Source organism: Marinobacter manganoxydans MnI7-9 (genome assembly GCF_000235625.1).
Classification (GTDB): Bacteria; Pseudomonadota; Gammaproteobacteria; order Pseudomonadales; family Oleiphilaceae; genus Marinobacter; species Marinobacter manganoxydans.
In genome coordinates, this window is record NZ_AGTR01000085.1 from 342970 (window position 1) to 399851 (window position 56882).

The following is a 56882-nucleotide window of genomic DNA, read 5'->3' on the forward strand; positions in this document are numbered from 1 at the left end:
GCTCAAACTGTCAGCAGTGGCCGAAGGTGTGGAAACCAAAGGGCAACTGGAACGCCTTGTTGGCATGGGGTGCAACCGTTTCCAGGGCTACCATTTCAGCCGCCCGCTCCCAGCGCTGGAGTTCGAGAAGTTGATTGAGCAAGCAATCGGTGATCGAAAGCGGAGGGCTTGGTAGTTCGCATCCTATCTGTATAAACTGGTACCTTGCTTCTAATCCGTTTCAAACAACATCGAGACCAGTCCCCTATGGCAATCTGGACCAGAACCCCGAACCTTGAACACCTGGCAAAATCCAGCGAAAACACCGCGGTCAGCTACATGGGTATCGAGTACCTTGAAATTGGCGACGACTATGTCAAAGGCCGTATGCCTGTTGATGAACGCACCGTACAGCCTTTTGGCATTCTGCATGGCGGCGCATCGGTGCTGCTGGCGGAAACCCTTGGCAGTATGGCGGCCAATTGCTGCCTGAAAAACCCGAAAACTGTCGCTGTTGGACTGGATATCAACGCCAATCACATCCGCCCGGTTACCAAGGGCTGGGTGTATGGCACAGCCAGGCCTATTCACATTGGTAGTGCGACTCAGGTCTGGGAAATCCTTCTGGAGAACGAAGAGGGGAAAACTACCTGTGTTTCGCGGCTGACCATGGCGGTAACAAAACGGCCAGGCTGAGAGAGGTTGGTTGGGTTTCAGGGCTGCTCGGCGGGCGCTCTTGGTCTGGTTACGATCAGCCCCTGATCTACAAACCCCTGAAGTACGATGTTGTGGGTACCGTCCGGAACCTCGCGGGCGATTCGATAGATTTCGCCTGCGGCATCCTCCGAGCTGACCTTCAGATCGACCGTTCGGTAAGGTGTCATCACGCTTTTGTCAGACTCCCTGACCAGCAGAACGCAAGGCTTGAGTTTATGCTCCGGCCGGCTCTCCACAACGATGCCCACCTCTCCGTTGATCATTTCCACGATGGAGCCCGGCGGGTAGATGCCGATGAGTTGGATAAACTCATCCGCAAGTTCGGCGTCAAACTGGGTACCCCGGTGTTTGTGGATGATATCCAGCGCCTGCATGGACGCCCTGCCTTTATCATAGACACGGTCACTGGTAATGGCGTCGTAGGTGTCGACAAGGCCCACGATCTTTGCAAAGTAGGGAATTTGATGTGCTTCGAGGCCTCTGGGGTAGCCTGAGCCATCCATCCTTTCATGATGACTGAACGCAACATCGACCGCGGTGTTGAGCGAATGGCTGGTGCCCATGAGAATCGTTCTGCCGTGAGTCGTGTGGTGCCTCATCAACTCAAACTCTTTCGGAGTCAGAGCGCCCGGTTTGTTCAGGATTTCGTCCGGGATTTTTGTTTTGCCAACATCGTGCAACAGACCGCAGAGCGCAAGGGTCTCGATTTCGCCCTGTAACAAACCGAGATGTTTTCCAAACGCTGCGCAAAGAATCGAGACGTTGATGCAGTGCTCGGCCGTATACGCGTCCTGATGCTTGATCTTGGTAAGTAGCATCAGTGCGTTCTCGTTTCTAAGCACGCTTTCAACGCATCCTTTGACGACTTTGCGCGCATTGTTGATGTCCAGGGTGCGACCGACCCGCAATCCTGACATGATCGCTTTGGCGGTCTCTTGCGCGTCCTCGAATCGGATCCTGGCCGTAGCCATCTCAGTGCCAGCGTCGACCTTATTGATGTAGGTGACTCGCTTACGAGGTACGGAAGGTTTTTGGGGTGCCGGTTCTGATGCTGATTTGCGCTTGAAAAGCCGGCGCAATCCTGATGGTTTCTGATTGCGGTTGGTTCCCTCATGAACGGTATTCGTTTTCTGAACCCGTCCCTCAATGAAAACAAACCCGCATTGAGCGCGTAGCGCCTCAATGTCTGACTGGTCTTTGATCACAAAGCCCTGAATCAGAAAATCGGTCTCCTCCCAAGGGCGGTCCAGCCGAACCACATGCATGCCGATCGCAAGTTCGGCGACGTCTAATTGGGTTTCGACAATTTCCTGATGGCTTTTATTCATGACTAGATCCTATCACCCGCTGCTGCCATTTTGACGGAAGAAGAACATAAAAGCGGAGGCTGAATTGCAAAATCTGGTCAAATAGTGTTCGCTTATCATGCGCGGGTCAAGCGCCTGAAGCACAGTCGACATTCGCTTTTCGATACTTGAACGGGAATCGTCCGTCATGTCGGATCACCGCTTTTTCCATCTCTGGTGGCTTGCACTGGCTGCGGCTCTTATCCCGCTGTTAACCATCCATATCACGTTTACAGTTTCAGTGCTGGAAGGGCATGTGGAGCTATGCAATCCCTACTGGGACAGCTGCACCAGCATCAGCCGGACTGGTCGTCACGGCACCTCTTACTTCATTTTCAAAGGTACCATGCTGCCGGCGGCTCTGTTGGGCATTCTGTTCTGGTGGCTTAACGGTCGGTGGCTGCGCCAGCTCGGCGTTCATTCCAGCGGTGTGGCCTGGGTCCCCTGGCTGGGCCTGGTGGCCAGCGTTTCGCTCGGCGCCTATACCCTGGCTCTGGGACACGCCGGGGACGGCTTCAACCTGATCCGCCGTATTGGCGTGGTTCTGTATTTCTCGCTCACGTTCATCTGTGAGCTGATGGTCAGTTCCGGATTGCGCAGCCATCCGTTGTGGAAGAACACGGGCATGAGGCTGCTGAATCTTTGCCAGCTTATTCTGGCGGTAGGCATTCTCTCAGTCATCCTGAATGGCGTGGCGCCCGAGTTCTACAGCCGCAAGGACGATGCATTCGAGTGGATTCTGGCGTTCCTGATCAATGCTCACGCGCTCTGGCTGGCTTTATTGTGGAAGAAAAACCGATTCCGCGTGCGCCTCTGGTCCGATTCCTAGAGTGAGATCAGCCCGCGAATCAGCGCCGCCATTCCGGCGATGGCAGCGATACCTAGAATTACCGGGCGAAGCCCCTCAAAGGGCATACGGTGAACCAGTTTGCCTGACAGCCAGAAGCCCAGGAATACTCCCGGGAAAGTAACTGCGAACAGGAAAAGCTCTCGGGTTCCCAGGTAGCCGGAGGCGAGCAGGCCTGACAGGCTCAGCACGCTGGCAGCCAGGAAGAAGGCCGACATGTTGGCCCTGACCAGCGGACCCTTTTCATTCTGGTAAATCAGCGCAATTGGCGGTCCACCCACGGCGGTAATCGTGCCCATGTAGGTGGAAGCGGCTCCGGCCAGCACGCTGTTCCGTGCGTTGAGCGCCGGCTTGAGACCGCCAACACTGAGCGCTACGCCGGCAAGGATAAGAATGCCGAAGGTCAGTTCGAAGCCTTTGGTCGAAATTACCAGCAACGTCAGTGCTGCCAGGACTGCCCCGGCAACGCCGCCACCGATGGCAAAACGCACTTCCCTGACCTGCAATGCGCCGCGATTGCGGATCAGCATGAATACAGTGAGCAGAGTGGCATTCAGGATCAGGGGACCGGGCACTAACACAGGGCTTATCAGGAATAGCAATGGCGCGGCCAGTGTGCCAATGCCATAGCCGGCCACGCCTTGCAGGCAAGCTCCGGCAAGAATGGCAAGGTTGGCCAGAAGAATCTGTAACAGCGACACATCTGTCAAAGGAAATCACCAAAAAGGTCAGGGGAGTAGGCCGGAGCAACGCCGGTTTGATATTGATACACTGCCGGATTACGAGCATAGCCGAAACGATCGAAGCCCGATGATTCTACAGACTGAAAATCGAAACTGCCCCTGCGGCAGCGGTAAATCCTACAGCGAATGCTGCCAGCCTCTCCATCAGGGCGAAGTAGCGTCTACTCCGGAAGCGCTGATGCGATCCCGGTACGCGGCCTTCGTTCTCAAGCTGCCGGATTATCTGCGGGCCACCTGGCACGAGAGTTCACGGCCAGAGACGCTTAGCCTGGAAGACTCACCAGACTGGACCTCCTTGCAAATCCTGGACACCAACCAGTCCGGCGATCGTGGCTCGGTGCTTTTTCGTGCGGTCTACCGTCTGGGCAAGGGCTGGGGGTTTCTCGAAGAAAACTCCGATTTTGTCCGGGAGCAGGGCCGTTGGTATTACCTTCGAGGTGATACCAGCGAGGGCCAGTTGAAGCCCGGTCGCAACGAACCCTGCCCCTGCGGGAGTGGCCGAAAGCACAAGGCCTGCTGCCTGTAAGCGCCCGTTACTCGAAGGACGGCAGTTCGGGTTTGGCAACCGGTTTGTTGGCTTCCTGCCAGGCATCAAATCCTCCGGCGATGGACTGCACGTGCATGTAGCCCATTTCTTTCAGGGCTTTTGCACTGAGAGCCGCTCGCCCGGACGTTTTGCAGTAACACACAATGTTCATGTCGCGGCTCTCGAACGCCGGATCATTGGTGAACTTGAACTCCAGCAAACCACGGGAAATGTTGACCGCGCCGGGTATGTGGCCGGCCCGGTACTCATCCGCATCACGCACATCGAGGAGTAAGTCAGCGTTCTTGATGGCGTCTTCCGCCTGATCAAGAGGTACTTCCTGAATCTCTTTCCTGGCGGCTTCTACCAGATCATGGGCAGTTTTCATGGTTAAGCTCCTCATACTGATGGAATAAGGTTATACCTCAGGATAAGGGTTTGGGGCGCCAGGCGACACCCCGTACATGCATGATTAAGCGGTTTCGTTATCTCCGATGGCGCAGGCGTATTTGCGCTCATAGCGTTTGTCTGCCCATTTCCCGTAGATGCGCGAGGCAATCTGGAAGATACCTGGCCACAGCAGGGGTTTGAACAGAAAACCAAAGGGCGTGTGGGACCAGGCGCGAACATTTGCGGGCAGGCCGATGACCCATTCGCCGGTCCAGGTCATCAGGTGCAGGCGTCTGAGCAGAGCTTCGTGACTTGGCAGGTTGGCGCTGCCGTCGCGCTGTTCATGGATGTCTGCAAAGATCAGATTGCCACGCTGGAGTTTGCGCAGGGTGCGGATCTCTTTGGCGCAAAGTGGGCATTGTCCGTCGTAAAACAGGGTGTCATAACGGGGCTCCATCGAGTCCTCCAAGGGTCAGAATCTGTTTTCGGGCGTTCGCTTTGTGGTTTCCCAGCGTTTCCACGATTCCATTGAGCGCGGCTGGCAGTACCTCTGGCGCCGCCTGGCGGAACTGGTCGAGAAGCAAAATCTGAACGTGCAGATCCTGGAACCGGCCATAGAGCTCTTGCCGCTCCTTTAACGTTTTCAGGTTGCGCTTCCAGGTTTTTGCATCCAGTTCCATCAGGTAACGGATTCGTTTGAGTTGCTTGCGCAGCCGATGGATATCTTCATCCGGTGAAGTATGCATCAGCTCGGCAGTGCGTTTATTGAACTCCTTGATACGACGTTCCACGGCCCTTCGGATGTCTTTCGGCCGGAGTGTTGCGGCCAATTTCTGAAACTTTCGCGAATCAATCAGATTGCGCCAGTGTTCCAGGCTGTCCTGGTAGCGCTTGCTTTTCAGTCGCTTTGCCAGCTTTTTATGATGGCTGGCGGCTTCGCGCTCGAACCAGATCTGCAAGGCTGCCCGAATTTCCGCGTCATCTGCGCAAAGTTCCGGCAGGTCCTGAAGAAACACGTGAAGGTCGCGCAGTGGGCCCGTTGCCCTTGCATGGCGCTTCAGGGTTTTAACCCCCTTGGCCAGCGACTTGTCACCAGTCACGTCCTGAACCGATTCGGCGATGGCCCGGCTGCGTCGAATCGCAATCCGGTACTGGTGCAGAAATTCGTCATCCAGGCCAAGGGCGACGCCCCGTTCCAGTTGCCTTAGCCGATCAAGTTGATGGTGAAGGGCCTTGGGAATGTCGCTTGCAGGATCGTCCCCCGCGGTTCTGGCTCTCTTTTTAAGCTTTCGTTCGAAGTGGGCGTAGCTGTAATCCTTTGGCGTTATCAGAGTCACCAGTTTGCCCTTGCCGCGACCAATCTGGCGCCAGTGTTTGATCGAAAGCCGGATGTGAATAACGCTGGCGGTGGGTAGCTGTTCTGGGGGCTGCTTCAGTAGGGACTGGGCCAGTTCCAGTAACGCCGGGTTGTGGCCGACCAGGGTAATCTGTGGAGCGTCCGCCTGCTCTTCAAGCCATGCGAGTAGTCGCCGATAGTCGAAGGTATATAGCGCACTCAGGGTATGGTAGCGCTCGGCTGCGACTGTGTCGGGCAGTATGCCTTGCAATGTCGCGACGGCCCGCCTGGCGCTGCTGCTGTATACCTCGCCTTCGAACGCGCCGACAGATTTCAGGGCATTTCCCAACGGCGCCAGTTGGCTGACGCCCCGTGCACTGAGGGGGCGTTCCCGGTCAGAAAGTGTTTCATCGGCCCAGCTGGACTTGGCGTGGCGTACCAGAAACAGGTGCTTCATTGGCCTACCTTCGTAGTGGTCCTTTAGTCTGATTCCCGCTCAAGACAATCGGGTTACTGCCGTTACTGTACCTAGCTGAAAATAATGGTGGAAGGTTTGTCCGATGGCAGGCGGCTCGGCGAATCAGTGCGCCTGCTGAAACCTGCCTTAACAAACTGGAACAGATCACGCCAAGTGGTCCGTGGATAATCCTCACCAACGGAAATTCCCTGGAGAGTTCGGAAAAATGAATGTCTTGAGTAAAGTGAAAATACGCTCGCGCTTGCTGGTGGCAGTACTTGTGCCGGTACTCGTCACGGCGGCAACATTGGCGTGGATCACCGCCAGTCAGATTCAGGCCAATGGTGAAGATGAGCTCAAGCGTCTTGAGAACAGCCTCCTGGAAGCACGGAAGGCTGGTTTACAGAATCTCATTGATGCCGCAGAGGCCGTGGTTCTGGAGGCCAAGAATGACCCATCGATGACGGAGGCGGAAGCGAAGGAGGCGGCAGCGGCGCGCCTGCGCTCGATCCGTTTTGATGAGACGAACTACGTGTTCGCCTATACCAGGGATGTATACAACCTGGCCTATGCCCCGGACCCTTCCAAAGAAGGACCGACCAAGAATCCGGTTGTCAGGGGGTTGGTGGCCGATCTGTTCGCCGCTGCCCGCGGCGAGGGCTTCTACGGCTATGACTGGATGAACCCTGCCTCCGGCAATGAAGAACCCAAGATGTCCTATTCCACCATTATCCCGGACTGGGACTGGATGATCGGTGCTGGTGTCTACATTGCCGATATTGACCGGCAGGTCGCTGCTGCTCGCGAGGACATTGAAGCGGGCATGGCGGAGGCCTTGGGCTTTATCCTTCTGGTGACGGTTGTGGTTGTCGTAATCGCTTTGGTGATCGGCGTATTCGTTGGCCGTAGCGTGACCCGGCCGCTGAAGAACGTCAGTAACATGATGCAGGAAATTGCTGATGGTGAGGGCGATCTCCGCCAGCGGTTGCCGGATGAGGGTACCGACGAGCTGGCCGAGCTCGGTCGTCGTTTCAATGCCTTTGTCGTCAAGATCCAGGACACCATGCGAGAAGTCGGCGCCACCACGGATCAGGTGGCGTCCGCAGCCGAAGAGCTCAGCCGGGTCGCGAATGAAACCCGGGCCTCGGTTCAGGAACAGGGCTCCGAGACTGACCAGATTGCCTCTGCGATCAATGAGATGGCCGCGACCATCCAGCAGATATCCGGCAATGCCAATGAGGTTGAGAGCTCGGCTTCGGACGCCGACCGCATGGCCCGTGAGGGTGGTGAAACCATCAGCAGTGCCCAGGGCGCGGTAAACAAGCTGTCCGAGGAGATCGAGGACACGGCCCGCAGTATCAACGCCCTCGCGGAAAAATCCGATGAGATCCAGCAGGTACTGGATGTCATCCATGCGGTAACTGAACAGACCAACCTGCTGGCTCTCAATGCCGCGATTGAGGCAGCCCGGGCCGGCGAGCATGGTCGTGGGTTCTCGGTGGTTGCTGATGAAGTACGCCAGCTTGCAAAACGCAGCGCCGAGTCCGCTGATCAGATTCGTACCATGATTGACGGCTTTGTGACTGAATCCAAGGCATCGGTGGAGCGGATGAACAAATCACGCAACCGTTCAACGGAAACGGTCGAAAGGATCAATCATGCAACCAGCGCGCTGCGAACCATCGAGACCTCGATTGGCAAGATTCATGATCAGGTAACCCAGATCGCAACCGCCTCAGAGCAACAAAGCCAGGTGGCTGAAGAGGTCAATCAGAACGTGGTCCGCATTGTCGACGCTGCCCAGCGTAGCGATACCGGCGTAACCCAAACCAACGAGGCCAGTCATGAACTGGCGCGGCTTGGTGAGAGCCTACGGGAGCTGGTCGGGCAGTTCAAAGTCTGATCAACCAGGGGCGCTCTCGCTGATCAGCTGACGCAGTCGGCGAGAGCGCTTGGCTCTGGAGAATATGGTAGCGGTCAGGTAATCGGCATCAAAAGGCTTCAATATATAGTCGTCACCACCAAGTGCCACACTCAGAGTTTTCTCATCCTGATGGGTTTGAGAGGTCAGAAACACGATCGGTGTAGCGTCAAACTGCCGGTCCTCTCTGAGAATAGCGGCGAGCTCGGTTCCTGAGACTTCAGGCATCATGATATCGAGAATAATGACATCCGGATTTATCTGGCGAGCAGTTCTCAGTGCTTGCAAAGGCTCGTCGGTAGCATGCACTTCAAGGCCGATCTGCTCCAGCTGGATTTTTGCTGCCTGCAGGACCGTTTGATCATCATCCACCATGAGAACGCGGTATTTGGGCGTATGTTTACGCTCGGCAAATTCGTGCGCAATGTCCATCAATCGAGTTTTGCTGATCGGTTTTACAAGGTAGCGGGAAGCGCCCGCTCTCAGCGCGGCCAGTCTGGCAGGCATTTCGTCGTGGACTGAGAGAAAGATAACCGCGGGCATACGGCCGAGCCTGTTGCGGAGCTGCCTTACGGTGTCTGGTCCTGCTGCCGTGTCCTCGCCGAAAGCAACGTCCATGATAATCATGTCCGGTCGCGACAGGGTTTCGAATATGTCCAGATAGACCGAGGAAGAGAAGAATGCCTCGGCGTCAAAGCCTGCCTCCAGAAGCCAGGTAAGCATTTCTTGGGCAAGGAGCTCGTCGTCGTCCACTATGTGAATTTTGCGAGACCCTTTTCGCGTTGGTTCTTTTTTCTCCGTAATTGTTGATTCGGTATCGCACTCGCGCATTGTGGCGATCAGTTTTGCCATCAGGTCTTTTTTTGTTATCGGGTCCTGAGGGTGGGTGTGCCAAAGCTCCGCAAGCGACATAAGTTGCCTTGCAGCTTCAGACACACAATGAAGCCCAAGAGAGCCTGAGGACCCGGCGAGTTTATGTACCTCGTGGACTAACAGTGTCAAAGTCGAGTTCAGGTCGCCCGACTCGGAGGGCAGGTCTTGGGCAGGAATACTCCCGATAAGATGTTCCAGGCGCTCGAACGTTTCGGGCATCCTGGCGACGTAGTTCTCACGGAGGGCCTGCAACCGCGCGCGCTGCTGCGAAAGATCCTTTTCCTGCATTGGCGTTACACCGTTTCTCTGAGTTTGGTAACCGTCTGATCTTGAGCTTATGAAAAGAAGTGATCATTCGCCACTATTTGGTCTTCTTGGATCTCTCGGGATAAGATTCGAGGGTTAACAAAAGCCATCGCATAACAACGAAATAGAGGTTCCACAACAATGACCCGCTCGCTAAAAGCAATATTGGCGTCGGTGGTGCTCTTCGCGAGCAGTGCCAGCTCCGCCGAGGAAAGCTATACCCTGCGCCTTGCGCAAACCTGGGGGCCAAACTCTCCGGTACTGGGGGAGACTGTTCAGCATATGGCGGACATGGCAGAGACCATGTCGGATGGCCGTCTGCTGATTCGCATAGATCCATCCAACAAGCACAAGGCCCCCTTCGGAATCTTCGATCTCGTTCGCAACGGCCAGTACGACATGGGCCATACCGCGTCCTATTACTACAAGGGCTCAATCCCGAACGCTATGTACTTCACCACCATTCCGTTCGGGCTGATCGCGCCCGAGATGTACGCCTGGTTCTACCACGGTGAGGGCATGGAGCTGATGCAGAAGGTGTATGAACCCTATGGCATGCTGTCCTTCCCGGGTGGTAATACCGGTAACCAGATGGGTGGCTGGTTCCGCGAGGAGATCAATTCACTTGAGGATCTTCAGGGCCTGAAGATGCGCACCCCGGGGTTCGCTGGCGAGGTTATGTCGGAATTGGGTGTTGCCGTGACCAACCTGCCGCCGGGTGAGCTGTACACCGCACTCGAGCGTGGCACCGTGGATGCCGTTGAATGGGTCGGTCCTGCCCTGGATTTCCAGATGGGTTTCCACCAGATCGCCAAGTACTACTATTCGGGCTGGCAGGAGCCGGGCGCGGAAGTTCAGTTCCTGATCAACAAGAAGACCTGGGAAGAGCTGCCAAAGGATCTTCAGGAGATCCTGCGGGTTGCCATGCGCACCGCTGCCTATGACATGTACATCCAGAGCACCCACCAGAGTGGCGTGGCCTGGGATCGCATGAAAGAAGACTACCCGGATGTAACTCACAAGGTATTCCCGCCGGAAGTCATTGATGCCCTGCGCAGCACCACTAACCGTTTGCTGGCCGAAGCCGCTGAGAAGGATCCGCTTGCGAAAGAAATTATCGATTCACAGCGTGACTACCTCAAGCAGGTTCGTCAGTGGACCAACATTTCCGACAAGGCCTATCTGAACAGTGTGGCTGAAGACTGAAGCCTGACAATACCTGAGAGCCCGTCGAAGGCTTGAGGGCTTTGTCAGTCAAAGGGGCGCCGGGGCTGTAATACCCCGGCGCCCCTTTTTGTTTGCGTCGGTTTCTGGAAAAATAGGCCGCTCATTCCTTGGGCAGCGCCGATGAAACAGACACTGCTATCCCTGAGCAATCTTTCCAAGCAATTCGGTGGCAAAACGGTGCTCGACGGTCTGGATCTTGAGATCTACGATGGCGAGTTCATTACCCTGTTGGGGCCTTCTGGTTGCGGTAAGACTACGCTGCTGCGCCTGATGGCGGGCTTTGAGCATCCTGACGAGGGCACCATTACCCTGGCGGGAGAAAATCTCACTCACACCGCCCCGGAAAACCGGCCGCTGAATACCGTTTTCCAGCACTACGCGCTGTTCCCCCACATGTCAGTGTTCGACAACGTGGCCTACGGCCTGAAGATGGAAAAACGTCCCAAGGACGAGATTCGCCAGCGTGTCGATGAAGCGCTGGCCATGGTGCAGTTGCAGGATTTTGCCCGGCGCAAACCCCATCAGTTGTCCGGCGGACAGCAGCAGAGGGTCGCCATTGCCCGCGCGGTGGTCAAACGCCCACGCCTGCTACTGCTGGATGAACCCCTTTCGGCCCTCGATTACAAACTGCGTCGCACCATGCAGGTGGAGCTGAAGCGACTGCAACGGGAGCTCGGCATCACCTTTGTGTTCGTGACCCACGATCAGGAAGAGGCGCTGTCGATGTCGGATCGGGTGGTGGTGCTCAAGGATGGCCTCGTTCAGCAACTGGGAACGCCCCGGGAAGTCTATGAGCGACCGGCGAATCTGTTCACCGCGCGGTTTGTGGGTGAGACGAACTTTTTTCCGGGCACCGTTGAGTCGGTTCAGGACGGTTCCATTAAGGTGGATGTGTTTGGCCTCAAGCGAACACTGCGTCGTCCGGATTTTCCGGTGCAGGCCGAGCAGTCCCTGCATGTCCTGCTGCGACCGGAAGATATCCGGGTTCTCGAGCCTGACGACGAGAACGGCGTCGCAGGCAAGATTGTCGAGCGCAATTACAAGGGCAGCACGCTGGATTCGGTCATCCATCTCGCCGATGGCACCGAAGTTCTGGCCAGTGAATTCTTTGATGAAGATGACCCGGCGTTTGATTACCGGCTTGGAGAGCCCGTAAAAGTCAGCTGGGTTGATGGTTGGGAATGGCTGCTTCCAGAAGAAGCCAGCCAGAGGAGCGAAGAGGAACTGCCGGCCGATGCATAGCATTATGCAGCAGCCGTTCAAAAACGCTGTCCTGATTCTGGTCTGGGGCTGGCTCCTGTTCCTGGTACTGGCACCGAACCTGTTGGTGGTCGGTGCCAGTGTCATGACCCGGGACCCGGTCTCGTTCCTGTCTCTGCCCCTGAATCTGGATGCCTATCGCCAGCTGTTTGACCCGCTGTATCTGGAGGTTTTCCTGCACTCCCTGTACATGGCGGCCATGACCACACTGGTGTGCCTGCTGATTGGCTATCCGTTTGCCTGGGCGCTCTCCAAAGTGGGCAAGCAACGTCAGCTGGTCCTGATCTTCCTTCTGATCGTGCCGTTCTGGACCAACTCTCTGGTGCGCACCTACGCCCTGAAGCTGATTCTGGCCACCAACGGTCTGCTGAACAGCGCCCTGATGTCGATCGGGCTGATCGATGAGCCCCTGCAGTTGCTCTATACCGAGGGCGCCGTGATCATTGGTCTGGTGTATCTGCTGCTGCCGTTCATGATCCTGCCGTTGTATTCGGTATTCGAGGATCTGAAGCAGGAACTGCTGCTGGCTTCCCACGATCTCGGCGCGGGTCGGCTGTCCACCTTTATCCATGTGATTGTCCCGCTTACCCTGCCGGGTGTTCTGGCCGGCGTGATGCTGGTCTTGCTGCCGGCCATGGGGCTTTTCTTTGTTCCGGATATCCTGGGTGGATCGAGAAACCTGCTGGTGGGTAACGTAATCAAGAACCAGTTTCTCGATGCCCGTAACTGGCCCTTCGGGGCTGCCGCCAGCATCGTGCTTACCGTGACCATGGCGTTCCTCATGTTCGCCCATCGCCTGAGTAAGCGGCGAATTGGCGAGGAGGGTGCCTGATGACACGGTGGCTGCCCCGAACCTATCTCACACTGGTCTACATCCTTCTCTATGTGCCCATCGTGGTGCTGGTGGTGTTCTCGTTCAATGAGTCCCGCACCGGCTATGCCTGGGGCGGGCTCAGCCTGCGCTGGTACGAGGCGCTTTTCAATAACCGGGCCATGGTCACCGCCATGTGGAATTCCCTCTGGCTGGCGCTGTCTGCCGCCACGGTGTCCACGGTTATCGGTGCCCTGACGGCCCTGGCCCTGCACCGGTACCGATTCCGGGGCAAGAAGCTGCTCAACGGCATGCTGTTTGTGGTGATGATGTCGCCGGAGATTGTCCTGGCTATTTCGTTGCTGGCCCTGTTCCTGTTGGTGGGATTGCAGCTCGGCTATGTATCGCTGCTGCTGGCCCACGTCACCTTCTGCCTCCCGTTTGTGGTGATCACGGTCATGGCCCGGTTGAGTGGTTTCGACGAGAGCCTGCCCGAGGCCGCCCGGGATCTGGGCGCTTCTGATTTTACGATGACCCGCACCGTGCTGATCCCGGTGATCATGCCGGCGTTACTGGCAGGCTGGCTGCTAGGGTTTACACTGTCTCTCGATGATGTGGTGGTCAGTACGTTTGTCAGTGGCCCGAGCTATGAAATTCTGCCCCTGCGCATCTATTCCATGGTGCGTGTGGGCCTGAAACCCGAGGTGAATGCCCTGGGCACACTGTTGCTGGTGTTTTCACTGGTTATGCTGATGTTGTCTCAATGGATTCTGGTAAGGAGCAAACGATGAAGAAACTGGCACTGGCCGGCTTGCTGGCAGTGGGATTGACGGGGTGCAGTTCCGAGGAGCCCCAGGTTCTCAACCTCTATAACTGGTCCGAATACATGCCTCAGGAAGTCCTCGACCGTTTTACCGAGGAAACGGGCATTCAGGTGGTCTACACGACCTACGACAGTAACGAGGCCATGTATGCCCGTCTGAAGCTGCTGGATGACAGCGCAGCCTATGACCTGGCGGTGCCGTCTACCTACTACGTCAGCAAGATGCGCCAGGAAGACCTGCTGATGCCGATCGATCGCAGCAAGATCGAAGGGTTTGATAATCTGGATCCCGAGCTGGTGAACCTGGATATCGATCCGGCGAACAAATTCTCCGTGCCCTACCTCTGGGGTACCACAGGGCTGGCCGTGGACACCGCAGACATCGAAGGGGAGCCTGTCACCGCCTGGGGAGACCTGTGGGAAGATCGCTTCGATGGCCGGGTGATGCTCACCAACGACATGCGGGAAGTTTTCCACGTTGGCCTGCGGGTGCTGGGCTATTCCGGCAACAGCACCAATCCGGACGAGATCGAGGCAGCCTATGAAAAGCTTGCCGAGCTGATGCCTTCGGTTCGCACCTTCAACTCCGATGCGCCCCGCATGCCCTACCTGGAAGGCGAGACCGATGTTGGCATGATCTGGAACGGCGAGGCCGTGATGGGCAAGGACACCATGGAGTCGCTCGAATATGTCTATCCGGAAGAGGGTATCATTGCCTGGCTGGACAGCTTCGTTATTCCGAAAAACGCCAAGAATCCGGAAGCGGCCCATCATTTCATCAGTTTCGTGCTGCAACCTGAAATCTCTGCGCTGATCAGTGAGGAAATCGGTTACGCCACACCAAACCTGGCGGCGCGGGATCTGTTGCCGGACGAGGTTGCAAATAACCGTGCGAGCTATCCGAACGCCACCGACATGATCAATGCCGAGTTCCAGACCGATATCGGCGACGATGCCCTGCAGGTGTATGCCAAGTACTGGGAAATGCTGAAGTCTGGGCGTTAAGCGCGTCGATACTTCATGGCACTATAGAAAACGGAGGCTGCGGCCTCCGTTTTTTCGTACCGGGTTTCAGAAAACTGCAATACATGGTCTATAACTTCCTGATAACAAATGGTTAGCAAACTCTTGAACTTGCCATCAGTAAGGACACGTTATGATCATGCCCTCTCGCTCGACACGGAACCGTGCTTTTTTGCTGTCTGCAGCCCTTGCCACCGCCAGCTTTTCCGGCACTACGCTGGCCGAAGAGCTGCGCCTGATTACCTGGGGTGGCTACGCTCCGGATGATGTGGTCGCTCAGTTTGAAGAAGAGACCGGCATTGATGTACAGGTGACCCTCTCCAACAATGAAGACATGATTTCCAAGCTCCGCGCCACGGGCGGGGCGGGTTTTGATCTGGCCCAGCCCAGCCAGGACCGCGTTGTCGGCGTTCAGCGTCAGTTCAATATCTATAAACCCATCGATTTCAGCCGCGTAAACACGGACCAGTTGCAGCCGTCCATGGTCAAGGCGACCCAGGAGTCCACGGAGCTAGATGGCAAGTTTTATGGTGTGCCTTCGGTGTGGGGAACCAGTGGTCTGATCGTGCACAGTTCGGTTGCGGATATCGTGAGCGATTACACCGACCTGTGTGATTCCGGTGTCGAGGGCCAGGTCAGCTACCGGCTGAAACGGCCGACCCTGATCGGTTTTGCCTTTGCCATGGGGATGGACCCGTTTGCGGCCTATGACAATCGCGACGAGTACGAGACCATCATGACAAAGGTTGAGGACAAGCTGATTGACTGCAAGAGCAATGTGAAAACCTACTGGACCGGCGGCGACCAACTGCTGGCCCTGCTGCGCACCGGTGAAGTGAAAGCGGCCATGGCCTGGGATGCCGGCGGCTGGAGCCTCAACGCTGAAAACCCGGACATCCGGTTTGTGGCTCCCGAATCCGGTGCCCTGGGCTGGATTGATACCTTTGCGATTCCACGTCGCAGCGAGAACGAAGAAGCCGCCTACAAGTGGATCAATTTTGTGATGCAGCCGGAGATTGCGGCCCGTATCACCAATGCATCGGGCAACTTCACCGCCTCTAAAGGTGCCGATGAGTTTGTCAAAGCCGATCTCCGGGACGCATACCGCGAAAGCTTTGATGACGCCGCCATCAACAATATCAAGTGGTATCCGCCGGTTCCGCCAGGGCTGGAAACCATGGAAGGTCAGGTGCTGGATCGCGTCCAGGCCGCGAACTGATTCCCATGGGAATGGATTCGGACCTGTTCTGTGAGGGACTGGTCCGCCGGTTCGGCAGCAATGCCGCGGTGGATCATGTGTCCCTGGACGTGCCTGCGGGCACGTTTTTCTCGATTCTGGGACCCTCCGGTTGCGGCAAGACCACGTTGTTGCGACTCCTCGCCGGGTTCGATAAACCCGATCAGGGAGACATCCACATCCGTGGCCAGCGTATGAACGATGTGCCCCCCAATCGTCGACCGGTGAACATGGTGTTCCAGCATCTGGCCCTGTTTCCCACCATGACGGTCGGTGACAACATCGCCTATGGGCTGAAGCGCCGGAAAATGCCTCTGGCAGAGCGGCGAAAGCGCATTGCCCGGGTGCTGGAGCAGGTCGGCCTGCCAGATCTTGAGCACCGCAACCCCCAGGAGCTTTCCGGCGGACAGCGACAGCGGGTGGCCCTGGCGCGCTGCCTGGTACTGGAGCCCACGCTCCTGCTGCTGGACGAACCCCTCGGCGCGCTCGACCTGAAACTCCGTGAGCAGATGAAGGTGGAGCTTAAACACCTCCAGAAACAGTTCGGAACCACCTTCGTGTACATCACCCACGACCAGTCGGAAGCCATGGTGATGTCGGACCAGGTAGCCGTCATGCGGGACGGTCGGTTCGATCAGGTAGCGCCACCGGAGGAGCTTTATCGGGAGCCGGCGACACCGTTCGTAGCCGGGTTCGTCGGCGATAATAACCGTCTGTCGGGAGAGCTTGTCTCGGTTCGCGACAACCTGGCCGAACTCCGTCTGGATGATGGTGTACTGGTTCAGGGCAGAGTGGCATCGGACGACCTTCAGGCTGGCCACCGGGCTGAACTGTATATCCGGCCTGAATCTCTGGTTCTCTCCGGGGATGCGCTCAGTTCCGGATTCTCGTCGATGCAGGCGAAAGTGCGAACCACACTGTTCGATGGCGCCAACAGTCGGGTCGAGGCTGAGACCTGCGGGCAACCGGTTTATGCCCGCCTGCCTCAGGATGGCTCGGCACCAAGACTGTCTGTCGATAGTTCCATCCGGCTGGCCTGGAACCCATCATTGGCAAGGGTCTTCGGAGCCGACAGCCTGTGAGGTCCTCAGTCAGTCGCCTATCGCTCTGGTTATTGCTTACCCCGTTCCTGCTCTGGATTGTTTTACTGGTGCTGCTGCCCCACCTGCAGATGCTACGGGTATCTTTCCTGGTCCGGGAAAGCTGGGACACCCTTGCCTGGGGTTTTGAGCAGTATCAGAACTTCTTTACCGAATCCTATTACTGGCGGACCTTTGTACGCACCGGGGTGATGTCGCTGTTCACCACCTTTCTGACGCTGATCATCGCCTTCCCCATTGCCTGGTACATTGCCCGTCTTGCCAGAGGCCGCTCCAAAGGCATTCTGTTTCTGGCCTGCCTGATTCCATTCTGGGCGAGTGAGTTGGTACGTACTTACGGTTGGATGATTCTGCTGCGCGAAAGTGGGCTGTTCAGTTCCTGGCTTCAGGCCCTGGGCTGGGCGGATGGCCCGGTGGAGATGCTCTACAACGATGTGGCGGTCATCATCGGGCTTGTCTACAACGGCCTTCTGTTCATGGTTGTCCCATTGGTGACAACCCTTGATGGCATGGATGAAAACCTGGTGGAAGCCGGTTACGACCTGGGTGGCGGTCACGGCACCGTGTTGCGCGAAATCGTGGTGCCCTGGGCCATGCCCGGTATCGTTTCCGGATGCATCGTGGTGTTCATGCTCACTCTTGGCAGCTATCTGACGCCGGTACTCATGGGGGGCAAGGACAGCGCCTGGTTTACCGAGCAAATCTTCACCCAGTTCATCACCCGTTTTAACTGGGAGCAGGGCGCAGCACTCGGTGTGCTGCTATTGATCCTGTCGTCGGTCATCGTGTGGCTGGGACTGAAGATCTCGGGTCAATCGCTGCGCAAGGTGATGGGATGACGTCATGATTCGTTCGGTTCCCCGCTCCCGGCTCTTCGATAGCCTCTATCTGGCCTATCTGGTGGCATTTTTCGTGTATCTGGCCTTGCCCCTGCTGGTCACAGCCGTGTTTGCCTTCAACGATGCGCCTTTTCCGTCGCTGCCATGGAAAGGCTTTACCCTGGACTGGTATTTCGCCGATGGCAGTGAGGGCCGCACCGGGCTTTTCCACGACGATGGCCTGCTCACAGCGCTCTGGGTCAGTGCCAAGATTGCCTTCTGGGTGACTCTGGTGAGCGTCGCCCTGGGGTGTGTTAATGCGGTGCTGTTTGAGCGGGTACAGTTCCGGGGCAAGGAGTTCCTGTACCTGCTCATGTTGCTGCCGCTAGTGATTCCCGGGGTCATTCTGGGGGTATCCATTCTGGTGTTCTACAGTGGTATGGCCAATGATGTTTCATCGGCCTGGGGTATCGAGCTGGATCTTTTCCGGCCGGGTATGACCCTGGTGGTGGTGGGGCAGGTCACTTTCATCGCGACTCTGAGCACTCTGGTGATCGCGGCCCGCCTGCGCAAGTTTGATCCCCAGCTGGAAGAAGCCGCCCTGAACCTGGGCGCCACGCCCCTGCTGGCATGGTTTACCGTGACCCTGCCCTGGCTATTGCCGTCTATTTTCGGGGCCGCCGCCATGGCTTTCCTGATGTCATTTATAAGCCTGCTGCGCCTCTCAAGTGTGCTGCTCCTGGTTTTCCTTATGCCCGCGTTGGCCAACGGTGCATCGCAGCCGGTAACTCAGGGTTGGGAATACCGCTGGGGCGACTCTCCGTTTACCTCCGAAGGTGTTCCCCAGTGGGTGTTGCAGGATGCGCCGGAAAAGTGGACCAGCATTGGCTTCCCGTCCAACCCTCCTGGCCGCGAAGGTCGTGAAAACGTCTGGTTCAGGGTGACTTTGCCCGCAGGGGAGTGGCAGGAGCCCGTTCTTTATATCTTCAGTGTCGATCTGATCGTGCAGGTCTGGGTCGACGGCGAGAAAATCTACCAGTATGGAGAGTTCGACGCCGAGGGTCGTGGCCGCTTTGAGGGCTGGCCTTGGCATGAAATCTTCCTGCCTGAGGGGTATGAGGGCAAGCCCGTATACTTCCGTGTGTTCTCCAACTACACAGACATTGGGCTGTGGGGGGAAGTCTCCATCATGGACCACCCGGATCTGGTGTTGTACATCCTCAAGAATTCCCTGGAAGCCCTGGTGATTGCAGGCTTCGCTACCCTGATTGCGCTGCTGGCGATCATTTTTGCGTTACTCCAGACGGAAAAGAAGACGTTTGCCAGTATTTCACTGTTCACCCTCGCTTCGGCTCTGATGCTGGTATCAGAAAGCCAGGCCAGTCTGCTGATTGCCTATCAGCCGTTGATGTGGGATTACCTGGCCGCCGGTTCCTACTACATGCTGCCGGTAGCGCTGGCGCTTCTGCTCGAACAATGGCTGACAAATCATCGCCCCTGGTTAATCAACCTGATCTGGAAGGTTCATCTGGTGTATCTCGTCGGTGCATTGCTCGGCGCGCTTGCTGGCGTGTTTGATCTGTCCTCGACATTCCCGCCATTCGATGCCCTGTTCCTTGTTTCTCTGGTTATCATTTTTGCCGTGGTGCTGCGTCGTATCCGTCGGATGTTGCGGGAACAACAGATATTGCTACTGGCCTTTGGCATTTTCTGTGGCTTGCTGATTGTAGATATGGCAGTTGCCCACGGGGTACTGCCCTGGGGACGGGTGCCGGTTAGCTGGGGTATGCTCCTGTTCTCACTGGCCGTGGTGGTTATCTCTCTGTGGCACTATGCGGGAACCCAGGAAGCGCTGAAGCGGTTGAACGTGTCTCTGGAGGAAAAGGTGGCTGAACGTACCGCCAAAGCAGAGGCACTGGCCCGGCGTGAGCAGGCACGGGTCCGGATGCTGACCTTCGAAAACGAGAAAAACAGGATTCTGGGCGACGTTCTTACCGAACTCCAGGACTGTCTGGGCCTGAAGCAGGCGTTCGGTCTGCTTGTACGGGCGCTCCCGGATATCTGCAGCCCACTGAAAGGCGCCTTCTATCAAAGGGGGTCAAGCGACCGGTACGATCGCGTCGCTGTCTGGGGATTCAGCCGCCCGGTCCCTCTGCCGGTGTTGCTGGACGCCCGCAAAGGTCTGCCGGAACCCTCCAGGCTGCCGCAACTGAGACAGTGGCATGGCGCCGAAGGGGTGGATAGAGAAGTCGAGAGTGCCACGCTTTGCTTCTGGGTGAATGTGGAGTCAGCCAGCGCGGGTAACGTCACTGAAGGCATTCTGCTGCTGGAGGGGGATGGCGTTTTCGATAACGCAGAGAGCGAGTATGGTTCGGCCCGTCTTTTAGCGGCACTGGATCAGGCCATTCAGAGAATCAGTATTACTCTCTCCAGCATTGCTCTTCGGGAAGAGTTGCAGAAGTTTTCGTACGAGGATGGACTAACCGGGCTTAAAAACCGCCGCTACTTTGATCAGCTTTTCGAGCATGAGAGCGCTGTTGCACAGCGCAACGATCTTCCGCTGTCGCTGTTGATCATCGATATCGATCACTTCAAGAAGTTCAACGATACTTACGGTCATGAAGCTGGAGATAATGCCCTGAAAATAGTTGCGGGTATTCTCCAGAAACAGTTCCGTGAGAGTGATCTTGTTTGCCGCTATGGCGGTGAAGAGTTCGTGGTGGTGATGCCGGGAGCCACATCAGAAGCGGCAATGGATAAGGCAAGCCAGCTCAGTAGCGCAGTGAGGGACGTGGCGATCATTCATCGGGAGAAAGATCTTGGCGCACTGACAGTCTCGGTGGGTGTTGCCAGTTGGCCGGAAAGTGGCGAGAAACCGTTGCAGATTCTGACCCTGGCCGACAGGGCGCTCTACCGCGCCAAGGAAGCCGGCCGTAACAGGGTCGAAGTTTTTGGTTAGACGGTTAAACCACAAGAACCGGGCATTTCGCGTGAGATGCTACCCGATGCGAAACACTGCCCAGAAACAGGCCATCCTTGTCACTGTGCGTACCCTTGGTACCGATGACGATCAGATCCACCCCTTTGTCCTTGGCAAAATCGACAATGACCTTCGAAGGCTTGCCTGCTTTAACGAAGCCTCTGACGTTTTTGCCGCCGCGCTCCGCAGCCAGTTGTTTCGCGTGATTCACCACGTCCTTGGCGTACTCTGAAAGCACTTTATCCGGGATGTCCATTTCAGCCGGCCGTCCGATCGACAGGGATGCCTCAAAGAGGCTGTGATGCTTGTACACGCAAAGCAGGTAGATCTCTGCATCCGTCAGTTCTTGCAGCTCAATAGCCTTGCTCAAGGCCTCAAAGGAGGTCATTGAACCGTCTACTGCCACCAGAATCCGTTTGAACATGTCGCTCTCCTTTGTATTCACCCTCCAGGGTGGTCAGATCACCTGAAGGCCAGGTCGCGCAGGAACAATGCTATTTGCGGGAACGCAATCAAAAGCCCGGCAGCAGCTATCAGCATGAATACGAACGGCGGCGTGCCCCGAATAACCTCCAGATAGGGGCGCTTGAAAATCGCGATGGCAGTGAAGATGTCACAGCCGAACGGCGGTGTCGCCGAGCCGATGGCCACCTGCAGGGTGATCAGCACACCGACCAGGACCGGGTCCAGGCCTGAAGCCTGGATTGCTGGCGCGAAGATTGGTGTAAGCACCAGAATCACCACGATCGGATCCACGAACATGCAGGCAATAAAGAAGGCGACACAGATGGTAATCATCACGCCAACCGGTCCCATGTCGCTGATCCCGACTGAATCCAGAATCGCCTGGGGAATCTGGGCAAAGGATATAATCCAGGAGAAGCCAGTGCCCACGGCGACCAGGATAAACACGACTGCGGTAATCAGGCCGGTGGACTTTGCAATCCGGTAGATGTCAGCAAGCTTCAGTGATCGGAACACCACGAATTCCAGCAGGAAAGCGTAGAGCACGCAAACGGCCGCCGCCTCTGTCGGGCTGAAGATGCCACCGTAGATCCCGCCGACGATAATGACCGGGAAGAACAGCGGCCATAAGGCCTCCCGCATGGCCACGGCTCGCTGGCCCCAGGTGGACTTCTCCTCGGTGGGAAGCTTGTTGATATGGGCGTAGATCAGGCAATAGATCGAAAACATGAACAGAATCATGATGCCTGGCCCAATACCGGCAATGAACAGTTCCGCAATGGAGGTCTCGGAGATAACCCCGTAGATGATGAAACCGATGCTGGGCGGAATCAAAAAGGCGATGTCGCTGGAGTTGATAATCAGTGCCAGCGAAAACGAATCCGAATAGCCGGCTTTCAGCAGTTTTGGCCGCAGGGGGGAGCCAACAGCCACGACCGTGGCCTGGGTAGACCCGGACACAGCACCGAACAGGGTACAGGACGTGGCGGTACTGATGGCCAGACCGCCTTTTACGTGGCCGATGAACGCCATGACCATGTTGATCAGCCGGTCAGCGGATTGACCGCGGGTCATGATGTCCGCTGCCAGAATGAACATTGGGACCGCAATCAGCGAGGCGGGCCGGATACCGCCCATCATCTGCTGGACGAAGGTGCCCATCTGGCCGAAGCCATCAAACATCATTACAAAACCGACCACCGCACCTGTGATCAGCGGAACCATCATCGGGAAGCCCAGCAGCAGCAACCCGATCATGATCAACATCATTATAGTTGCCATGATTTCCTATCCTTCCTTAACGTCAGCTGCAGGGTTCATACTTCCGATTCTGTATCCGCGTAGCCGTCGACAACCCCAGTGGAAAGATAAACATCCTTGCTGGTGAAGTTCTTGATGGCCGTCAGGAGGTACTGAATACCTGTAATGGCAAAACCGATCGGGACCCAGATATAAATCCACCAGATCTCAAAGCCCAGTGCGGGCAGAATACGCCCACGACTGTAAAGGGTTTCGATGTATCCGAAGGAGTGGTAGCAAAGAAAGAACATCACAAGAGACGTGAACAGGGCGATGATGATCATCAAGACCTTGCGGCCCTTGACTGGCAGTGCGTCGTAGATTGCGGACATCCGGATGTGCCTGCCGTGGCGGGCTGCATAGCCGATGCCGGCAAAGGTGATGAGTATAATCAGGATCCGGTTGATTTCACCTGAGAAAAAGAGGCCTTCACCGAATACATACCGCGCAATGACATTCACACAGGTATTGATTGCCATCAGGATGACGCCAGCGGCCAGCATGAACGCCTCGACCTTGGCAATGATTTCATCGATGGTCCCCAGAAATCCGGGCAGGCCGGACTCGTAGGTGCCGGTGTCGTCTTCAAGATCCGGGGAATTCTCGGACATGGGGTCTGCTCCAGAGCATGTCGCTCCCTGCCGGTAGGGAATCCCCGGCGGGGCGGGGTTAGCACAGCTGCCCGCCGGCCGGAGCCGGCGGGAGTGGTTCCTCTAGTCTTAGTTGTTCTGAACTGCTTCCAGGTCTGCTTTGAACTGGTCCAGCAGTTCTTTGCCACTGTCGCCAGTCATTTCGATGAACTTCTCTTCCACCTGGGGCGCACGGGCCTTGAAGGCTTCGATCTGTTCGTCGTTCAGACGGGTGACGGTGACTTCATCGCTGGCTTTCTGGATCTTGGCCAGGGCTTCGTCTGCCAGACCGTCGATGTGCACAATGATTTCTTCAAAGGCAAAGTCTGCAGCGTCCTGAACCAGTTTCTTGTCGGCGTCAGACAGGCCATTATAGAAATCCTGGTTGGCCATCATGGCAGTGGTGAACCAGCCGTGCTTGGTGAAGACCAGGTTCGGGGACACTTCATAAAGACCGCCGGACTCGATCCAGAAGATCGGGTTTTCCTGCCCCTGGATCATGTTGGTCTGCAGCGCACCATAGACTTCACCCCAGGGCAGCGGGGTCGGTGTCGCGCCGAAGGCAGAATAGGTTTCTGACAGAAGCGGGTTGGTCATGACCCGGATCTTCTTGTTGTTGAAGTCCTCGGGCTGGGTGACCGGCTCATCAACCGTTACAACCATTTCCCCTTCCGGATACATCTTGAGAAGCTCCAGACCCTTCTCTGCGTAAAGCTCCGGGAAGTCTTCATTGATGGCTTTACTGGTGCGAAAGAATTCGATCACCGTATCCATGTCGGTCGGCATCAGGTAAGGAATAAAGAAGATCTGCGCTTCCGGAATCAGGGAGCCTGTAAAGCCGGGCGACTGGTTAACAAAGTTCAGGATGCCTGCCTGGGTCTGCTCCATGATGTCGTCAGACTCACCCAGCTCGCCGAAACGGTATACCTGCAGGGTGTGGTCAGAGTTATCCTCAATGTATTCCTTGAACTTGTATGCGAATACGTCCTGAACGTCGCCTTCGTACTCTTCGTGCGCATAGCGCCAGTTAGCGGCGTTTACCGAGTTCGCCATGGTCATCGCAGCGAATGCGAACGCTGAAATTCCGGCCAGTTTCTTGAACTTACTCATGCTGCTCATCGGGTTTTCTCCGTTCGTTTTTTTGCTGAAATTTATTGTTACATTAATAAAGACTGGCAAAACAAAGTGGTTTTCGCAAGAAAATGGCCAAAACAATCGTTTCAGCAGAGATGGTTTTGACCGTTTCGTAAGTTCATGAAATCACGGTCGATTCATATCTGAAAGGCAGGTTTGAAGGAATTCGCGGAACTCACTGACGACCCGATCAAGACTGTTTTCCAGTCGGTGCCCATCCGGCAGGACAAGAATCGGAAGGCCCTGATCACGGGCCAGATCAAGCACCGGCGCTACCGGTACCACGTCGTCATCCCAACCATGAATGATCTGACGGTGGTCCGCCTGGATCAGCGGGCTGGATTGGGGATACCGGGCCATCGCCAGGGCTGGCGCCAGCATGAAGCATCCCAGAACAGGCGTTTCCGAGGATGTCTGTGCGCAGACCCAGCCCCCCATGCTCGAACCGGCAAGGATGGTGTTTTCCGGCTTGGCATTGCATTCAGCCATTGCCTCGCGCATCTGGGCCAGCCGTGTCGCTGGATCCCGGGTGCTGCTGTGATCAATCGCGTGGGCCTGAATGCCCGGAAATGTTTCCGCCTCGGCTTTCATGGCCTGGATCTTGGTGCTGCCGGGTCCGCTCTCCAGGCCGTGGGAAAGGAAGACGTGGATCGGGGTGTCTGTCATGATGAATGTTGCTCCGGTGCTGAACGCTTTAATCACCTGAATGATGAGCAGCAGGGCCTGCTCTGTCCACCTTGCTGGCTGAGCCATCGGTCCGGTTGCGGCGTATAAGAGAAACCTAGTTGAACAGGGAATCCGGATCCATGAAACAGGTAAAACGAGGTCTGATAATCACCGCTTTGATTTTCGGTCTATCAGGAACGCAGGTAGCCATGGCGGACAGTTGTCCGGCGTTTCTCGATCATGAACAACGCAAGCTTCACTCAACAGACACGGTAAACCTCTGTGATCTCGCGGCTGGCAAACCCATGCTGGTGGTCAACACCGCCAGCCGTTGCGGATACACAGGGCAGTTCGAGGGGCTCGAGGCCCTGCACAAACAGTATTCGGAGAAAGGGCTGATTGTGGTCGGCTTCGCCAGCGACGATTTCCGGCAGGAGGCAGATTCCGAAGCCGAGGCGGCCACCGTTTGCTTCAAGAACTTCGGAGTGACCTTCACCATGATCGCACCGGGAGCGGTGACCGGAGCCGAGGCCAACCCGGTGTTCCGGGCCATCAACGAGCAGAGCCAACCCCCGCGCTGGAACTTCACCAAGTATGTGATTGATCGTTCCGGCACGGTCGTCGACTCCTTTCCGAGCCGGGTGCGCCCACAGGATCCGGAGCTGATTGACGCGGTGGAATCCGTGCTTTAGGACAATGCCAGCCCGGCATTTCTGGTTTGGGCCAGGATGTCGAGCGCATGCCGGCGCGTCTCTGGGTCGTAGATATCCACCGTGAACATCAGTTCCTCGACCTCAATGTCCGAGAGAATGTGTCGCAGCTGTCTCCCGATGGTTTCGGCATCGCCAAGCAGTTGCAGACCCAGAAAATCCTTCACACTGGCTTTCTCGCCCGCGTTCCAGAGCCCGTCCATGCTGTTTACAGGCGGTTTCATCCACAGCGGTTGTCCGCGGAAGAGGGCGAGAATGCGCTGATAGCTGGTGGTAGCCAGAAACTCTGCCTCCTGAACGGAATCGGCCGGAACGGCTGGCAGGGCAAGCATGGCATAGGGCTGTTCAAGCGTTTCCGAGGGCTGGAAGTTGTCGCGGTAGACTCTGAGCGCTTCCCTGTAGAGCCGGGGTGCGAAATGTCCGGCGAAGGCATAGGGCAGACCGCGCATGGCGGCCAGCTGGGCGCTGTAAAGGCTTGATCCCAGCAGCCAGAGCGGCACATTGGTGCCCGCGCCGGGAATGGCCCTCACGGGCTGCCCTGGCTGCAGGGGGCCAAGCAGGGACTGAAGCCGGGCGACATCCTCAGGAAACTGTTCAGCACCCAGGCCGTCGCGCCTCAGGGCCCGCGCGGTCACCGGGTCAGTGCCCGGCGCGCGGCCCAGTCCAAGGTCAATCCGCCCCGGGTACAGACTCTCGAGTGTTCCGAATTGCTCGGCAATGACCAGTGGCGGGTGGTTGGGCAGCATGACACCACCGGAACCGACCCGAATAGACTTCGTTTTGCCTGCGATGTGTCCGATCAGGACAGACGTCGCGGAGCTGCTGATGCCTTCCATGTTGTGATGCTCGGCCAGCCAGAAGCGCTTGAAACCGAGTTTCTCGGCCCGTTGGGCATAGGCCACGCTGTTGGCAAGCGTGGTGCCTACCGAGTCGCCTTCGCGGACGGAGGCCAGTTCGAGCAGCGAGTAATCAGGACAGTCAGGCATGGAGCTCCCGCAGTAAAAGTGGAATTCGAGAGATAGAAAACATGGTGTCTGCCGGCGCCTGTTTCAAGATAAGCCGCGAACGGTGCTACAGATCGATCACAATCGGCGGGTTCAGCGGTTTGAAACTGCCGTTACAGGTGCTGGCGTTTACGCACAGGCAATCGCCAATCTGTTCTTCGCCGTGGCCTTCGTGAATATGGCCAAAGATATGGAGTTTCAGGGACAGTCTGGCGATTCGCTCGGCCAGGGCCTCACAGCCAGGGCGCACGATGCCAGAGGGAGACTCGATTCGGTCGAGAATACCCGCGGGAGGCCCGTGGGTGATAAGGACATCGGTGTCTCCGGGGATGCGGGCCCAGCGCTCGGCAATGGCATCGCCCCGTTCCAGATTGAATGCCCAGTTGAAGAACACTGGCGTCCATGGGCTGCCCCAGAACTTCAGGCCGGCAAGCTCCAACGGGCTGTCCTGCAAATAATGAGCGTTACGCACCAGTTCCCGGGCCTCTGCCGGTTCGTCCTGGAAACACCAGTCGTGGTTTCCGGCAATCAGTATCTTGTTGGTATGGGGCAGCTCCGAGAACCACTGGTCCAGATCCTCGAGTTCGTCCAGTGTGCCAACCCCGAGGGAATCCCCGGCGTGAATCAGCAGGTCGCCGTCCGGAACCTGGATCTGGCGGTGCATGCTGTGGGTGTCGGAGATGCAGACAATTCTCATGGTGTTGGCGGTTCCGGTCAGTGACATTCGCGCATTTTTGTTTTGTCTAAGATAGCATTTACCGCCCGTTCAGCCTTCATGCTTTTCGAGTAATGCCATGCGATTGATACTCAGCCGAAAAGGATTTGATTCTTCTGCCGGTGGATGTCCCAGCCCGGTCCTGCCGGATGGCTCGCTGTGCGTTTTGCCTATTCCTGATACCCGGTCCCGAATCCGCTATGACGATGTGGTTTTCGACAAACGCAGGCTCGGCAAGATTGCCCGGGATCTCACCGGTGGCCGAATCCGGGGTAGTCACGGTGCCCACCTGGATCCGGATCTGATAGCGGGTGCCTACCCCCGTGGAGAAGGCTGGCGACCTCTGCTGGGTCAGACTGGCTCAGCCCAGGGACACCTTCGCAATCAGGGAGTTGAGCCGGGAGATCTGTTTCTGTTCTTCGGCGTTTTTCGCCACGCCGAAATGCATAACCGGCGCTGGCGGTTTGTACCCGGATCCCGTCCGTTCCATGCCCTTTGGGGTTGGCTCCATATTGACCAGGTTCATACTGTTGACGAACTGGGTCCGGATGCCCTGCCATGGGCCCGGTATCATCCGCACCTCCACGGCGAGCCGGATCCAGGCAATACGCTCTACACGTCCTCACTGTCGTTTCCATTGGCAGGCGGCGCAGAGGTTTGGTCCGGCAGTGGCGTGTTTCCGAAGCTTCGCGAGGACCTGGTCCTGACCGCCCCGCAGAGCCGCCTGCCCACGCGGTGGCGCCTGCCCGCCGGGTTTTATCCCGGCGATAAACGGCCTCCCCTGAGCTATCACACCAGGCCGGACAGGTGGTGCCTGGAACCGCCCTGGTGCTATCTGTCTTGTGCTGCCAGGGGGCAGGAATTCGTGCTCGATCTCGACGCTTATCCCGAGCTGACGGACTGGCTCACGGGATTGCTCAGAACAGGGTCGCCCACCGAAAACTAACCGTGCTATTGATCTGCCCGGGTGATATTCACCTAAGATAGTAGGAGTTTGAACCTCAGGGAGAGGGCAATGTATCGGTACAGTCTGGGAAACCGGCGATGGCAGTTTGCAACGCTGGCAGAGTTAATGGCGAAGGCAACGCCCGCGCGCTCCGGTGACCGGCTGGCCGGCGTCATCGCCCATACCGCCGAGGAAAGGGTGGTGGCCCAGATGGCTCTGGCCGAGTTGCCCCTGAAGACCTTTCTGACTGAAGCCCTCGTACCCTACGAGCAGGATGAGGTTACCCGGTTGATTCTCGACGATCACGATGTCGGGGCCTTTGAGCCGGTTTCCCACCTGACCGTGGGCGACTTCCGGAACTGGTTGCTGAGCGATCTGGCCACGCCCGAGATGCTGGTGCGTATCCGCGCCGGGATAACTCCTGAGATGGCGGCGGCTGTGTGCAAAATCATGCGCAACCAGGACCTGATTCTGGTCGCGCAGAAATGCCGGGTGCAAACCGCCTTCCGGAGCACCGTCGGCCTGCCGGGGCGGATGTCGACGCGGCTCCAGCCCAATCATCCCACGGATGATATAACAGGCATCGCCGCCAGCATCCTGGACGGGTTGCTGTATGGCAGCGGCGATGCGGTGATCGGAATTAATCCTGCCACGGACAACGTGGCCCAGAGTGTCCGGCTGCTCCAGTTGATGGATGAGGTAATCCGCAAGCACGAGATTCCCACCCAGTCCTGCGTACTGACCCATGTAACCAATACCCTGGAAGCCATCCAGAACCGGGCTCCGGTGGATCTGGTGTTCCAGTCCATTGGCGGCACCGAAGCCACGAACAGGAGTTTCGGATTTGATCTGGCCACCCTGGCCGAGGCCCGGGACGCAGCGCTGTCTCTTAACCGCGGCACGGTGGGTAACAACGTGATGTACTTCGAAACCGGCCAGGGCAGCTCGCTGTCGGCCGATGCCCATCACGGTGTCGATCAGCAGACCTGCGAGGCCAGGGCGTACGCCGTGGCCCGCAAATTCGAGCCGCTTCTGGTGAATACCGTGGTCGGGTTTATCGGGCCGGAATACCTGTATGACGGCAAGGAGATCACGCGGGCCGGCCTGGAGGACCATTTTTGTGGCAAGTTGCTGGGCCTGCCAATGGGGTGTGATATTTGCTACACCAATCATGCCGAGGCCGATCAGAACGACATGGACAACCTGCTGACCCTATTGGGCGTGGCCGGCTGTAACTTCATCATGGGCATACCCGGCTCTGACGACATCATGCTGAACTATCAGACCACCTCGTTTCACGATGCCCTTTACGTTCGCCGGGTGCTCGACAAACGGCCGGCGCCTGAATTCGAACAGTGGCTCACCCGCATGCAGATTTTCCAGGATGGCGAGGGCAAGGTGCCCGCAGACGGGTTACCAGAAGCCTTCCGGCAAAGCCTGGCCAGTTTGCCCGGAGGGGTCGGATCATGACTGGCCATAAGCCATCAGTAATCGCCAATCCCTGGCGCCGGCTCTCGGCCTGGACCGATGCCCGGATTGGTCTTGGCCGGGCCGGCATCAGTCTGCCCACGCATGAGATGCTGGCGTTTCAGCTCGCTCATGCCCAGGCACGGGATGCGGTCCATCTACCACTGGATACTTCGAGGTTGATGAAGGACCTGGCCGAACTGACCGAGCGGAGAAAAGCGTTATTGCCCCATGAGCCGGTTCATCTGCAAAGTCAGGCCAGCGACCGGATAACCTACCTGCAACGCCCGGATCTCGGGCGCAGGCTCAGCCAGAAATCCTGTGAGGCGCTGGACCGCCAGGGCCACACCGGTGATTCACCGGTCGACCTGGCTCTCGTGGTCGCAGACGGCTTGTCCTCCTATGGCGTACAGGAAAACGCCGTGGGGTTTCTCGAGGCGCTGCTGGCGAATCTTGAGGCCGATGATCAGACCTGGGAACTGGCGCCCCTGATCGTTGTCTCTCAGGGACGGGTTGCGATTGGTGATGATGTCGGTAACCGGCTTAACGCCCGATGTGTTGTGGTGCTGATTGGTGAGCGCCCCGGCCTGAGTTCTCCAGACAGCCTCGGGCTTTACCTGACCTGGGCGCCGGAGCCCGGACTGACTGACGCCAGCCGAAACTGCATATCCAATATCCGCCCGGCGGGGTTGTCGTTCGAAGAGGCGAGCCGACGGCTCGGTTATTTGCTCAGGGAGGCTCGCCGTCAGGAGGTTTCCGGCGTACCTCTCAAGGATCGCTCGGAAGAGACGGTTATTGATCAGGGTATTGGCAACTTCCTGTTACGCTAGATGAAGCCGTTGAACCATTCAGGGTAGGAGAGTTCTCTTGCAGCAAGCCGAGTACTATGAAAACGACACCACACTCGCCCAATACCTGGAATTTCACTTTGGCGAGCGGTGGCACGGAGAGGCCAACTTCCCCAAGGCGCTGGCGGATGCCGCCATGCATGCGATGGATGGCAGGCCCCTGGATCGTGCGCTGGATATTGGTTGTGCCGTGGGCCGCACCAGCCTTGAGTTGGCCCGCCATTTCCGGCACGTGGACGGCATTGATTTTTCCAGGGCGTTCGTCAACAAATGCCAGGAAGTCGCCAGTGACAGAAGGGTGCGTTATGCGCGCCCGGAGGAGGGGGAGCTGGTGACCTTTCAGGACCAGTCTCTTGCGTCCCTCGGGCTGGATGAGGCCGCTGAGCGCGTGTCTTTTCATCAGGGCGACGCCTGCGATCTGCCATCGCAGTTCACGGGGTATGATCTGGTACTCGCAGGCAACCTGATCGACCGGCTGTACCAGCCATCGCTGTTTCTGGAGACCATTCATGAGCGGATTAACGAACTCGGGCTTCTGGTGATTGCCTCACCCTATACCTGGCTGGAAGAGTACACGCCGAGGGAACACTGGGTTGGCGGGTTCAAGAAGAACGGTGAAGATTTCTCGACATTCGACGGCCTCAAGGAGATGTTGGCGCCCCATTTCCGGCTGTTGTTCGAACCCTGGAGCCTGCCGTTTGTCATCAGGGAAACGAGAAACAAGTTCCAGCACAGCTTCTCCGAGCTGACCGTCTGGGAGAAAGTAAGCCAGTAAGGATGCGGGAATTTTGAGGATGGCCTGAAGGCTGTCATCAAACTGTCACCGGAAAAGCATAGCCTGAAAACTCATCAGGACGACATGCATTGTGTTGTGCATCGTGTGAATGCTTTAACCGGGGACTTCCCCGGTTTTTTATGCCTGGATTAAGGGATCTGACAGGATGAGGACCATTGCGTTTTACAGTCTGAAGGGCGGTGTTGGCAAAACCGCCGCCGCCGTGAATATCGCCTATCTGGCCAGCCAGGCAGGCTATCCCACACTGCTCTGGGACCTTGACCCCCAGGGCGCCTCCAGCTGGTATCTGGCGGGGGCTGATGAGGTGAAAGGGCACAAGCTCTCGCACTTACTCAAAGGCAAGACGCCCATCGCCGACTTTATCCATCAGAGTGAATACGAAAACCTCGACTTCATCCCGTCTCACACCAGTTTCCGCAACCTGGATGTAAAGCTGGATCAGGAGGATGGCAGCAACCTGATCAAACAGTGGCTGGCGCCGCTGTCTGAAGAAACCAGTCTCGTGGTACTGGATTGCCCGCCGTCGCTGTCCCGGCTTTCCGAGCAGGTGCTGAAGGCGGCCGACGAGGTGTTCGTGCCGGTGATTCCCACCTGGCTGTCACTTAACAGCTGGAAACAGCTGCAGGAATTCGCCAGGGACAAGAAGCTGAAGCCATCGAAGCTGCACCCGTTCTATTCCATGGCAGACCGCCGGAAGGGCCTGCACCGGGAACTGATCAATGCCCAGGATGAGATTCTGCCCAAGGGCCTGAAGACCATCATCCCGAACGCCAGCGTGGTGGAAAAGATGGGTGAGGAGGGCACGCCGGTGGAACTGTTGGCGCCCGGCTCGGTGGCCGCCGACGCCTACCGCCGGTTGTGGAAGGAGATCAATCGCCTGCTCTGAGGCCCTGATCGCATGCGCTCAGGATCGGGCGAGCTTGTCCCTCCGCAGGGAGCGCTCCAGTCGGCGGTGGCTCTCACTGCGTTCTGAGAGTACTTGCTGAACGTACTGGATGTGCTTGCCGGCCAGTTCCCGGGCTTCCTCGGCCCTGCCTTCAGTGATGGCTTCGTACAGCATCCGGTGCTGTTCCACCAGACCCTGCCGGGTCTCCGCCTCTCTTCGATACATGCCGCCGATGTTGGTAACCACGTTGCTTTTCAGCATGTTGAACAGGTTTCGTATGGTATGCAGGAGAATCACGTTGTGGCTCGCCTCGGCAATCGCCAGGTGGAACCGGGCATCGGCTGCCCCTTCGGCTTCCAGGTCCCGGTTCCTGTCGCTGCCATAGCAGGCTTGCAGTGCCTCGTAAGCGGTTTTCAGGTGAGCCCTGTCGACCTCTGTCGCTCGCAAGGCTGCGTAATAGGCGCAGTCCGCCTCCAGTGTGCGGCGAAATTCCAGCAGATCCCGTTGTGCGTCTGGCCGGTTTTCAAGCAGAGGAATCAGCGGATCGCTGAAACTGCCGCCGAGGGACTCAGTGACATAGTTTCCTCCGCCCTGGCGGCTGATCAGCAGGCCTCTGGCGGTCAGCCGCTGAATGGCCTCCCGCAGGGAAGGGCGGGACACGCCGAACTGCTCCGACAATACCCGTTCCGGGGGCAGCCGCTCGCCCGGTTGCAGGGTGCCTTCCAGAATCATGGTTTCCAGCTGTTCCACAATGGTGTCCGCGAGTCTGCGTGGGGCGATCTGTCCGACGTCCATAAGAACGAATTTCCTGTCCAAGAATTTATTGGTAATACCAATACCATAGTGCGCGATTCAGGCCAAGCCCCGGTGAATCTGCGATGGTTAGACTGAAGTCTGCTGCGGAAAACTTTGACATCAGCAAGCGGTCTCGAATACCTTGGTTATTACTGTGTGTAAATTGGTATTACCAATTTTCAGTTTGTCTGTCTGAGACTGTCTTGAGGCGCAATCAATGAGTCAGCTGTTTTACGATGCCGCTCCCAATGCCACCCGGGTATCGCCCGAGCGGGAAGCCGACCGGCAGTACCCGGAGAAGCCGGAAGCGGTCACTCTGTTCGGTACCTGCGTGGTGGATCTGTTCTTTCCTGAGGCCGGGCTGGATGCCATTCGCCTGCTGGAGCGGGAAGGTGTTCGCGTACATTTCCCCAAGGAGCAGAGCTGTTGCGGGCAGCCCGCCTGGACTTCCGGATATCGGGATGAGGCCAAGGCAGTGGCCCGCGCCCAGCTGGATATCCTCGATCGATCGGGTCTGCCGGTCGTGGTGCCGTCCGGCTCCTGTGCCGGGATGTTCCGGCACCATTACCCGGCGTTGTTTGCCGATGAGCCGGACACGCTCAAGCGGGTAGAAGCGCTCGCCGAGCGCACCTTCGAGCTGACCGAGTTCCTGCTGAAAGTCTGCCGGGTGCAGCTGGCGGACCGGGGCGCGCCCAGCAAGATTGCACTGCACACCTCCTGTTCGGCCCGCCGGGAAATGAACACCCACCTGCACGCCCGCGAGCTCTTGCAGCAGCTTGAAGGTGTCGAACGTATCGATCACGACCATGAAAGCGAATGCTGCGGGTTTGGCGGCACCTTCTCGGTGCGAATGCCGGAAGTTTCAGGAGCCATGGTTAAAGACAAGACCCGTTCACTGATCGACTCCGGCGCGGTTGAAATGGTGACCGCCGACGGCGGCTGCCTGATGAACATCAACGGGTCGCTGGAGAAACAGAAAGAGAGCTTCCGGGGCCGGCACCTGGCCAGTTTCCTCTGGGAGCGCACCAACGGCGACAACGCAGGGGAGGTGGCATGAGTCAGCGTATTCCGGTTACCGAGCTGACCCCGGACTTCCGGGGCCGCGCCGAAGAGGCCCTTGCGGACGGTCAGCTGCGCAACAATTTCCGTGTGGCCATGGACTCGCTGATGACCAAGCGGGCCAACGCCTTTCCAGATGCCGACGAGCGTGAAGGCCTGAGGGAACTGGGTAACCGGATCAAGGCCGGTGCCCTTTCCCGTCTGCCGGATTTGCTGGAGCAGCTTGAACAGAAGCTCACTGAAAACGGTGTCAAGGTCCACTGGGCGGAGACCGTCGAGGAAGCCAACAGCCTGGTGCATGGCATCATCGAAGCCCGCAAGGGCAGCCAGGTGGTGAAAGGCAAGTCCATGGTCAGCGAAGAAATGGAGATGAACGACTACCTGGCGGAGCGGGGCGTCGAATGCCTGGAATCCGACATGGGGGAATACATTGTTCAGCTCGACAACGAAAAGCCCTCCCACATCATTATGCCAGCGATCCACAAGAACGCGCGGCAGGTGTCCAAGCTGTTCCACGACAAACTGGGCGAGCCGGAGACCGAAGACGTTAACCAACTGATCCAGATTGGTCGCCGGACCCTGCGTCGGAAATTCATGGAAGCGGATGTGGGTGTTTCCGGCGTGAACTTCGCCATCGCCGAAACCGGCACCCTGCTGCTGGTGGAAAACGAAGGCAACGGGCGCATGAGCACGACGGCGCCGCCCGTGCACATTGCGGTAACAGGCATTGAAAAAGTGGTTCCGAACCTGAGGGACGTGGTGCCCCTGGTGTCCCTGCTGACCCGCTCGGCCCTTGGCCAGCCCATTACCACCTACGTGAACCTGATTTCCGGCCCCCGCAAGCCCGACGAGCTGGATGGTCCGGAAGAGGTGCACCTGGTGCTGCTGGATAACGGCCGCACCGGCGCTTTTGCCGATGCCCAGATGCGCCAGACCCTGAACTGCATCCGCTGCGGCGCCTGCATGAATCACTGCCCGGTGTATACCCGGGTGGGCGGCCACACCTACGGTGAGGTCTACCCAGGCCCTATTGGCAAGATCATCACGCCGCACATGGCAGGACTGGACAAGGTGCCGGACCATCCCAGTGCTTCCTCTCTGTGCGGAGCCTGCGGCGAGGTCTGTCCGGTCAAGATTCCCATTCCTGAACTTCTGCAGCGCCTACGTCAGGAGAACGTGAAAAACCCGGAGCAAACGCAGCAGGTGAAAGGTGGCGGCGCCAAATATTCCCGGACGGAACGGTGGATCTGGCGTGGTTGGCAGATGCTGAATACCCGGCCGGCGCTGTATCGCAGTTTTCTCTGGGCCGCGACCCGCTTCCGGGCGCTGGCTCCGAAAAAGGCCGGCCCCTGGACCGAGAATCACAGTGCGCCGGTGCCCGCCCGCCGCTCCTTGCATGATCTGGCGGCCCGGCATCTTGACCAGAACGGAGGTCGGCCATCATGAGCGCCCGCGCGAACATCCTTGGCAAATTGAGAAACAGCCTCGCCGGCACGACGCCCCGCCCCGACGAGTTCGACGAGCGGCTGGTTACGGCCCCCTGGCGGTACGCGCCGGAAGACCGGATCGACCGGTTGCGTAGCCTGATGGAAGCGGTCCACACTGAAGTGCATCCGTGCCGGTCTGACAACTGGCCGGAATTGGTGGCCGAACTTCTGAACAAACGCAACCTCACCAACCTGTTGTGCGCCCCGTCGAGAGAACATGGCCGGGCGCTGCAGGCTCACTTCGAGGCCACGGAGCAGAAGGTTGAGTTACTGGCTTATGATCAGCCGGTGGAAGCCTGGAAAGAAGAGTTGTTCTGGAATGTGGAGGCCAGCCTGACCGGCACCCTGGGTGGGATCGCCGCCACCGGCACGCTCGTGCTCTGGCCGGATCGCCACGAACCGCGGCTGATGAGTCTGGTGCCGCCGGTGCACATTGCCCTGCTGAAAGCCAGTGAGATTCATGACAATCTGTATGACATGATGGTGGCTCAGGACTGGGCGGCCGGGCTGCCCACAAATGTATTGCTGGTGTCCGGCCCGTCCAAGACCGCAGACATCGAACAGGTGCTGGCCTACGGTGCCCACGGCCCCCGTGAGCTCATTGTGCTGGTTCTGGAGGATGCATGACTTTTACCCCGGAAGTGTTGGCCGATATCCGGCAACGGATTCCCGAAAACCAGGTTTTTAACGATCCGGTTTCCACCCTTGCGTTCGGAACCGACGCCAGTTTCTACCGCCTGATCCCAAAGGTGGTGGTGCGGGTTCAGGATGAAGCAGAGGTTGTCGATCTCCTGGCCATCGCCCGCCGCCACAAAGTCCCGGTGACCTTCCGGGCCGCCGGTACCAGCCTTTCCGGACAGGCGATCAGTGATTCGATCCTGATCGTTCTGGGCGATCAGTGGAACGGCCACGACATCCGGGAAGAAGGCCGCCAGATTCGTCTGCAACCGGGTGTGATCGGCGCTCAGGCGAATGCCTGGTTAGCACCCAAGGGCTTCAAGATCGGACCGGATCCTGCGTCCATCAACGCCTGCAAGATTGGCGGCATTGTTGCGAACAATGCCAGCGGTATGTGCTGTGGCACCGCCCAGAACAGCTACCACACGCTGGCCGGTATGCGGCTGGTGCTGGCCGACGGGGCAGTGCTGGATACCGAGGATCCGGCAAGCGTTTCGGCGTTTCGCGACAGCCACGGTGATCTGTTGGCGGCCCTGAAAAAGCTGGCTATCAATACCCGGGAGAATCCGGAGCTGGCGGAGCGTATTCGTCATAAATACCGCCTGAAAAACACCACCGGCCTGTCCCTGAACGCCCTGGTGGATTTTACCTGTCCACTCGACATCCTGACGCACCTGATGGTGGGCTCCGAAGGCACGCTGGGTTTCGTCAGCGCGGTAACCTACAACACCGTTCCCGAATACCCTGACAAAGCCACGGCCCTGTTGGTGTTCCGGGATGCGGAGAGCTGCTGCCGGGCAGCGTCGGCGCTGCGCTCACAACCGGTGGCGGCGGTGGAACTGCTGGATCGACGCAGTCTTCGTTCGGTGCAGGACAAGCCGGGCCTGCCGGACTGGATTCATGATCTGTCGGAAAGCGCCTGCGCGCTGCTTGTGGAGACCCGGGCGTCGTCTTCGCAGGTTCTGGATGAGCAGCTGACCCGGATCAGGGCGTGCCTCGCTGAATTCCCGCTGGAGCAGCAGGTGGACTTTACCCGCGACGCCAGAGTGTCTGATCAGCTGTGGGCCATTCGTAAGGGTACCTTCCCTGCCGTGGGGGCAGTCAGACCGAATGGCACCACCGTGATCATCGAGGATGTGACCTTCCCGATTGATCAGCTATCCGAGGGGGTCACCCGCCTCCAGTCGCTGTTCGTGAAGCATGGTTATGACGACGCGATCATCTTTGGCCACGCCCTGGAGGGCAATCTGCACTTCGTGTTCCCCCAGGGCTTCGACGACCCCACGGAAGTCGCTCGCTACGAAGCCTTTATGCAGGATGTGGCACAACTCGTTGCCGTGGAATTCGGCGGTTCTCTGAAAGCGGAACATGGCACCGGTCGCAACATGGCGCCCTTCGTAGAACTGGAATGGGGGCATGATGCCTGGCAGTTGATGTGGCAGATAAAGCGGCTGCTGGACCCGGAGAACCTGCTCAACCCGGATGTGGTGCTCTCGGAAGATCCCCAGATCCACCTCAAGAATCTGAAGCCTCTTCCGGAGGCGGATCCGCTGGTGGACAAGTGCATCGAATGTGGCTTCTGTGAGCCGGTGTGTCCGTCTGAAGGGCTGACACTGTCGCCCCGTCAGCGCATCGTGATCTGGCGGGACATCCAGGCTCGCCGCCGTGCCGGTGACGACACGGCTGAACTGGAGAAGGCCTACCAGTATCACGGTCTGGATACCTGTGCCGCGACCGGTCTCTGTGCCCAGCGATGCCCGGTCGGTATCAATACCGGCGATCTGGTACGCAAGCTGCGCAGTGAAAAGGCCAACGGTCAATCCGTGGCCAATCAGGTGGCAAAGCATTTTGCCGGCGCCTTGAAAGCCACCCGTTTTGTGCTGGCCAGCGCATCAATGGCCGAAAGACTGTTGGGTGCGCCACTGCTGACCCGGCTCAGTGGCGGCGTTCGAAAGGTGTCTGGTGGTCGGGTCGCCCAGTGGGATCCGAGTCTGCCCCAGCCGGTGCGGTTTGTTTCACCGAACGCGCCGGAACCGTCCGATGGCCGGCCCCGGGTGGTGTATCTGGCGGCCTGTGTGTCCCGGACCATGGGCCCGGCGCGGGGCGATAAGGTGCAGGAACCGCTGATCGAAGTGACCCGGCGGCTGCTGGAGAAGGGCGGTTACCAGGTGGTGTATCCGGAGGCCCTGGACAGCCTGTGTTGTGGCCAGCCATTTGCCTCCAAGGGCTATCCGGAGCAGGCGGCGACCAAGAAAGATGAGCTGATTTCGGCGCTGTTGCGGGCCAGCCGGAATGGCGTTGATCCGATCTACTGCGACACCAGCCCCTGCACACTGCAGATCCGCGAAGCCGCCGAAGAAGCCGGCCTGACGCTGTTTGATCCTGTCCGGTTCATTCGGGATCATCTCTACGAGCGTCTGGATTTCGAGCCGGAGCAGACCCCGCTGGCGGTGCACGTCACCTGCAGCACCCAGCACCTGGGGGAGTCGCAGGGACTGATCGATATCGCCAGGCGGTGCAGCACCCAGGTGGTAGTGCCCGAGGGTATCCACTGCTGTGGCTTTGCCGGCGACAAGGGCTTTAACGTGCCCGAGCTGAATGCCCATTCTCTGAAAACTCTGGCAGAGCAGACGGCCGGCTGCGAGGAAGGAATATCCACCAGCCGAACCTGCGAAATCGGGCTCAGCCGGCACAGCGGTATCGACTATCACGGCCTCGTGTATCTGGTTGACCGGGTCACAAGGCCGCGAGCAACTGCCTAGCGGTTATTTCATCTCGAAGCCGCATTTGCGCAGGAAGTCGCGCATGTGTGGTCGCAATTTCGAGGTGAACAGCGGCTTGAGCTGCTCGGACCAGGTCGTGTCCTTGTTGCCACCGGTGCGTTCCCGATAGTACTGGTTCATGGTGCGATCGAACCCGGCGACCAGCTCCTCGTCCCGTGCATCGGAATAGTAATCTTCCCTGAGAATCGCCTCCACCGGCAGGCGTGGCTTCACCTCCGGGTTCTGGTCCGGGTAGCCCAGGCACATACCGAACACCGGATAGACATGTTCGGGAAGCCGGAGAATTTCGCTTATCTCCGCCGGATTGTTGCGTATGCCGCCGATATAGCACAGCCCAAGCCCCTCGGATTCTGCTGCGATGGCCACATTCTGGGCCATCAGACTGGTGTCGATGGTGGCAACCAGAAGTTGCTCAGTCATCCCGCGCACCACTTCGGCCCCGGCCCGTCCGGCGGCATCGGTAGAGCGCCGCATATCGGCACAGAACACCAGAAAGTCCGAGCAATCGGCGATGTAGTCCTGTCCGCCCGCGAGTTCGGCGATTTTCCGGCGGTTGTCCGGATCAATCACGTGAATGATTGAATACGCCTGCACGTGGTTCGAGGTGGCGGCGCACTGGCCGGCGCGGATCAACTCCCGGAGCAGGTCCTCGGGAATTTTCTTGCCGGTAAATTTGCGTATCGAACGATGGGATTTCAGAAGGTCTATGGTCGGATTCATGGGGTCTCGCAGTGAGTGCATGGATGTCGAGTCAATCTGTGACAATTATCATACCAAACGCTACACGGCACGTGCGCAGGCCTGGGCGGGAAGCTGATACCCTGACATATCCCGTTGTATAGCCTGGAACGCTGTGCCTTTATGGATCTGAACATGCACCTGCCAACGCTGCTGGTCACTTCGGTCATGATTAACCTCCTGATCGGCGGCATGCTCTGGGCAATCTACCATCTTCGCCACCGTGAACGTTGTTTCCTGCTCTGGGCACTGGCCTGTCTTACTTTTGTGGCGGGCACGGCGTTAGCGGTAGTTAATGAGATAACCGAAGCGCCCGGGCTCATGCAGTTTACGGTTCATCTGGCGCTTGGCGGGTCTCCCTTGTTGCTCCTCGCAGGGATACATGCCCTGATGCAGTTGCCCATGGCTGGCACCCGAGGTTCCTCCCGTTTTTTGTACGGAGCGTCTCTACTCTATCTGTTCGGTTTGGTTGTGAGTACAGGATGGGATCCGGTGGCTGCCAGATTCCTGACGGCACTGTTCTCCGCACTGGTCTTTAGCCTGGCGATCTATCGTCTGGCTTCCATTGAACGCAAACCGCGGCTGCCGCTGCGGATCCTGCAAACGCTGTTCGGCATCCACGGTACCCTCATGATGGCCCAGGTACTGGTGATTGCGGTCTCCGTGACAGGAAGTGCCCCGCTGGATCTGCACGGGCTGCTGAAACTGATTCTCGTGAACCACCTGTTGCTGGTGAGCGCGACGGCCATGGCGCTTCCGTTGCTGGCATTTACCCGTGCCGAACAGGCCCTGGTCGTGCTGGCAGAGCGGGACGGCCTTACTCAACTGTTCAATCGACGGGCCTTTTACCGGGAGGGTAATCTGGCGTTTGAAAAGGCGCGGGAAGACGGCTCACTGATCACCGTTCTCATGATCGACCTCGATCACTTCAAGCAGATCAACGACCGCTGGGGGCACGCCACCGGCGACGAGGTACTGAGAATTGTGGCGAACCTGATGAAAGCGGAACTCCGGGATGATGACATCATTGGCCGTGTTGGCGGGGAAGAATTTGCGGCCGTGCTTCGTAATAACAACCGCGAGGCGATTGAAGCTGTAACCGGGCGGCTGTTACAGCGCATTGTTGAAGCCGGTCGGGAGGTTGACGGTGTTCCGGTTCATCTGTCGGCAAGCATCGGAGGCGCCTCTCTTGCTCTTGAACATGCTGCCTTCTCTGACGTCATGGCTTCCGCGGACAGGGCGCTTTATCAGGCCAAGCACAATGGCCGCAACCGGGCCGAATTCGTAACGGCGTCAGCAGCCGCGAAACCCTGACGGCCGTTTGGCCAGAAATGCCGACACGCCCTCGGCAAAATCCTCGGTTCGGGTCATTTCAAGGAAGGCCGCGCGCTCTGCCTCCAGGTGGGCGGCCAACCGGTCACCGTTGGCACGATCGATCAGTTGGCGAAAGGCACCGAAGGCCCGAGTCGGTCCCTTGGCGACTTTTTCGATCATCCGGTTCACCCGGCTCTCGAATTCGCTGGCCGGGACGACCTCGTTGACCATTCCCCAGTCTTTTGCTTCGCCGGCATTCAAGGTGCGTCCCAGCAACATCAGCTCCGCCGCGCGACCAGCGCCCAACTTGTGGGCCAGGGCCCAGCTGCCGCCGCAATCCGGAACCGCGCCAATACCATTGTAGGCGACCAGAAATTTCGAGTCTTCCTCGGCGATCACCAGATCGGCCATCAGCGTGAGACTGAGCCCTGCGCCGGCGGCGACGCCCCTGACCGCAGCGATAACCGGTGCGTCCATGCTGCGAAGTAGCAGGATGGCGGGATTGACGGCATCCAGGATCGCGCCTATGGCTTTGCCTGCCTGCTCTGACGTTCCGACCATGCTGGACACGTCTCCTCCGGCCATGAAAGCTCGCCCTGTGCCTGCCAGGACAATGCACCGAACGCCGGAAAGGCTATTGATATGCTCGACTGCCGCAAGAAAGGCCTCCGCGAGGGGGACATTGATGGCGTTCAGGGCTTCGGGGCGATTAAAGGTCAACCTGGCTACCCCTGTTCCGGCATCAAAAGAGGTGGTTACCAGCGTGTCTGTCATGATGAATCGCCCTCCCTGTTCAGCAGGTCTGAAGATCAGAAACCTGCGTAATGATGAGGTATCAGGATAGAGCGGTTTGCCTAATGTTGCCTGAATGGACTACTTTAAATCTGGATCGGGGCTAACCCCGACGACAAGAAAAACAAAAATTACAATCATCTTCGGGCGTGAGATGGGTATCGGCAGGGCGTGTTCACGTGCCTGAGTACCCGGCGCCAGGGGTGCCGGGAGGTATAGTGAGCATCCTTGAGATCAGTAACCTGTCTCTGTCGTTTGGTGGTGTTAAGGCGCTGCAGGACGTGAGCTTCCGGGTGCCTGAAAACACGGTAACAACCATTATCGGCCCGAACGGCGCCGGCAAAACATCGCTGTTCAACTGCATCTCCGGCTTCTACAAACCCCAGCAGGGCACCATCCGCTATCAGGGGCAGCCGCTGCCGGGCAGTATCAAGCCGCCGAAACGGGCAGCATTGGGCCTTGCCCGAACCTTCCAGAACATTGCCCTGTTCCGGGGTATGACCGTCCTGGACAACATCAAGCTGGGCGCCCACGTGCACATGAAGAGCGGACTGCTCAGTGCGCTGGCCTATTTCGGCCCGGCCCGGCGTGAGGAAATGGCTGTCCGTAGGGATGTGGAAGAGCGCATCATCGATTTCCTCGAGATAGACCACATTCGTCGCCAGCCGGTTGCGAGCCTTTCCTACGGCCTTCAAAAGCGGGTCGAGCTTGCCCGGGCGCTGGCCATGCAGCCGAAAGTCTTGATGCTGGATGAGCCGGTGGCGGGTATGAATCGGGAGGAAAAGGAAGACATGGCCCGCTTTATTCTCGATATTCGGGAAGAGTGGGGTGTCACCGTGCTGATGGTGGAGCACGACATGGGCATGGTCATGGATATTTCCGACCACATCGCGGTGCTCAACTTTGGTCAGGTCATCACTGAAGGCCTGCCTGCGGACGTTCAGAACAACCCCGAGGTTATCAAGGCTTACCTGGGCAACAGTGATATCGAGAGCCTTCGCAAAAAGCTCAATGCCGAGGGGGAGGCCGCCTGATGGATTGGTTGTTCTTCGGCGAAATCAGCCTTGCAGGCCTTGCCATGGGCGGCCTTTACGCCCTCATCGCCCTGGGCTTTGTGATCATCTATAAAGCGACGAGGGTGATCAATTTCGCCATCGGCGAGATCATGATGTTCGCGGCCTACCTGTTCCTGGCGTTTGCCGGTGGCATGGAAATGTCGCCCTGGATTGCCCTTCCGCTGGCTGTCATCGGCGGCAGTATTCTCGGTGGCGTCATTGAAAAGACCATTATCCGGCCGATGCTGGGCGAGTCGCCGATTTCAGTGGTGATGGTGACCATCGGCATTGCGAGCATCCTGGTGGGTCTGGTGGAGTTCGTCTGGACGGCGGATCCGCAGTTGCTACCCAATTTCCTGCCTCGCGAGCCGGTGTTTATCGGCGAGCTGTATCTGGCCCCGAAAATTGCCTACGGCTTTCTTATCGGGTCGGCCCTTCTTATTGTCTACCTGCTGTATTTCCGGTTCTCCCGGGGTGGCGTGGCCCTGCGAGCCACCGCCTCGGATCAGGCGGCAGCCTATTCCATGGGCATCAATGTGCGCCGGGTGTTCAACATGGCGTGGGTGTTTGGCTCTCTTGCGGCATCCCTGGCAGGTGTGCTGGTGGCGGCCACCGGAGGCCTCAGCCCGCAGTTCGGGATCATTGGCCTGAGTGTTCTTGTGGTGGTGATCGTAGGCGGCCTGGACAGTATTCTCGGCGCCCTGGTGGCCGGCGTGTTCATCGGCTGGCTGGAGACGGTAGCGGGCGCCTATCTGGGCGGTGAATACCGGATGCCGGCAACCTTCCTGGTGCTGGCGATCATCCTGGTGATCCGCCCCTACGGCCTGTTCGGCACCCACGAAATAGAGCGAGTGTAAGATGCGTATCGGTGACGCAAAACAGAGCTACGAGGCCGATGAGGCAATCTGGACAAGCCAGACCCAGAAATTGTGGCTGGGGTTCTTCCTGCTGATCTTGCTGGTCTTCCCTTTTGTGGTGGACTCCTATCTTCTCTACCTGGGGTGCCTGGTCGGCATAGCGGTGATCAGTACTACCGGCCTTAACATCCTGACCGGTTTCACCGGACTGATTTCCCTGGGGCAGGCCGGGTTTATGGGTGTGGGCGCCTACACCGTTGCCTGGCTGTCGATTAACACCGCATTGCCTTTCCCGGTGACCCTGGTACTGGCCGGCCTCATGGCAGCCGCCGTCGGGATCCTCGTCGGCCTGCCCTCGCTTCGCGTCAAAGGTTTGTATCTGGCCATCGCGACTCTCGCGGCCAGCGTGTTCCTGCATTTCATCTTCGCCGAGTGGGAATCGGTAACCGGCGGGATGGGTGGCTTGAGCCTGGAGCCGGCGCACCTGTTCGGTCTGACCTTCCAGAGCGATTTCATGATGTATTTCATCATTGTGCCGCTGGCGGTGCTGATGGTAGCGGGTGCCAGGAATGTATTCCGGACAAGAATTGGCCGGGCCTTTATCGCCATTCGCGACCGGGATATCTCCGCGGAGATCCTGGGCATTAACCTGTTGCGCTACAAGCTCATGTCCTTTGCGCTCAGCTCGTTCTATGCCGGGATCGCCGGCGGCCTGTTCGCCTATTTCTATCGGGTGGTCACGCCAGAGAGCTTTCCGCTTTCCATGTCCATTTTCTATCTGGCGGCCGTGATCGTCGGCGGTATGGGGAACTTGCTGGGTGGCATTCTTGGCGCCGCCTTCATGACCCTGGTGCCGGAAGCCCTGAAGCTGCTGACCGCCGCGCTGACGCCTTTCTATCCGAATGCGCCGGTGTTCATGTCGCCGATGCTGGAAATCATCTTTGGCGCCCTGATCGTGGGCTTTCTGATCTTCGAGCCCCACGGCCTGGCGGAGATCTGGCACCGGATCCGTCGCTTCTTCCGCCTGTGGCCGTTCAGGAATTAATCGTGTTTCAACGGGCTCGCTACCTCGGGCCCATGCACCACCAACAACAAGAAGCAGCAAGGAGAAGAAACATGTTCAGAAACATCCTCGAAAAAGGTCGCCGGCTTGCCGGGCTTGGTAGCCTGGTCGCTGCACTGACAGTTGCTGCCCCGGCGATGGCTCAGGATAAAGAGCCCATCGTGTTCGGTGGCTCCATACCGCTTTCCGGTGTCTTTGCCTTTGCCGGTATTCACCTCCATGCCGGTCTCACCGACTACACCGATTGGATCAACAGCCAGGGCGGCATCAATGGTCATCCCGTGGAATACGTCATGGAAGACACTGCCTATGAGGTGGACCGTTCGGTCGCGGCTTTCAAGAAGATCTCCGGCAGCAGCTCGCCGGCTACCTATTACGGCGACAGCACCGGTTTCATGAAGGCCATCGCCTCGGAGCTCAACAGCCAGGGCAACACGCTCATGAGCGGCGCGTCCTTCGCTACCGTGCTGACCGACAACGAAACCTATCCGTATCAGTTCATTCCGGGGCCGAACTACAGCCAGATGTTCGGCATCATCCTCGAGTACATCGCATCCCAGGGTGAAGGCGGCGATATGCCGAACGTGGCGTTTGTCTATAGCGATACCGAATTTGGTAAGGACCCGATCGAGAATGGCAAGGCCCGCGCTGCCGAGTTGGGCATTGAAGTGGTGGAAGAAATTGTCACCAAGCCCGGCAGTGTCGACGTCTCTGCCGAGGTGCTGAAACTGCGTCGGGTGCGCCCCGATTACGTGGTCTTCCACGGTTATGTGCTGTCACCGATCAACGAATTCATGGTGCAGATGCGCCAGATGGGCCTGGATACCCAATTCATGGGTACCTTCTGGTCTTCGGACAAGCTGATTATCGACAAGATGGGTGCAGATGCTGATGGTTACATGGGCGTGATGCCCTATAACTACTACGACAGTGAGGAAAGTGGCCCGATGCTGGATGCCCTGAGGGCCCAGGCCGAGAAGAGTGATCCGGAGGCCGGCTACCGTCCCACCGGGTATATCCAGGGCTGGTTCAACGCCATGGTCTGGACCGAAGTGATCAAGCGCACCCTGGATGCCGGCAAAGAGCTGAACGCGGACAACATGGCAGAGGCCCTGGCCTCCATCGAGGACTGGGACACCGGCGGTATCATCGGGATTCCCGTGACCGTGCGGGACATGTCTTTCCCGGTAGGCCGTATCTGGCGGGTGAACGCTGACGAGGGCCGCTATGAGCCCGTGTCGGACTGGATCCACCTCGACTGAGGGGCTGTATGGAAGCCTTACTGGAAATCGATAATATCGAGGTAGTCTACAACAAGTCAGTGCAGGTCCTTCGGGGCCTGTCACTGCGGGTTCCGAAGGGGGCCATTGTAGCGCTCCTCGGCTCCAATGGTGCTGGTAAATCCACCACCCTCAAAAGCGTCTCAGGGCTGCTGACCCTGGAAGACGGAGAGGTCACTGCCGGCGAAGTACGCTTCAGGAGTAAGGATGTAAAAGGTGTTCCGCCGGAGCGGCTTGTGCGCGACGGACTCTTTCATGTCATGGAAGGCCGACGAGTGTTCGAGGACCTCACGGTTGAGGAGAACCTGATTGCCGCCACCTACGCGCTCAGTGGCAGTAAGCCGTCCCTGAGTGACAGCTATGAGCTGGTTTATAACTATTTCCCGAGACTGAAGGAGCGCCGCAAGCAGTTGGCCGGTTACCTCTCCGGCGGCGAGCAGCAGATGTTGGCCCTGGGTCGGGCGCTGATTGCACAGCCGGACCTGATCATGCTGGATGAGCCCTCCCTCGGTCTGGCGCCGCTGCTGGTGGAAGAGATCTTTACCATCGTGGCCAGAATCAACCGGGAACAGGGGACTGCCATTCTTCTGGTGGAACAGAATGCCGCGGTGTCACTGGCGGTTGCATCCTACGGTTACATCATGGAAAACGGCAAGATCGTAATCGACGGCCCGGCAGACAAACTCACGGCCAATGAAGATGTTCAGGAATTCTATCTGGGTGTGGGTGGCAAGGAAGGTGAGGCCCGCAGTTATCGAGACATCAAGCACTACAAACGCCGTAAACGGTGGCTGTCATGACAACGCCTTCCATCCCTGACCTCACGCTGACACAGATGCTCCGGGCCCATGCCCGGGAGCGGCCGGACGCCCTTGCTTTGCGCCAGAAGGACTTCGGTATCTGGCAGGCCTATTCCTGGCAGGATTATTACCGGCGGGCCCGGCACTTCGGGCTGGGGCTGCGTGCCATGGGGCTCGAACCGGGTGGCCACGTGGCCATTATCTCGGAAAACCGGGTGGAGTGGGTCATCGGCCAGATGGGCATCGGCCTGGTGCAGGGCATCTGTGTCGGGGTCTATCCCACCAGTCCCTGGAACGAGGTGGCCTATGTCCTGCAGCACAGCGACGCGGAATTTGCGATCTGCGAAGATCAGGAACAGACCGACAAGGTGCTGGAAGCCTGGCCAGATTTGCCCAAACTGAAGCACTGCATTGCCATTGATATGAAGGGCCTGCGCTATTACCCGGAGCCGCCGTCGGCATTCGAGGATATCGAGGCCAGGGGCCGGGAATTCGAAACGCAGCATCCCAACCTGGTGGATGAATTGCTGGACAGCCAGCAAATGGATGACACCGCCCTGATGATCTATACCTCCGGGTCCACCGGCCGACCCAAGGGGGCAATGATCAGCTGGCACAACCTTCATGCCGCGGCGCCGGGGCTTATTGAGCTGTTGCAGGCGGACGAACACGGCTCGAGCCTTTCCTATCTGCCGCTTTGCCACGTTGCAGAGCAGGCCTTTACCAACATTGCACCGGTCTATGTGGGCAGTACGGTCAGCTTCGGCGAGAGCCTGCGGACCATTCAGGAGGATTTGCGGGAGATTGCGCCGACCTTTTTCCTGGGGGTGCCGAGGATATGGGAGAAACTGCACTCGTCCATCTACATCAAGATTCAGGAGACCGGGCGTTTGCGGCAGGCATTGTTCAAATGGGCAATCCGGGTGTGTTCGCCTATGGCCACGAAACCCCGCGCAGACTGGAAACTGAAGGAGAAATGCCTGTATGGCATCAGTTACTGGCTTGTGTTGCGCGCCTTGCAGAATTTTATCGGCCTGCGCCGATGCAGTATTGCGCTCACCGGGGCAGCCCCTATATCAACCGGCATACTGGAGTTCTTCCGGACCATCGGCATTCCCCTGGTAGAAGTATACGGCCAGACGGAAAGCACCGGCGTTGCCACGGCGCAACCCGTTGATGACGTGCGCTTGGGAACCGTGGGTGTGCCTGTGTCCGGGGTTGAGGTAACGCTTGGGGAGCACAACGAGATCATCATGCGCGGTGGCAGCATGTTCAAGGGATATTACAAGAACGACGAGGCCACGGCTTCAACTTTGAAGGATGGCTGGCTGCACACCGGTGACGTGGGTGAATGGCGGGATGGCCAGCTAAAGATCGTCGACCGTCTGAAAGACATCATGATCACCGCCGGCGGCAAGAATCTTTCACCAACGGAAATCGAAAACACCATCAAGGCCAGTCCCTATATCAAGGAATGCATTGTGATCGGTGAGGCCAGAAAATATGTGTCTGCGCTGATCCAGATTGATTTCGATACGGTGGCAAAGTGGGCAGAGCAGGAGCGCATTGCCTACACCACCTTCCGGAGCCTGACCGAGCAGCCGCAGGTGAATGACCTCATCCAGGCAGAAGTAAACAAGGGCAACGAGCAGCTACCACAGGTGGCGCAGATCAAACGCTTCCACTTGCTGACGAAGGAACTGGACCACGACGATGACGAGGTAACGGCGACCATGAAAGTCCGCCGGAGCAATATCTACGAGAAATATACCGAGGTGATCGAGTCGCTTTACGCCTGACAGCGAGGCGCCTAGAAACGGGCGCCCTCTTCCACCCGGATTCGTTCCATGTACTGGGTCAGGGCGGCGTTAATGAGTGCCAGAACCAGGAACAGCAGGATACCCTTGGGCACCAGGGCGTGAATTTCCGGGTTGGGCGCGGTGCTGGCGGTTACCAGGATCAGGCCCAGAATGTTGCGGGCCAGGCGCATGGTGAGCATGGCGCAGAGATACCCGGACTGGAATGCCGATTCTGCACCCTTCAGACAGCGGCCAAAAGCTGGCATCAGGTGCACGGTATTGAGCAACAGAACCGAAAAAATGACTAATTGAATAACGCTGTAAATGGTCATGACCAGAGACTAACGAATGGCACTGGTGTTAAATAATCGCGTTTATTATCTCCGATTGGGATCCTGTTATCCAGTTGAGTATGGAAGGTTCAAAGCAAGCTGGCTTTTCGGAGTGTTGGAATCGGGAGGGAATTAATAAATGGATTACATCGCGCCTGTCAGCAGCGCAATCATGGCGATCGTCTGGATTGTCTACTTCCAGCTGTTTTTCCTGCAGTACAAACGAAACAACCGGCCCTACCTTGTGATTCATCACGCCCAGAATGAAAACCCGGATGCCTTGTGTCTGTTGGTGAACATGGGCAAGGAAACGGTGCACGTGCAGTGCGTTCAGGTGGTTCTCTATACCCGGGCAGGCGAAGAGAAGACCATGACGGTGACCGAGTATCGCCGGGTCGGGGCGGACGACGCGAACGTGCACCAGGTGCTTCGGCAGGGGCCCTTGCAGCCCGGTGGGTATCTGGTGCTGGGCTCGTTCCGGAACATCATCCTGGGGCGTCGTAGTGAAGAAAGCGAAAGCGATTACCTGTTCGAGGACATAACCGGCGTTGAAATCCGGGCAGCTGTGATTCACGGGCCCACAAAGTATCCGGTGGGTGTACGGCGCAGTTTTTCTCTCAGCCACGAAGGTGGGCCCCAGATTTTTCCCCGAAATATTCACAGCGAACAGCTGGTTCGCCGAAAGGATCGACATCAGGTGAGGCGCTGGGTTGAAGAGGAGTTGCAGCCCGAGCGCAAGGGTAGCTCGGAGTCTGACAGCTCGGATCAATCGTCAAAAGCGGACTGAGGCAGCTATTCGGTTGGACCTAGGTTGCGTTTCCGTTTCTATTTCTCGAGGATATGGTTAAATATCCGCCAATCAAGCAATGGAGGCATTTCATGTCACTGAAAGACGAACTGATCAAAAAGGCCGAAACCCAGCTAGAAGAATGGGAAAAACAAGCCGATTCCCTCAAAGCCAAGGCCAAAGCCAAAGAAGCGGAAGCCGAGAACGAGAAGGCCAGCGCGGATATCCAGCAGAGCGCTTCCGATGCATTGCGCTCGGTCGAAGATAAAATCTCAGATGGTCGCAAAAAACTGGATGAGCTCAAGGAAAGCGGCGAAGAAAATGTTGATTCCCTTCGCAAGCAGCTGTCTGACCTGATTGGGCCAGACGACAAACGCTAGGCATCCCGCTTCGGAACGTCAGGCTGCTTCTACTGGAACTGGGTATAACAGCGCTGCCTTTTCGTTTGCCAGTCCCGCCAATGGGGCTCGCGGTGGTGGAGCTGGTAGCGCTCCATCACCGCCATGAACCTGCCCATGTAATCGCATTGACCTGAAGACGGCAGCCACTCATCGGGGCCGCGGTCATCACGCATTACCCTGTCAGGCTGACTCATTCTGATCTGGTTTTCCGTATCGTTCAGAAAACGATCCCTCATCGAAGGTGGCCATTGATCGGCGCCGAGCTCCTCTGCAAAGACCAGAGGAACAACCCGGGTCGTCGCCCAGCTTTCAGAGGCAGACGGTTCCTCCCGCGTCGCGGCCGCCAGCACAATCAGGATTGCTGCGATGAACAGAGCCAGCTTGGTGTCCTTCATGACTCACCTTGCTCTTACGTTGAATACATCAGAACCTACGAGCAGGTTGAGCAAAGGGCTTACCTGGATCCGGGCAAAACTTTGTGACCCGACAACTCCGAATTGCTGGAAGCAACGTAGGGTTTAGCTTACCCGTGATGCAGAGAGACTGGTCAGGAGCGGAAACAAGTATGCCCGAGGGTCCCGAAATACGCCGCATGGTCGATGACATTCATAAGGCCATTGGCGGCAAGACAGCGCAATCTGTGTTTTTTGCCTTTGAACACCTGAAGCCTTTCGAGAGTGCCCTTCGGGGACGCAGAGTCGAGAGAGTGGAGGCGCGGAGCAAAGCCGTGTTGGTGTTTTTTGAGGCCACAGATGAAGACGGGCCGTGGTGCGTTTACAGCCATAACCAGCTGTATGGCAAGTGGCGCATGGGCAAACCCGATCGGGAACCGAGTACAAACCGGCAGCTGCGATTTGCCATTATCGGTCCGAAGAAAGCGGCCCGGTTGTACAGCGCCTCCGACATCCAACTGGTTCGGCCCGATGAATTGAGCGAGGTGCCTTATCTGTCACGGCTCGGGCCGGACCCTCTCAATCAGGATGTCAGCGTCGATCAGCTTCTGGCGGTGTTTGACGACAAGCGTTTCCGGGGCCGGAACCTGGGTGGTTTGCTGCTGGACCAGGCGTTCGTTGCCGGAATCGGTAATTACCTCCGCTCGGAAATCCTCTTTGAAGCGGGTGTCTCACCCCGGGCACGGCCCCGTGATCTGGACGCCGATCAGCAGTCGAAATTGGCCGAGGCCATCCTGACCCTGGTGCAGCGAACCTATCGGTTGAAGGGCATCACCAATCCGCCCGAGCGGGCAGAGCGGCTCAAAAAAGAAGGATGGACGTTCGGGCAGCGCCGACACATGGTGTTCAACCGCGATGGCCAACGCTGCCACGATTGCGCGTCGCCGCTAGTTAAAACCATGATGGCCAGCCGGCGCCTGTATTACTGCCCTGCATGCCAGGGCACGCCGGCTTAGGCGAATTGTTCGGTACAGGCCCGTCCCAGCCGATCGTGGACGGCCAGCCATTGGCTTTCCCTGGGCGGAAGCTCAATCACGATCCGATCGACGTTTGCCTTGTCCATCGAGTGCATGGCGGTGTAGAGCATGCGAGCGTATTCGTTCGGATCGGCGCTGAGCATAATGGCCTCGGATGCCCGCTCGTCTGGGGGCGACTGCCACCAGATCACGCCAATCTTTTCGCCTGCCGATGTAACTTCGGGCAGAAGCCGGGCGAATTGATCCGTGGCCACTCCAACCGTAGGCGTAACAGGCTGGTAGTGGCGCTTTACGCTCCCCGGCACCGCCTGACTGGCGCTTTTGCCCGGGGCGAGCGTGATTCCCAAGCAGGCTTCGATATCGCTCTGTGCGATCTGCCCGGGCCGGGCGATAACTGGCGTGTCGCCGGTGAGGTCGACAATGGTGGATTCAATGCCCACTGAACAGTCCCCGCCATCCAGAACCGCCTCGATCTTTCCGGACAGGCCCGCGAGCACGTGCTCTGCGGTGGTCGGGCTGATCCTGCCATAGGGGTTCGCAGATGGGGCAACCAGATCCCGGCCGAGCTGCTCCATGGTTGCCAGCGTGGCCGGGTGCGCCGGCATCCTGACCGCCACGCCCGGGTTGCCGCCGGTAATGAAATCGCTGACGCCGCTTTTCTTTGGCAGTAGCAGTGTGAGTGGCCCCGGCCAGAATGCCTTGATCAGCTGCCTGGCGGTCTCCGGCAGGTGGTCGACCCAGAGTCTGACCCTGTCAGGTGACGCAACGTGCACGATCAGAGGGTGTCCGACCGGGCGCTGCTTTGCTTCAAACACTTTTCTGACCGCCTGTTCGTTGCTGGCGTCGGCCGCGAGGCCATAGACAGTCTCGGTGGGCACAGCAACGAGATGGCCGGCAAGAAGCAGGCTGGCGGCTTTCTCAACGTCAGCGGATTGGGTCGCGTCTAACTTGATGGTTGCGGGCATAAGGTCTCAGGGTTTACCGATTGGAGTCACAGGCAACAGTTTGCCATTGATTCTGATAAAAACGCTCTATCGAGGTGTGCTCGTCGTTGATCCGGAACAGATACAGCCAGTCGTTACCGATCAAATCCTTTACGACCTTGTGTTTCCGGGCGATCTCGGCAATCGCTTCTTTCGGTGCGGCCAGGTAAACGCTCAGGCGCAGGGGCTCGTGAACCCAACGCTGGCCATCGTGTACTGACTGCAGCGGCAAACCGATTCGCAAATCGCCGCCGTTGCCCTCGAAAACGCCCAGGTGGCCGCCAACCACGTTGTGCAGGACCTTGTTGCCGCTACCGTAATGCAGATTGTCGGTAACAGACATGAAGTACTGAAGGTTGATCCAGTGGGTGACCACCATGGGCGCGGTCATGACCAGTTCGAGGATGTTGAAGCCTTCATCCTCGCGCCAGCGGTAGTCGTGGAGGAAACTGCGGCCACCCAGATCCAGGTGTCGCGTGGCCGAGCGAGGCGCCACGATAAAGCTGGCGTTGCCGGCAAGCCCCCATTCCGGCCGTACTTCGGACCAGTCCTGGCTGCGCTTTTTGATGGCGCTGTCAACATCGCTCTCGATTGCGATACCAAGCCGCAGGGCGCGTTCACGACGTGCCTGGGCGCCGGCATTGGCCAGGAAACCCCGGATCTCGTCGGGAACATCACCTGAGCACTCGACCTCGTCGGTGGTTGTGTTATGCAGTGCCCCCACGAATCGGGTTTCGGAGGGGATCGAAATCCCCTGCTCAGCCAGGGCCGCACGCACGTCCTTGTCGTTCAGGATGCCGGCAAGTACGCGAACGTTTACCGAACCGGTCTGTCCGCCGCAGGCGCCGCAGTCGAGGCCCGCTGCATGGGGATTGTTGCGCGTGCTGCTGCCGTGCCCGACTAAGAGAACGGTGGGCGCAAATTCATGAGTCAGGGTCATGGCCCGGAGAATGCCGCCGGCCAACTCCGCTTTCTCCGCAGCGCCAAGCAGGGCTCCGTTCTGGCGGATCTCGAACTCGGTCTGTCCCTTATGGAGTTGATCGACCGGGTTATCCGAGGACTTGCCAAAAAAGGTTTTGCGAACCATGCGTCCCAGACCTGCCAGGCCCATGCTCTCGATAAAGCTGAAGCTCGCCGGGCCGGCGTTGGAAAACTGTGACCAGTGGGAGTGGTTGGCTAATGATTGCCGGCTGAAGCTGTCGGCGGGTTCGGCCTCAGTAACCTCGAGCGCCGGCGCCAGCAAGCCCGGCAATTGTGGCCGGCAAAACCCGGTGCCCTTGGGTCGATAGGAGATCGGGAGGCCGAAGAACCCGGCAAACCCGAGGGTCTGAATAGCGGGATTCTGGGCTTCCAGCGCACGACGATAGACCTCCGACCGAACATCGATGCAGAAGGCCGCCTGTAACTTGAGCGGCTGATCGTCCGACGAGGGATTTTCAGGCCTGGTAAGAAGCTTTTCAGCCATCTGTGACTGGTAGGCCGACTCAGCCTCTGTTTGCTGGCGCCAACCTGTGGTTTGAGATTGCTCGTGGGTCTGCAGCATCTCTGGCCAGGCATCCCACTGTTTGAGCCAGCGTTGTTTCAGTTCGGCAAAAATGGCCCCGCCAACGTGTTGGACGTGCCGCCATATGGCGAGCTCCCAGGCCAGTCGGATGGCCAGGAGGCCCGGCAGCAGGTCTTCCTCGTGGCCACTGAGTCGCGCTTGCCACCGCAAGTAAGCGGCCCAGGATGACCAGCCGTTGATATCCAGCAGGAGCGCATGGGCATAATCCGGCGCATAGTCCGGTTGTGATGCCAGGGCGTCGAGGGCATCGGTAATCAGTTTTTCATGCTGATCCGGTAACACCTGAAACTGCGAGGGCAGGGATGGTTCGCCCATAACAATGGCAATGCCGCGGTCAGCCCGGGTCATTTGCAGCCAGCTATGGTAAAGGTCCTGGGCATCCGCCTTGAAATCACCGGCATCCAGACGCTGGAAATAGTCGCCGCAGAACTGGCTTATCTGATGCACAACTTCATCCTGCCAGCCTACCTGGTGGGCGGTGTCGCGATTGCGATCCAGCTGGGCGCTCAGATTCTGCCAGTGTTCGGGCATGCTGGCGGTCTCCGCGGCCGCCGGGCCGTTGCCCTGTCCGGCAAGCGCGGCCTGATTCTGGCAGCAGGTGCCATTGAGTGCCGCCATGCGTGAAGCGACCCTGGTGAATGGCAGGTCCCGCATTTCCCAGAACGGATTCACGGCGATCATCTGATCCAATGGCCAGGAGGGCGCGATTCGCGCGCAGGCATCGGTGACGGCCGCATGCCAATCTGGTGTATGGGTGGTTGCTTCGGTGGTGGCATTAAGGCTCGACGCTAACATTATGCGGACTCCCCGGAACCAGAGGTTGAAGAGACGCTGACCACGGCTCGCGGCCGAACGACATCAGGCAGTTTGGCAGGCCATATTTTCAGGGTCAGACGGGTGGACCACTCATCGAGGTAGCCCGCGGCGAACAGGAACCGATAAAGCCTGGCGCCTGCGGGTGAGAAACGGTGGTAGCGAATCTGGTAGTAGCCGCGTACCAGTATTGCGATAAGGGCAGCGACAAAAACCACTTCCAGCAGGCTTGCCTGGCTTTCCGGTGGCGCAAGCAGCAAACCGAAGAAGGTTTTCTGTAGCCAGTACAGTGCCCAGAAGGCAGCACCAATAACCAGGCCACGGGCAACGGTGAGAACGCCGCCGCCGGCTGACAGGAACTCTGAGAGCAGAATCGTCAGGGCGATGCCTGGCACAATCCATGAAAACATGTGCGCCGTGCCGGCCTCATTGGACAGGAAAACAGTCGGCAGCATGAACAGGCCCGCCAGGGCGGCAGCGGCCAGCCACTGTTTTGGCCCGGGCTCATTGACGGCAACCAGGCGTTTTTTCATCGACAACTCAACGGTATTGCCGGCGTTCAGGAAGGTGTGTGCCTTGTAAGCGGAATGCGCAACCAGATGCAGGAGCGCCAGCTCGTACAGCCCCAGAGCGCACTCAACCAGCATCCAGCCCATCTGGGAGCAGGTTGACCAGGCCAGCCTTACCTTGATGGAAATACGGGTCATCATAACAAGGCTGGCAAACACCGCCGTGGGGCCTGCCACGGCCAGCAAAAGCCACTGGGCTGCGCTTACTTCTGAAATAAGCGGTGCCATCAGAATCATCAGGAAACCGCCAAGGTTTACAACGCCGGCGTGAAGCAGGGCGGAAACCGGCGTGGGTGATTCCACCACCTGAATCAGCCAACCGTGGAAAGGCATCTGTGCGCATTTGAGCAAAGCAGCCACAGCCATCAAAACCGCAGCGATCTGGGCGCCGGCGGGCACCTCTGTTGCACCGGATACCTGGACCAGAATCCGATCAATAAAGGGCGTGTCGTACTGGACATAAAGCAGGAGGAACGCCAGTGCCAGGCAGAGCTCCGCAATTCGGGCAAAAATGAACTTTTTGTGCGCCGCCAGGGCGGCGCGCGGGCGATCAGGAAAGAACATCAGCAACTGGTGCAGGCTTACGCTGATGGCAATCCAGCTGACGAGGAACACCAGCAAATGATTGGTGATGGCGATCATGGCCACGCTGGCGAGGATCACCTGAAGCCAGATCATGAAACGGCGCTGGCCGGGATCCCCGGCAAGATACCTCTCCGAGAAGCGTCCCAGCACCATTCCCAGCAAAGTGATCAGCAGCAACATAATTGAGGCCAGAGGCGCGTGACTGAACCAGACGCCATCGACCGGCCACCACCAACTTCCGATTGCGGCGGCCAAAGCCGATACAAAGGCAAGCTTGAAGGTCAATGACCGTGCGAGAAGGTTGCTCTGGTTGGTTGCCAATCCGGTCGCGACTGCTCCGGCACCGAAAAGCAGCGGTACCAGCAGTGAGAACAAGGATTCGATCGCCTGAACATCGAACATGCGAGGGCCTCGGAATCAGGAGTATTTAATACGCGTAGTATCCGAGGCTTTTGCTGTGAACAAAAATATATATATCCGATAGATTCGTTCGTTATTTAAGAATGATTGCCGGGTATGGAAACTGGGTCAGGTCCTGTAAGAGTCCAATTGAGACTTCAGTTTTTCCGCTAGTTGCTTCAACGTTTCTGCCGCCTCATTGGTTGATGCGGCGTTCTCCTGGCTGCTACCAGCC

General features: G+C 58.1%; 56 protein-coding genes (2 of these 56 only partly in view). 34 read left to right on the forward strand and 22 right to left on the reverse strand.

What is annotated here, in order from left to right:
- Positions 1–175, forward strand: partial view of a putative bifunctional diguanylate cyclase/phosphodiesterase gene (locus tag KYE_RS20130; protein ID WP_227497893.1) — the final stretch only. 2099 nt of this gene lie to the left of the window's left edge; 175 of the gene's 2274 nt are visible here — the last part of the coding sequence; its start codon lies beyond the left edge, outside the window; its stop codon occupies positions 173–175.
- 71 nt (positions 176–246) lie between these two features.
- Positions 247–675: a hotdog fold thioesterase gene (locus KYE_RS20135; protein ID WP_008177177.1), complete on the forward strand. Its 429-nt coding sequence runs from the start codon at positions 247–249 to the stop codon at positions 673–675.
- A gap of 17 nt (positions 676–692) precedes the next feature.
- On the opposite strand, the gene KYE_RS20140 is transcribed toward KYE_RS20135, so the two are convergent.
- Complete coding sequence (locus KYE_RS20140; protein WP_008177179.1) at positions 693–2024, reverse strand: HD-GYP domain-containing protein; 1332 nt, start codon at positions 2022–2024, stop codon at positions 693–695.
- Between the two features lie 166 nt (positions 2025–2190).
- Between KYE_RS20140 and KYE_RS20145 the strand changes: the two genes are divergently transcribed.
- Positions 2191–2871, forward strand: a complete 681-nt coding sequence (locus tag KYE_RS20145) for a hypothetical protein (protein WP_008177181.1) — start codon at positions 2191–2193, stop codon at positions 2869–2871.
- On the opposite strand, the gene KYE_RS20150 is transcribed toward KYE_RS20145, so the two are convergent.
- On the reverse strand, positions 2868–3590 hold the full coding sequence (locus KYE_RS20150) for a sulfite exporter TauE/SafE family protein (RefSeq protein WP_227497899.1): 723 nt from the start codon (positions 3588–3590) through the stop codon (positions 2868–2870). The two genes, KYE_RS20145 and KYE_RS20150, sit on opposite strands and share 4 nt — an antisense overlap.
- Before the next feature lie 109 nt (positions 3591–3699).
- On the opposite strand from KYE_RS20150, the gene KYE_RS20155 reads away from it, so the two are divergent.
- Positions 3700–4158: a YchJ family protein gene (locus KYE_RS20155; RefSeq protein ID WP_081467563.1), complete on the forward strand. Its 459-nt coding sequence runs from the start codon at positions 3700–3702 to the stop codon at positions 4156–4158.
- A gap of 7 nt (positions 4159–4165) precedes the next feature.
- Here the strand turns inward: KYE_RS20155 and KYE_RS20160 are convergent, their stop codons facing one another.
- The 3 genes from KYE_RS20160 to KYE_RS20170 form a co-directional block, all read right to left on the reverse strand.
- On the reverse strand, positions 4166–4546 hold the full coding sequence (locus tag KYE_RS20160; RefSeq protein ID WP_008177185.1) for a rhodanese-like domain-containing protein: 381 nt from the start codon (positions 4544–4546) through the stop codon (positions 4166–4168).
- An 84-nt stretch (positions 4547–4630) separates the two neighbouring features.
- Complete coding sequence (locus KYE_RS20165) at positions 4631–5005, reverse strand: thiol-disulfide oxidoreductase DCC family protein (protein ID WP_008177187.1); 375 nt, start codon at positions 5003–5005, stop codon at positions 4631–4633.
- The gene (locus KYE_RS20170; RefSeq protein WP_008177188.1) at positions 4989–6341 is read right to left on the reverse strand and encodes a CHAD domain-containing protein; all 1353 of its coding nucleotides are present in this window, start codon (positions 6339–6341) and stop codon (positions 4989–4991) included. The genes KYE_RS20165 and KYE_RS20170 overlap by 17 nt, the downstream gene beginning before the upstream one ends.
- Positions 6342–6567: 226 nt before the next feature.
- Here KYE_RS20170 and KYE_RS20175 point away from each other — a divergent pair, with 226 nt between their 5' ends.
- A complete protein-coding gene (locus tag KYE_RS20175) occupies positions 6568–8244 on the forward strand; it encodes a methyl-accepting chemotaxis protein (protein WP_008177189.1) in 1677 nt (558 codons plus the stop codon).
- Here KYE_RS20175 and KYE_RS20180 read toward each other — a convergent pair whose 3' ends face one another.
- Entirely contained in the window at positions 8245–9423 is a 1179-nt protein-coding gene (locus KYE_RS20180; protein ID WP_008177190.1) for a response regulator, read from the reverse strand.
- 159 nt (positions 9424–9582) lie between these two features.
- On the opposite strand from KYE_RS20180, the gene KYE_RS20185 reads away from it, so the two are divergent.
- The 9 genes from KYE_RS20185 to KYE_RS20225 all read left to right on the forward strand — a co-directional run bounded on the left by KYE_RS20185 (position 9583) and on the right by KYE_RS20225 (position 20699).
- Positions 9583–10647, forward strand: a complete 1065-nt coding sequence (locus KYE_RS20185; protein WP_008177191.1) for a TRAP transporter substrate-binding protein — start codon at positions 9583–9585, stop codon at positions 10645–10647.
- 141 nt (positions 10648–10788) lie between these two features.
- Positions 10789–11910 carry a spermidine/putrescine ABC transporter ATP-binding protein PotA gene (gene potA, locus KYE_RS20190; RefSeq protein ID WP_008177198.1) on the forward strand — a complete coding sequence of 374 codons (1122 nt, stop codon included), beginning with the start codon at positions 10789–10791 and terminating at the stop codon, positions 11908–11910.
- On the forward strand, positions 11903–12760 hold the full coding sequence (gene potB / locus KYE_RS20195; protein ID WP_008177200.1) for a spermidine/putrescine ABC transporter permease PotB: 858 nt from the start codon (positions 11903–11905) through the stop codon (positions 12758–12760). The genes potA and potB overlap by 8 nt, the downstream gene beginning before the upstream one ends.
- On the forward strand, positions 12760–13530 hold the full coding sequence (gene potC / locus KYE_RS20200; protein WP_008177201.1) for a spermidine/putrescine ABC transporter permease PotC: 771 nt from the start codon (positions 12760–12762) through the stop codon (positions 13528–13530). The genes potB and potC overlap by 1 nt, the downstream gene beginning before the upstream one ends.
- Positions 13527–14567 (forward strand): extracellular solute-binding protein, encoded by a 1041-nt coding sequence (locus tag KYE_RS20205; RefSeq protein ID WP_008177202.1) that lies wholly within the window; start codon positions 13527–13529, stop codon positions 14565–14567. Before potC ends, KYE_RS20205 begins: the two co-directional genes overlap by 4 nt.
- Positions 14568–14724: 157 nt before the next feature.
- On the forward strand, positions 14725–15804 hold the full coding sequence (locus KYE_RS20210) for an extracellular solute-binding protein (protein ID WP_050898369.1): 1080 nt from the start codon (positions 14725–14727) through the stop codon (positions 15802–15804).
- A gap of 5 nt (positions 15805–15809) precedes the next feature.
- Positions 15810–16904: an ABC transporter ATP-binding protein gene (locus KYE_RS20215; RefSeq protein WP_039882163.1), complete on the forward strand. Its 1095-nt coding sequence runs from the start codon at positions 15810–15812 to the stop codon at positions 16902–16904.
- Entirely contained in the window at positions 16901–17761 is an 861-nt protein-coding gene (locus KYE_RS20220) for an ABC transporter permease (protein ID WP_039882164.1), read from the forward strand. Before KYE_RS20215 ends, KYE_RS20220 begins: the two co-directional genes overlap by 4 nt.
- Before the next feature lie 4 nt (positions 17762–17765).
- Positions 17766–20699 (forward strand): diguanylate cyclase, encoded by a 2934-nt coding sequence (locus tag KYE_RS20225; RefSeq protein WP_008177206.1) that lies wholly within the window; start codon positions 17766–17768, stop codon positions 20697–20699.
- Positions 20700–20703: 4 nt separating this feature from the next.
- On the opposite strand, the gene KYE_RS20230 is transcribed toward KYE_RS20225, so the two are convergent.
- The 5 genes from KYE_RS20230 to KYE_RS20250 form a co-directional block, all read right to left on the reverse strand.
- Positions 20704–21144, reverse strand: a complete 441-nt coding sequence (locus KYE_RS20230) for a universal stress protein (protein ID WP_008177208.1) — start codon at positions 21142–21144, stop codon at positions 20704–20706.
- A gap of 38 nt (positions 21145–21182) precedes the next feature.
- Positions 21183–22466, reverse strand: coding sequence for a TRAP transporter large permease (locus tag KYE_RS20235; protein ID WP_039882165.1), 1284 nt, complete (start codon positions 22464–22466; stop codon positions 21183–21185).
- Positions 22467–22501: 35 nt separating this feature from the next.
- On the reverse strand, positions 22502–23095 hold the full coding sequence (locus KYE_RS20240; RefSeq protein WP_008177210.1) for a TRAP transporter small permease: 594 nt from the start codon (positions 23093–23095) through the stop codon (positions 22502–22504).
- A gap of 108 nt (positions 23096–23203) precedes the next feature.
- Positions 23204–24232, reverse strand: coding sequence for a TRAP transporter substrate-binding protein DctP (gene dctP / locus KYE_RS20245; protein WP_008177212.1), 1029 nt, complete (start codon positions 24230–24232; stop codon positions 23204–23206).
- A 141-nt stretch (positions 24233–24373) separates the two neighbouring features.
- A complete protein-coding gene (locus KYE_RS20250; RefSeq protein ID WP_227497894.1) occupies positions 24374–24913 on the reverse strand; it encodes a YqiA/YcfP family alpha/beta fold hydrolase in 540 nt (179 codons plus the stop codon).
- 140 nt (positions 24914–25053) lie between these two features.
- Between KYE_RS20250 and KYE_RS20255 the strand changes: the two genes are divergently transcribed.
- A complete protein-coding gene (locus tag KYE_RS20255) occupies positions 25054–25605 on the forward strand; it encodes a glutathione peroxidase (protein WP_008177216.1) in 552 nt (183 codons plus the stop codon).
- Here KYE_RS20255 and KYE_RS20260 read toward each other — a convergent pair.
- Positions 25602–26609 (reverse strand): LLM class flavin-dependent oxidoreductase, encoded by a 1008-nt coding sequence (locus KYE_RS20260; RefSeq protein WP_008177218.1) that lies wholly within the window; start codon positions 26607–26609, stop codon positions 25602–25604. The genes KYE_RS20255 and KYE_RS20260 overlap by 4 nt on opposite strands.
- Before the next feature lie 85 nt (positions 26610–26694).
- The gene (locus KYE_RS20265) at positions 26695–27351 is read right to left on the reverse strand and encodes a metallophosphatase domain-containing protein (RefSeq protein ID WP_008177220.1); all 657 of its coding nucleotides are present in this window, start codon (positions 27349–27351) and stop codon (positions 26695–26697) included.
- Between the two features lie 70 nt (positions 27352–27421).
- On the opposite strand from KYE_RS20265, the gene KYE_RS21585 reads away from it, so the two are divergent.
- The 5 genes from KYE_RS21585 to KYE_RS20290 all read left to right on the forward strand — a co-directional run bounded on the left by KYE_RS21585 (position 27422) and on the right by KYE_RS20290 (position 32285).
- Positions 27422–28288, forward strand: a complete 867-nt coding sequence (locus KYE_RS21585) for a hypothetical protein (RefSeq protein WP_039882166.1) — start codon at positions 27422–27424, stop codon at positions 28286–28288.
- 69 nt (positions 28289–28357) lie between these two features.
- Positions 28358–29758 carry an ethanolamine ammonia-lyase subunit EutB gene (locus tag KYE_RS20275; protein WP_008177224.1) on the forward strand — a complete coding sequence of 467 codons (1401 nt, stop codon included), beginning with the start codon at positions 28358–28360 and terminating at the stop codon, positions 29756–29758.
- Entirely contained in the window at positions 29755–30585 is an 831-nt protein-coding gene (eutC, locus tag KYE_RS20280; RefSeq protein ID WP_008177226.1) for an ethanolamine ammonia-lyase subunit EutC, read from the forward strand. The genes KYE_RS20275 and eutC overlap by 4 nt, the downstream gene beginning before the upstream one ends.
- A 37-nt stretch (positions 30586–30622) precedes the next feature.
- Entirely contained in the window at positions 30623–31378 is a 756-nt protein-coding gene (locus KYE_RS20285) for a putative 4-mercaptohistidine N1-methyltransferase (protein WP_008177228.1), read from the forward strand.
- Between the two features lie 166 nt (positions 31379–31544).
- Positions 31545–32285 (forward strand): ParA family protein, encoded by a 741-nt coding sequence (locus KYE_RS20290; RefSeq protein ID WP_008177229.1) that lies wholly within the window; start codon positions 31545–31547, stop codon positions 32283–32285.
- Between the two features lie 18 nt (positions 32286–32303).
- Here KYE_RS20290 and KYE_RS20295 read toward each other — a convergent pair whose 3' ends face one another.
- Complete coding sequence (locus KYE_RS20295) at positions 32304–33080, reverse strand: FCD domain-containing protein (protein ID WP_008177230.1); 777 nt, start codon at positions 33078–33080, stop codon at positions 32304–32306.
- A 217-nt stretch (positions 33081–33297) separates the two neighbouring features.
- On the opposite strand from KYE_RS20295, the gene KYE_RS20300 reads away from it, so the two are divergent.
- Genes KYE_RS20300 through KYE_RS20315 form a run of 4 tightly spaced genes read left to right on the forward strand, consistent with a single transcriptional unit; the run spans position 33298 to position 39066 of the window.
- Complete coding sequence (locus tag KYE_RS20300; RefSeq protein WP_008177233.1) at positions 33298–34137, forward strand: (Fe-S)-binding protein; 840 nt, start codon at positions 33298–33300, stop codon at positions 34135–34137.
- Positions 34134–35585, forward strand: a complete 1452-nt coding sequence (locus KYE_RS20305; RefSeq protein WP_008177235.1) for a LutB/LldF family L-lactate oxidation iron-sulfur protein — start codon at positions 34134–34136, stop codon at positions 35583–35585. The genes KYE_RS20300 and KYE_RS20305 overlap by 4 nt, the downstream gene beginning before the upstream one ends.
- Entirely contained in the window at positions 35582–36253 is a 672-nt protein-coding gene (locus KYE_RS20310) for a LutC/YkgG family protein (protein ID WP_008177237.1), read from the forward strand. The genes KYE_RS20305 and KYE_RS20310 overlap by 4 nt, the downstream gene beginning before the upstream one ends.
- Entirely contained in the window at positions 36250–39066 is a 2817-nt protein-coding gene (locus tag KYE_RS20315; protein ID WP_008177239.1) for an FAD-binding and (Fe-S)-binding domain-containing protein, read from the forward strand. Before KYE_RS20310 ends, KYE_RS20315 begins: the two co-directional genes overlap by 4 nt.
- Positions 39067–39069: 3 nt before the next feature.
- Here KYE_RS20315 and nfsA read toward each other — a convergent pair whose 3' ends face one another.
- Complete coding sequence (nfsA, locus tag KYE_RS20320) at positions 39070–39807, reverse strand: oxygen-insensitive NADPH nitroreductase (RefSeq protein ID WP_008177241.1); 738 nt, start codon at positions 39805–39807, stop codon at positions 39070–39072.
- Between the two features lie 141 nt (positions 39808–39948).
- Between nfsA and KYE_RS20325 the strand changes: the two genes are divergently transcribed.
- On the forward strand, positions 39949–41139 hold the full coding sequence (locus KYE_RS20325) for a sensor domain-containing diguanylate cyclase (RefSeq protein ID WP_008177242.1): 1191 nt from the start codon (positions 39949–39951) through the stop codon (positions 41137–41139).
- On the opposite strand, the gene KYE_RS20330 is transcribed toward KYE_RS20325, so the two are convergent.
- Positions 41119–41913, reverse strand: coding sequence for an enoyl-CoA hydratase/isomerase family protein (locus KYE_RS20330; protein ID WP_008177244.1), 795 nt, complete (start codon positions 41911–41913; stop codon positions 41119–41121). The two genes, KYE_RS20325 and KYE_RS20330, sit on opposite strands and share 21 nt — an antisense overlap.
- A 236-nt stretch (positions 41914–42149) precedes the next feature.
- On the opposite strand from KYE_RS20330, the gene KYE_RS20335 reads away from it, so the two are divergent.
- The 6 genes from KYE_RS20335 (at position 42150) to KYE_RS20360 (ending at position 48785) form a co-directional block, all read left to right on the forward strand.
- Positions 42150–42965, forward strand: a complete 816-nt coding sequence (locus KYE_RS20335; RefSeq protein WP_008177246.1) for an ABC transporter ATP-binding protein — start codon at positions 42150–42152, stop codon at positions 42963–42965.
- Positions 42965–43843, forward strand: a complete 879-nt coding sequence (locus KYE_RS20340; RefSeq protein ID WP_008177248.1) for a branched-chain amino acid ABC transporter permease — start codon at positions 42965–42967, stop codon at positions 43841–43843. Before KYE_RS20335 ends, KYE_RS20340 begins: the two co-directional genes overlap by 1 nt.
- Position 43844: 1 nt before the next feature.
- On the forward strand, positions 43845–44888 hold the full coding sequence (locus KYE_RS20345) for a branched-chain amino acid ABC transporter permease (protein WP_008177250.1): 1044 nt from the start codon (positions 43845–43847) through the stop codon (positions 44886–44888).
- 71 nt (positions 44889–44959) lie between these two features.
- Positions 44960–46168 carry an ABC transporter substrate-binding protein gene (locus tag KYE_RS20350; protein ID WP_008177251.1) on the forward strand — a complete coding sequence of 403 codons (1209 nt, stop codon included), beginning with the start codon at positions 44960–44962 and terminating at the stop codon, positions 46166–46168.
- A gap of 8 nt (positions 46169–46176) precedes the next feature.
- The gene (locus KYE_RS20355; protein WP_008177252.1) at positions 46177–46986 is read left to right on the forward strand and encodes an ABC transporter ATP-binding protein; all 810 of its coding nucleotides are present in this window, start codon (positions 46177–46179) and stop codon (positions 46984–46986) included.
- A complete protein-coding gene (locus KYE_RS20360) occupies positions 46983–48785 on the forward strand; it encodes an AMP-dependent synthetase/ligase (RefSeq protein WP_008177253.1) in 1803 nt (600 codons plus the stop codon). The genes KYE_RS20355 and KYE_RS20360 overlap by 4 nt, the downstream gene beginning before the upstream one ends.
- An 11-nt stretch (positions 48786–48796) precedes the next feature.
- Here the strand turns inward: KYE_RS20360 and KYE_RS20365 are convergent, their stop codons facing one another.
- A complete protein-coding gene (locus KYE_RS20365; RefSeq protein ID WP_008177254.1) occupies positions 48797–49117 on the reverse strand; it encodes a hypothetical protein in 321 nt (106 codons plus the stop codon).
- A gap of 139 nt (positions 49118–49256) precedes the next feature.
- Here KYE_RS20365 and KYE_RS20370 point away from each other — a divergent pair, with 139 nt between their 5' ends.
- Complete coding sequence (locus tag KYE_RS20370) at positions 49257–49904, forward strand: hypothetical protein (RefSeq protein ID WP_008177255.1); 648 nt, start codon at positions 49257–49259, stop codon at positions 49902–49904.
- Positions 49905–49996: 92 nt separating this feature from the next.
- Positions 49997–50284: a hypothetical protein gene (locus tag KYE_RS20375; RefSeq protein WP_008177256.1), complete on the forward strand. Its 288-nt coding sequence runs from the start codon at positions 49997–49999 to the stop codon at positions 50282–50284.
- 29 nt (positions 50285–50313) lie between these two features.
- On the opposite strand, the gene KYE_RS20380 is transcribed toward KYE_RS20375, so the two are convergent.
- A complete protein-coding gene (locus KYE_RS20380; protein WP_008177257.1) occupies positions 50314–50700 on the reverse strand; it encodes a hypothetical protein in 387 nt (128 codons plus the stop codon).
- Between the two features lie 170 nt (positions 50701–50870).
- Between KYE_RS20380 and nei the strand changes: the two genes are divergently transcribed.
- Positions 50871–51713: an endonuclease VIII gene (nei, locus tag KYE_RS20385; protein ID WP_008177258.1), complete on the forward strand. Its 843-nt coding sequence runs from the start codon at positions 50871–50873 to the stop codon at positions 51711–51713.
- On the opposite strand, the gene KYE_RS20390 is transcribed toward nei, so the two are convergent.
- The 4 genes from KYE_RS20390 to KYE_RS20405 form a co-directional block, all read right to left on the reverse strand.
- Entirely contained in the window at positions 51710–52699 is a 990-nt protein-coding gene (locus tag KYE_RS20390) for an L-threonylcarbamoyladenylate synthase (RefSeq protein ID WP_008177259.1), read from the reverse strand. The two genes, nei and KYE_RS20390, sit on opposite strands and share 4 nt — an antisense overlap.
- A 13-nt stretch (positions 52700–52712) precedes the next feature.
- Positions 52713–55076, reverse strand: coding sequence for a YbcC family protein (locus KYE_RS20395; RefSeq protein ID WP_008177260.1), 2364 nt, complete (start codon positions 55074–55076; stop codon positions 52713–52715).
- Complete coding sequence (locus tag KYE_RS20400) at positions 55076–56650, reverse strand: NADH-quinone oxidoreductase subunit L (protein WP_008177263.1); 1575 nt, start codon at positions 56648–56650, stop codon at positions 55076–55078. The genes KYE_RS20395 and KYE_RS20400 overlap by 1 nt, the downstream gene beginning before the upstream one ends.
- A gap of 126 nt (positions 56651–56776) precedes the next feature.
- A protein-coding gene (locus KYE_RS20405; protein WP_008177264.1) for a methyl-accepting chemotaxis protein crosses the window boundary here: on the reverse strand, positions 56777–56882 show its 3' end. Its footprint extends 1820 nt past the window's final position; 106 of the gene's 1926 nt are visible here — the last part of the coding sequence; its start codon lies beyond the right edge, outside the window — the gene reads right to left on this strand; the stop codon is at positions 56777–56779.

Coding starts and splice junctions, on each gene's coding strand:
- KYE_RS20205 (WP_008177202.1), top strand. CDS start 13,527: ATGAAGAAACTGGCACTGGCCGGCTTGCTGGCAGTGGGATTGACGGGG.
- KYE_RS20365 (WP_008177254.1), bottom strand. CDS start 49,117: ATGACCATTTACAGCGTTATTCAATTAGTCATTTTTTCGGTTCTGTTG.
- KYE_RS20315 (WP_008177239.1), top strand. CDS start 36,250: ATGACTTTTACCCCGGAAGTGTTGGCCGATATCCGGCAACGGATTCCC.
- KYE_RS20260 (WP_008177218.1), bottom strand. CDS start 26,609: ATGCCTGACTGTCCTGATTACTCGCTGCTCGAACTGGCCTCCGTCCGC.
- dctP (WP_008177212.1), bottom strand. CDS start 24,232: ATGAGCAGCATGAGTAAGTTCAAGAAACTGGCCGGAATTTCAGCGTTC.
- KYE_RS20390 (WP_008177259.1), bottom strand. CDS start 52,699: ATGCCCGCAACCATCAAGTTAGACGCGACCCAATCCGCTGACGTTGAG.
- KYE_RS20215 (WP_039882163.1), top strand. CDS start 15,810: ATGGGAATGGATTCGGACCTGTTCTGTGAGGGACTGGTCCGCCGGTTC.
- KYE_RS20165 (WP_008177187.1), bottom strand. CDS start 5,005: ATGGAGCCCCGTTATGACACCCTGTTTTACGACGGACAATGCCCACTT.
- eutC (WP_008177226.1), top strand. CDS start 29,755: ATGACTGGCCATAAGCCATCAGTAATCGCCAATCCCTGGCGCCGGCTC.
- KYE_RS20235 (WP_039882165.1), bottom strand. CDS start 22,466: ATGGCAACTATAATGATGTTGATCATGATCGGGTTGCTGCTGCTGGGC.
- KYE_RS20395 (WP_008177260.1), bottom strand. CDS start 55,076: ATGTTAGCGTCGAGCCTTAATGCCACCACCGAAGCAACCACCCATACA.
- KYE_RS20275 (WP_008177224.1), top strand. CDS start 28,358: ATGTATCGGTACAGTCTGGGAAACCGGCGATGGCAGTTTGCAACGCTG.
- KYE_RS20140 (WP_008177179.1), bottom strand. CDS start 2,024: ATGAATAAAAGCCATCAGGAAATTGTCGAAACCCAATTAGACGTCGCC.
- KYE_RS20355 (WP_008177252.1), top strand. CDS start 46,177: ATGGAAGCCTTACTGGAAATCGATAATATCGAGGTAGTCTACAACAAG.
- KYE_RS20225 (WP_008177206.1), top strand. CDS start 17,766: ATGATTCGTTCGGTTCCCCGCTCCCGGCTCTTCGATAGCCTCTATCTG.
- potC (WP_008177201.1), top strand. CDS start 12,760: ATGACACGGTGGCTGCCCCGAACCTATCTCACACTGGTCTACATCCTT.
- KYE_RS20250 (WP_227497894.1), bottom strand. CDS start 24,913: ATGACAGACACCCCGATCCACGTCTTCCTTTCCCACGGCCTGGAGAGC.
- KYE_RS20240 (WP_008177210.1), bottom strand. CDS start 23,095: ATGTCCGAGAATTCCCCGGATCTTGAAGACGACACCGGCACCTACGAG.
- KYE_RS20325 (WP_008177242.1), top strand. CDS start 39,949: ATGGATCTGAACATGCACCTGCCAACGCTGCTGGTCACTTCGGTCATG.
- KYE_RS20265 (WP_008177220.1), bottom strand. CDS start 27,351: ATGTCACTGACCGGAACCGCCAACACCATGAGAATTGTCTGCATCTCC.
- KYE_RS20155 (WP_081467563.1), top strand. CDS start 3,700: ATGATTCTACAGACTGAAAATCGAAACTGCCCCTGCGGCAGCGGTAAA.
- KYE_RS20400 (WP_008177263.1), bottom strand. CDS start 56,650: ATGTTCGATGTTCAGGCGATCGAATCCTTGTTCTCACTGCTGGTACCG.
- KYE_RS20380 (WP_008177257.1), bottom strand. CDS start 50,700: ATGAAGGACACCAAGCTGGCTCTGTTCATCGCAGCAATCCTGATTGTG.
- KYE_RS20310 (WP_008177237.1), top strand. CDS start 35,582: ATGAGCGCCCGCGCGAACATCCTTGGCAAATTGAGAAACAGCCTCGCC.
- KYE_RS20305 (WP_008177235.1), top strand. CDS start 34,134: ATGAGTCAGCGTATTCCGGTTACCGAGCTGACCCCGGACTTCCGGGGC.
- KYE_RS21585 (WP_039882166.1), top strand. CDS start 27,422: ATGCGATTGATACTCAGCCGAAAAGGATTTGATTCTTCTGCCGGTGGA.
- KYE_RS20300 (WP_008177233.1), top strand. CDS start 33,298: ATGAGTCAGCTGTTTTACGATGCCGCTCCCAATGCCACCCGGGTATCG.
- KYE_RS20160 (WP_008177185.1), bottom strand. CDS start 4,546: ATGAAAACTGCCCATGATCTGGTAGAAGCCGCCAGGAAAGAGATTCAG.
- KYE_RS20330 (WP_008177244.1), bottom strand. CDS start 41,913: ATGACAGACACGCTGGTAACCACCTCTTTTGATGCCGGAACAGGGGTA.
- KYE_RS20345 (WP_008177250.1), top strand. CDS start 43,845: ATGCGTATCGGTGACGCAAAACAGAGCTACGAGGCCGATGAGGCAATC.
- KYE_RS20350 (WP_008177251.1), top strand. CDS start 44,960: ATGTTCAGAAACATCCTCGAAAAAGGTCGCCGGCTTGCCGGGCTTGGT.
- KYE_RS20175 (WP_008177189.1), top strand. CDS start 6,568: ATGAATGTCTTGAGTAAAGTGAAAATACGCTCGCGCTTGCTGGTGGCA.
- KYE_RS20145 (WP_008177181.1), top strand. CDS start 2,191: ATGTCGGATCACCGCTTTTTCCATCTCTGGTGGCTTGCACTGGCTGCG.
- potB (WP_008177200.1), top strand. CDS start 11,903: ATGCATAGCATTATGCAGCAGCCGTTCAAAAACGCTGTCCTGATTCTG.
- KYE_RS20135 (WP_008177177.1), top strand. CDS start 247: ATGGCAATCTGGACCAGAACCCCGAACCTTGAACACCTGGCAAAATCC.
- KYE_RS20360 (WP_008177253.1), top strand. CDS start 46,983: ATGACAACGCCTTCCATCCCTGACCTCACGCTGACACAGATGCTCCGG.
- KYE_RS20340 (WP_008177248.1), top strand. CDS start 42,965: ATGGATTGGTTGTTCTTCGGCGAAATCAGCCTTGCAGGCCTTGCCATG.
- KYE_RS20370 (WP_008177255.1), top strand. CDS start 49,257: ATGGATTACATCGCGCCTGTCAGCAGCGCAATCATGGCGATCGTCTGG.
- KYE_RS20230 (WP_008177208.1), bottom strand. CDS start 21,144: ATGTTCAAACGGATTCTGGTGGCAGTAGACGGTTCAATGACCTCCTTT.
- KYE_RS20180 (WP_008177190.1), bottom strand. CDS start 9,423: ATGCAGGAAAAGGATCTTTCGCAGCAGCGCGCGCGGTTGCAGGCCCTC.
- KYE_RS20185 (WP_008177191.1), top strand. CDS start 9,583: ATGACCCGCTCGCTAAAAGCAATATTGGCGTCGGTGGTGCTCTTCGCG.
- KYE_RS20295 (WP_008177230.1), bottom strand. CDS start 33,080: ATGGACGTCGGACAGATCGCCCCACGCAGACTCGCGGACACCATTGTG.
- KYE_RS20375 (WP_008177256.1), top strand. CDS start 49,997: ATGTCACTGAAAGACGAACTGATCAAAAAGGCCGAAACCCAGCTAGAA.
- nei (WP_008177258.1), top strand. CDS start 50,871: ATGCCCGAGGGTCCCGAAATACGCCGCATGGTCGATGACATTCATAAG.
- KYE_RS20170 (WP_008177188.1), bottom strand. CDS start 6,341: ATGAAGCACCTGTTTCTGGTACGCCACGCCAAGTCCAGCTGGGCCGAT.
- nfsA (WP_008177241.1), bottom strand. CDS start 39,807: ATGAATCCGACCATAGACCTTCTGAAATCCCATCGTTCGATACGCAAA.
- potA (WP_008177198.1), top strand. CDS start 10,789: ATGAAACAGACACTGCTATCCCTGAGCAATCTTTCCAAGCAATTCGGT.
- KYE_RS20255 (WP_008177216.1), top strand. CDS start 25,054: ATGAAACAGGTAAAACGAGGTCTGATAATCACCGCTTTGATTTTCGGT.
- KYE_RS20290 (WP_008177229.1), top strand. CDS start 31,545: ATGAGGACCATTGCGTTTTACAGTCTGAAGGGCGGTGTTGGCAAAACC.
- KYE_RS20210 (WP_050898369.1), top strand. CDS start 14,725: ATGCCCTCTCGCTCGACACGGAACCGTGCTTTTTTGCTGTCTGCAGCC.